Genomic DNA, 54,920 nt, shown 5'->3' on the forward strand with positions numbered 1-54,920 from the left:
CCGTCACTGCCCAGACGGTACAGCGCGTCGCGCTGGAGACGCTCCGGCCCCGCTCGAGTCTTGCCCGCTCCACGGGCGGCAGCCAGGCTCTGGACGTCAGCCTCGACGGACGTACCCTCCTGAACGTGGGCTGGAACAATCGGCTGACGCTCTACGATCTCACTCGCGACATCGTGCTCGGCGAGCCGGTCGATGCGAGCGGTACGGTCGTGCGCGGCGGATACCTCACCGCCGACGGCGAGACTCTGGTCACGGCGCTGACCGACGGCATCCTGCTCTGGGATCTTGTTCCCGAACATCAGGCGCTCGCCGCGTGCGACCTGGCGGGCCGTGAACTGAGCCAACAGGAGTGGTCGACCTACTTCCCGGACGAGCCTCAGGTCGCCACCTGCGGGGCGCTCGCCGGCTGACCCATGCCGAGAGCCCGGCCCCCTTGTAAGGGGCCGGGCTCCGTTGGCTTGTTCAAGCCTCACTCAGCGGATCGCCGAGAGTCTCAGACTTCGCAGGAAGCGGCCGAGTTCACAGCATCCGGCGAATAATCTGCGGAGTTCGCGCGAATCTGCGAACTCTGGGAGGTCAGCGCGCGGCTGAGCCTTCCACGTAGTCCTCGTCGGTCTGCTTCCAGGCGAAGAGGGCCCGCAGCTCCTTGCCGACCTCTTCGATCGGGTGCTGGGCGCCCTTCTCGCGGAGCGCGTAGAACTCCGGTGCACCGGCATCCTGATCCGCGATGAAACGCTCGGCGAACGCGCCGGACTGGATGTCGGCGAGCACGGCCTGCATGTTCTCCTTGACGCGGGGGTCGATGACGCGCGGGCCCGAGACGTAGTCGCCGTACTCAGCGGTGTCGGAGACCGACCAGCGCTGCTTGGCGATGCCGCCCTCCCACATCAGGTCGACGATGAGCTTGAGTTCGTGCAGCACCTCGAAGTACGCGATCTGCGGCTGGTAGCCCGCTTCGGTGAGGGTCTCGAAGCCGTACTGGACGAGCTGCGAGACGCCGCCGCACAGGACGGACTGCTCGCCGAACAGGTCGGTCTCGGTCTCTTCGGTGAAGGTCGTCTTGATGACGCCGGCGCGCGTGCCACCGATGGCCTTCGCGTACGACTTCGCGAGGTCCCAGGCCTGGCCCGAGGCATCCTGCTCCACGGCGATGATGTCCGGGATGCCGCGGCCCGCGACGAACTCGCGTCGCACCGTGTGACCCGGCGCCTTCGGGGCGATGAGGATCACGTCGACGCCCTCGGGCGCCTGGATGTAGCCGAACCGGATGTTGAACCCGTGCGCGAACGCGAGGGTCTTTCCGGGGACGAGCTTGTCCTTGATGTGATCGTTGAAGATGCCGCGCTGGTGCTGGTCCGGCGCGAGGATCATGATGAGGTCTGCCCACTCGGCGGCGTCGGCGACCGACTTCACCTCGAAGCCTTCGTCCTGGGCCTTCTCGGTCGACTTGGAGCCCTCCTTCAGGGCGATGACGACCTCGACGCCCGAGTCGCGCAGGTTCTGCGCGTGCGCGTGGCCCTGCGAGCCGTAGCCGACGATCGCGACCTTCTTGCTCTGGATGAGCGCCAGGTCGGCGTCGGCGTCGTAGAAGAGTTCAGCCATTTCGTATTTCTCCTTGATGTGGTTCTGACAGGGAGCCGGTCCCTGAGTTTGGGGAAGGTCAGCCGCGCAGGACGCGTTCGGTGATGCTCTTGCCGCCGCGGCCGATCGCGAGCAGGCCGGACTGGGCGAGCTCCTTGATGCCGAACGGCTCGAGCGCCCGCAGCAGGGCATCGACCTTGCCATGGTCACCCGTCGCCTCGATCACCAGGGCGTCGGGCGCATAGTCGACGACCGACGCACGGAAGAGGCTCACCACTTCGAGCACGCTCGAGCGGTTCCCGTTGTCGGCGCGCACCTTGACGAGCACATGCTCCCGCTGCACTGACGACGAGAGATCGAGTTCCACGATCTTGATGACGTTGATCAGCTTGTTCAGCTGCTTCGTCACCTGCTCGAGCGGCAGCTGGTCGACGTCGACGACGACCGTGATGCGGGACAGCCCCGGCACCTCGGTGACGCCCACGGCGAGGGACTCGATGTTGAACCCGCGGCGGGCGAACAGCCCCGCCACACGGGTGAGAAGTCCGGGCTTGTCCTCCACGAGGAGGCTCAGCACGTGAGTCGACATGTCCTCAGTCCTCCTGGTCGAACGTGGGCGCGTGGTCGATTGCGTACTGGACGTAGCTGTTGCTGACGCCCTGCGGCACCATCGGCCAGACCATGGCGTCGGCGCTCACAACGAAGTCGATGACGACGGGCCGGTCGTTGGTCTCGAGGGCGAGCTTGATCGCGGCATCCACGTCCTCCTCCTTCTCGACGCGGATCGCGAGGCAGCCGTAGGCCTCGGAGAGCTTGACGAAGTCCGGGATGCGGACCGTGCCGTGGCCGGTGCTGAGGCTCGTATTCGAGTAGCGCCCGTCGTAGAACAGGGTCTGCCACTGCCGCACCATGCCGAGCGACGAGTTGTTGATGATCGCGACCTTGATCGGAATGTTGTTGAGCGTGCAGGTGGCGAGCTCCTGATTGGTCATCTGGAAGCAGCCATCGCCGTCGATCGCCCACACGACGCGGTCCGGCTCGGCGACCTTTGCCCCCATGGCGGCCGGCACCGAATAGCCCATCGTGCCGGCGCCGCCGGAGTTGAGCCACGAGTTGGGACGCTCGTACTTGATGAACTGCGCCGACCACATCTGGTGCTGTCCGACGCCGGCGGCGAAGATGCCCTCGGGCCCCGTGAGCGCGCCGATCCGCTGGATCACGTACTGCGGCGACATCAGCCCATCGCTCGGCTGGGTGTAGCCGAGCGGGAACTCGTCGCGGAGGCCATCGAGGAACGACCACCACTCCCCCGTGTCCGGCTTGCGGCCTGCGGCGGCAGTCCGGTAGGCGGCCTCGAGGTCGACGAGCACGTCCTTCAGATCGCCGACGATGGGCACTTCGGCCGCACGGATCTTGCCGATCTCGGCAGGATCGATGTCGACGTGGATCACCTGGGCGTTCGGCGCGAAGAGCGCCGCCTTGCCGGTCACCCGGTCGTCGAAGCGGGCTCCGAGGGACACGAGCAGGTCGGCTTCCTGCAGGGCGAGGACCGCGGGCACCGTGCCATGCATGCCGGGCATGCCGAGGTGCTGCTGGTGGGAATCAGGGAAGGCGCCGCGGGCCATCAGCGTGGTGACGACCGGGGCACCGGTGGTCTCGGCGAGTGCGAGCAGCTCGGCGGACGCCTTCGAGCGGATGACGCCGCCGCCCACGTACAGCACGGGCTTCTTCGCGTCGGCGAGCAGCTGGGCCGCGGCCTGGATCTGCTTGCCGTGCGCCTTCGTCACCGGGCGGTAGCCGGGCAGATCGATCTTCGGCGGCCAGACGAACGGCGCCTCGGCCTGCTGTGCGTCCTTCGTGATATCGACGAGCACCGGGCCGGGGCGCCCCGTGCCGGCGATCTCGAACGCGGACGCGATGGCGGACGGGATGTCCTCGGGGCGCTTGACCAGGAACGAGTGCTTCGTGATCGGCATCGTGATGCCGACGATGTCGGCCTCCTGGAACGCGTCGGTGCCCATGAGGTTCGAGAAGACCTGACCGGTGATGCACACGATCGGCACGGAGTCCATGTAGGCGTCGGCGATCGCCGTGACGAGGTTCGTGGCTCCGGGGCCGGAGGTCGCGATCGCCACGCCGATCTTGTTCGAGGCGGACGCGTAGCCTTCGGCTGCGTGACCTGCCCCCTGTTCGTGTCGCACCAGGATGTGGCGCAGCTCGGTGCTGTCCATCAGCGGATCGTAGACGGGCAGGATGGCGCCACCCGGCAGACCGAAGACGTCGGTGACGCCGAGCAGTTCAAGGGAACGGACGACCGCCTGGGCCCCCGTGAGCACGGGCGCGGACGCGGTGCGGGCGGGAGGCCGGGGAACGGCCGAGGCTGCTTCGGCGGGCATGATGGGGATCCTCGTCTGACGAGCGAATGGGTTGTCGGGGGCCTTCTCTAGCCGGTGACTGCGCCTTCTGCGGCGGAGTGCACGAGCTTGGAGTATTTGGCCAGAACGCCACGGGTATAGCGCGGGGGAAGCGGCTCCCAGCCAGAGCGGCGGGAGACAAGCTCAGCCTCATCGACGAGTAGGTCGAGAGTGCGAGCCGCGATATCGACCCGTATCAGATCACCATCGCGCACGAAGGCGATGGGACCTGCGTCCACCGCTTCGGGTGCTATGTGGCCGATGCACAGTCCGGTTGTGCCGCCTGAGAATCGACCGTCCGTCAAGAGTAGTACATCTTTGCCGAGCCCCGCGCCCTTGATGGCGGCAGTGATCGCGAGCATCTCGCGCATGCCCGGTCCGCCCTTCGGGCCTTCGTAGCGGATGACGATCACGTCGCCCGCCTCGATCTGACCGGCCTCGAGTGCGTCCATCGCGCCGCGCTCGCGCTCGAACACCCGTGCGGGGCCTTCGAAGACGTTGGCGTCGAAGCCGGCCGACTTCACCACGGCGCCTTCGGGCGCCATCGAGCCGTGCAGCACGGTGATGCCGCCGGTGGCGTGGATGGGGTTGTCGAAGGTGTGGATGACGGTGCCGTCGATCGGGTCGGGATTCAGGTCCGCGAGGTTCTCGGCGAGGGTCTTGCCCGTGACCGTGAGCGCGTCGCCGTGCAGCAGGCCCTCGTCGAGCATCGCCTTCATGATGACCGGGATGCCGCCGTGGCGATCGACGTCGTTCATGACGTACTTGCCGAAGGGCTTCATGTCCGCGACGTGCGGCACCTTGTCGCCGATGCGGTTGAAGTCGTGGAGGTTGAGTTCGACCTCGGCCTCGTTGGCGATGGCGAGGAGGTGCAGGACGACGTTGGTCGAGCCGCCGAGCGCCATCGCGAGGGCGATCGCGTTCTCGAACGCCTCCTTGGTGAGGATGTCGCGGGTCGTGATGCCCAGGCGCAGCAGGTTGACGACGGCCTCGCCGGAGCGGTGCGCGAAGTAGTCGCGGCGGCGGTCCGCCGACGGCGGTGCGGCCGAGCCGGGCAGGCTGAGACCGAGCGCCTCGGCCACGGAGGCCATCGTGTTGGCGGTGTACATGCCGCCGCACGCACCCTCGCCCGGGGCGATCGCGCATTCGATGCGCTTGAGGTCGGCTTCGCTCATCTTGCCCGCGAGGCACGCGCCCACGGCCTCGAACGAGTCGATGATCGTGACGTCCTTCTCGGTGCCGTCGCTGAGCTTCACCCAGCCCGGTGCGATCGAGCCGGCGTACAGGAACACGCTGGACAGATCGAGGCGGGCCGAAGCCATCAGCATGCCGGGGATCGACTTGTCGCACCCCGCGAGCAGCACCGTGCCGTCCAGGCGCTCCGCCATCACGACGGTCTCGACCGAGTCGGCGATGACCTCGCGGCTCACGAGCGAGAAGTGCATGCCCTCGTGACCCATCGAGATGCCGTCCGAGACCGAGATCGTGCCGAACTGCAGCGGGTAGCCGCCGCCGGCGTGCACGCCTTCTTTCGCACCCTGGGCGAGCCGGTCGAGGCTCAGGTTGCAGGGGGTGATCTCGTTCCAGCTCGAGGCGATGCCGATCTGCGGCTTGACCCAGTCCTCGTCGCCCATGCCGACCGCGCGGAGCATTCCTCGCGAGGTCGTGGCCTCGATGCCGTCAGTGACGACCCGGCTCCGTGGCTTGATGTCGATCACGTCATTGGAGGGGCGCTCAGAGTGCTGGGGCATCCCGAAAGTCTATTCCCGCGGCGCCGTCCGCATGGCCGCAAGGCGGCCGAGCAGCGCGGCCATCGCCGGGATGTCGGGGACGATCACCGATGCCGCCGTCGGCGCCGCGCCGACGTGCACGCCGAGGTCGTCCGGCCCGAGGCTGCGGAGGGCATCCTCGTCAGTGACGTCGTCGCCGGCGAACAGCGCGACGGTCGCTCCCGTCCGCTCCTTCAGCGCGGCGACCGCGGAATCCTTGCCCTCGTGACGAAAGGCGTACTCGATGATGTTGTGACCCGATCGCCTCCGCCAGTGCGGTGCCTCGGCGGCGATGAGGGCATCGATCCTGGTGTTCGCCTCATCGGCGGTCGCGGCATCCGATCTGCGGGTGTGGACGCCGAAGCCGAACGTCTTGGGCTCGATCCACACCCCCTCGAGGTCGCTCGTCGCGGTCTCGGCGTGGGTGCGCAGCAGGTCGCGCAGCGCGCTCTCGTCTGCGGCGTCCGCAGGCTCGATCAGGCCCTCGCCGGGCACCCAGAACTCCGCACCGTGGGACCCTGCCAGCAGCAGGTGGGAGTCGTCGTCATGTTCGGCGATGAGCCGCAGGTCGCTCATGCAGCGTCCCGAGACGAGCGCGACGACGGTGTGCGGTGCGGCCAGCAGGGCGTCGAGGGCCTCGCGCGCGGCGGGGATCATCCGCGCGTCCATCGGCTCGTCCGCGAACGGCGCCAGTGTCCCGTCGAAGTCGACGGCGACCAGGAGCGGATCGGATGCCGCGACACGGCGCAGCGCGGCATCGAGATCGGTCGGGCTGGTGGTCATGACTCTCCTCCGGCGTGCCTGGGTGTCGCGAGGGCGGACAGGAACGAGCGCGACCAGGCGTCGACGTCGTTCTCGACGACCTTGCGGCGCATCGCCCTCATGCGCCGGCCCTGCTCGCCGGGGGGCATGGTGACGGCGCGCATGATCGCGTCCTTGAGCCCCTCGATGTCGTGCGGGTTGATGCGCAGCGAGCTGCCCAGTTCGTCGGCAGCGCCGGCGAACTCGCTGAGCAGCAGCACTCCGCGGTTGTCGTTGCGGCTCGCGACGTACTCCTTGGCGACGAGGTTCATGCCGTCCCGGAGCGCGGTGACGAGCATGACGTCCGCGGCGAGGAAGAGGGCGACCATCTCCTCGCGCGGGTAGGCCTGATGCAGATAGCGGATGGCGGTGTGGCCCATCGTGTCGAAGTCGCCGTTGATCCGCGAGACCATCAGCTCGATCTCGTCGCGCAGCTGCACATACGCCTCGACGCGTTCGCGGCTGGGACTCGCGACCTGCACGAGCGTCACATCCTCGACGTTCAAGTGTCCGTCGGCGATCAGCTCGCCGTACGCCTTGAGTCGGTGCTGTATGCCCTTGGTGTAATCGAGCCGGTCGACCCCGAGGAGGATCCGCTTCGGATTGCCGAGGCTCTCCCGGATCTCCGCGGCGCGGGCCCGGATATCGGGGCGGGCGGCGAGCTCGGAGTACGACGCCGTGTCGATCGAGATGGGGAACGCCTTCGCGAGCGCGAGGCGCACTGACCCGTCTCCCTGGGGGACGCGGATGCCGGAGGCCTTTGTCTCGTAGCGCAATTGGCGCCGCACGGCTCGGGCGAAGTTGCTCGCGTCTGCGACCCGCTGGAAGCCGATCACGTCGGCGCCGAGCAGTCCCTCGAGCACCTGCCGGCGCCACGGCAGCTGCGAGAAGAGTCCGTATGCCGGGAACGGGATGTGGTGGAAGTAGCCGATGGTCAGGTCGGGACGTGCTTCGCGAAGCATGCGCGGGACGAGCTGCAGCTGGTAGTCCTGCACCCAGACGGTCGCGCCCTCGGCGGCGACCGCAGCGGCGGCGTTCGCGAATCGTCGGTTGACGCGGACGTATGCGTCCCACCAGACCCGGCGGTAGCGGGGGGCCGCGATCACATCGTGGTACAGCGGCCAGATCGTGTCGTTCGAGAAGCCCTCGTAGTAGAGCTCGACCTCTTCCGAGCTCAGCGACACGGGTACGAGCGTGGTGCCTTCGAACTCGAATGGCTCGAACTCCGTGTCGGGCACGCCGGGCCACCCGACCCAGGCGCCATCTGCACGCCGCATCACCGGTTCGAGCGCAGTGACCAGTCCGCCGGGCGAGCGGCGCCACGCATCCGGGCCCTCTCCGTCAGCGACATGGTCGACGGGCAGCCGGTTCGCGACGACGACGAGATCAGCCAGGGTCACGTATCAGCTCCAGTTCCGTGCGCAGGCCCCCAGGCTAACAGCGGGTGTCCGTCAGTGCGGTGGCGCGGGTCCCGCGGTAGCGTGGGTCGCATGGGCAGGTATCTCTTCGGAACGGGCATCCTCGGCGTCATCACTGGTGCCCTCCCGCTCCTGCGGGCGTTGCGCGGCGACGCGCCGTTCACCTGGCGGGTGGCGCTCGCCTGGGTGGGCTGGGCCATCACAGCCGCGCTCGCGATCGGCGCCGTCGTCGACCTCCGCAACGCCGAGACGGGGCAGAAGGTGTCCCACGACTCGCCGTACGCGGGTCAGGAGCTCAAGCTCGTCGCGAAGCGGCAGAAGCGCATCTCGCGGCGCTGATCCGGACGCTCGACACCCGGCGGGTGTCAGATTGTTACGGGCGTGTTTCGCAACCCGGGTCGCTCGTCCTTAGGGTCGACGGGGCACCGCGATGAGGCGACGCGGGTGCGTGTCACCCGCCATGGCGGTCGTAAGTCCGCCGTCGCGGTGCTGAAACGATGCACCGAGACGCACCTGGAGACGCAATGCCCCGTAAGAGACTTCTGACCGCTGCCGCCCTCGCCCTGCCGCTGGCACTCGTCATGGCCGGCTGCGCCGGCTCCGGCGACGCCGCCTCCTCGGGTGACGAGACCGGCCCCGTGCGTATCGGCGTCGTGAACTCGGGCGACCCCTATTGGGAGACCTTCACCGAGGCGGCCGCCGCCGAGGACATCGAGGTCGAGCTCGTGAACTTCACCGAGTACACGCAGCCCAACCCAGCGCTGTCGGCGGACGAGCTCGACCTCAACCAGTTCCAGCACGTCATCTACCTCGCGACCTACAACGTGGCCAGCGACGACGACCTGCAGCCGCTCGGCTCGACCGCGATCTACCCGCTCGGCCTGTACTCGACCCAGTTCGACTCGGTGGAGGACATCCCCGAGGGTTCGACCGTCGCGGTGCCCAACGACGAGAGCAACCAGGCCCGCGGCCTGCTCGTGCTGCAGTCGGCGGGGCTCATCGAGCTCGAGGACGGCGGCTCGATCTTCTCGACCGTCGCCGACATCGACGAGGCGAAGTCGAAGGTCAAGGTCGAGGCGCTGGATGCCGCGTTCACGGCGACCTCGCTGCCCGATGTGGCCGCGGCGATCGTCAACAACGACTTCCTCGAGGACGCCGGCCTCACGGCTGACGACGCGATCGCCCAGGACGACCCGTCCGACCCGAACGCGGTGCCGTACATCAACATCTTCGCCGTCAAGGCCGAGGATGCCGACAACCCGACGTACCTGAAGCTCGTCGAGATCTTCCAGAACTCGCAGGAGATCCTGGATGGCGTTGTCGAGGCATCCGGCGGCACCGCCGTCATCGTGAAGACCCCGGTCGCCGACCTGGTGAAGTCCCTCACCGACGTGGAAGACGACATCCGCGCCAAGAAGTAGTCCGCTGCGTGTGCGGCCCGTTCTCGCGAACGGGCCGCACACGCATGTTCTCGTTCAAGGAGCCGCCCATGACGCTCATCCGACTCACCGATGTCTCGAAGGCATACCCCGCGACGTCGAAGGATGCCGAGCCGGTGGTCGCGGTCGACAACGTCACGCTGGCGATCGAGGCGGGCCAGATCTGCGGAATCATCGGCTACTCCGGCGCAGGCAAGAGCACGGTGCTGCGCCTCGTGAACGCGCTCGAAACGCCCAGTTCCGGCTCTGTCGAGATCGATGGCCGCGACATCACGAAGCTCCGCGAGCGGGAACTCCGCGAACTGCGCAGCGACATCGGCATGATCTTCCAGCAGTTCAACCTCTTCGAATCGCGCACGGTCGCCGGCAACGTCGCGTACCCGCTCGAAGTCGCCGGACGTCCGCGCGCCGAGATCAAGACGCGGGTCGCAGAGCTGCTCGACTTCGTCGGCCTCGGCGGCAAGGCCAAGAGCTATCCCGAGCAGCTGTCGGGCGGACAGAAGCAGCGCGTCGGCATCGCCCGGGCTCTGGCCACCAGCCCGCGGATCCTCCTCGCCGACGAGGCCACCAGCGCGCTGGACCCAGACACCACGCAGGAGGTCCTCGAACTGCTGCGGCGGGTCAACCGGGAGCTGGGCATCACAATCCTCGTCATCACGCACGAGATGGATGTGATCCGGACCCTCGCGGACCGCGTCGTGGTGATGGAGAACGGCCGCATCATCGAGAGCGGTGGGGTGTTCGACGTGCTCTCGGCGCCGCGCAGCGCCGCGACGAAGCGGTTCGTGGCGAGCATCATCGACGACGTGCCGGTCGGCGACCAGCTGCAGACCCTCAGGGCGCGGCATCCGGGTCGCATCGTCACCTTCACGATCCGCGAAGGCGACGTCACGCAGGCCGACGTGTTCGAGGCGCTGGCCGCCGAGGGAGTGCGGTTCCAGCTGATCCACGGTGGGATCAACGACATCCGCGGCCGCGTGTTCGGTCACCTCACTCTGTCCCTCGACGGAGAGGCGGACGCCGTGCAGCGCGCCATCGAACGGGCCTCGGCCTTCGCCCCGCTGATCGAGGAGGACCCCCGTGGATAGGCTCATCGACCTGCTGCCGGAACTGTGGGCGGCAACCTTCGAGACGCTCTACGTCGTCTCGCTCGCCCTCGTGTTCGGCGGCACCGCCGGACTCCTGCTCGGCATCGCCCTCTACGCCACGCGGGCCAGCAGTCTCTTCCCGCAGCCCGTGGTGTTCGGAGTGCTGAACGTCGTCGTCAACTTCTTCCGGCCGATCCCCTTCGTGATCCTCCTGGCCGCGGTCCAGCCGCTCGCCCGCAGCCTCGGCATCCCGGGTATCGGGCCGGAGTTCGGCATCTTCGCGATCACGCTCGCGTCGATGTTCGCGATCAGCCGCATCGTCGAGCAGAACCTGCTCACGGTGCGCCCCGGCATCATCGAAGCGGCGCGCGCCGCGGGAGCGAGCCGGTCGCGGATCCTCCTCCGGCTCGTCCCCCGCGAAGCGCTCGGCCCGCTCATCCTCGGGTACACGTTCATCGTGGTGGCGCTCGTAGACATGACGGCGATCGCGGGCGCGGTCGCCGCGGGCGGCCTCGGTGAATTCGCGATCGTGTACGGGTTCAAGCAGTTCAACCCCGCCGTGACGTGGTCGGCCGTGCTGATCATCATCGTGATCGTGCAGGGCGTACAACTCCTTGGAAACACGCTCGCACGCAAGGTGCTCCGCCGCTGAGACGAGCCGGCTCAGCCCAGCGCGATCCGTCTCAGCGCGTGAGGATCAGCGCTTCGCCCTGACCGCCACCGCCGCACAGGGCGACAGCGGCCGTGCCACTGCCGCGCCGGACGAGCTCGTGCACGGCGTGCACGACGAGCCGATTCCCGGAGGCGCCGATCGGGTGGCCGATCGCGATGCCGCCGCCGTGGATGTTGACGATGTCATCGCCGAGGCCGAGTTCGCGCTGCGAGCGGGCGACGACCGCACCGAACGCCTCGTTGATCTCGACCAGGTCGAGGTCGGCGGTGGTGATGCCCTGCTTCTGACACGCACGTTCGATCGCGCGCGCCGGCTGAGCCTGCAGCGAGTTGTCGGGGCCGGCCGTCTGGCCGCTCGCGCCGACCACCGCGAGCACATCCCAGCCGTTCTCGGCGGCGTGGGCGCGCGTGGTCAGCACGACCGCGGATGCCCCGTCGGAGATCTGCGACGAGTTGCCGGCGGTGATCGTGCCGCCTTCCGCGAATGCTGGACGCAGCCCGCCGAGACTGTCGACGGTGGTGTCCGGTCGGATGCCCTCGTCGTGGTTGACGACGACCGGCGCGCCCTTGCGCTGCGGAATCTCCACCGGCACGATCTCAGCGTCGAAGACGCCCTCATCCCAGGCCTTGGCGGCGCGCTGGTGCGAGCGCGCGGCGACACCGTCCTGGTCTTCGCGGGTCAGTTCGAACCGGGCGTTGTGGCGTTCCGTGGAGGCGCCCATGCTCTCGCGGTCGTAGGCGTCGGTGAGTCCGTCGTACGCCATGTGGTCGAGCACCTCGACGGATCCGTACGTCCAGCCGTCCCTGGAGCCCACGAGCAGGTGCGGGGCGCGGGTCATCGACTCCATGCCCGCCGCGACCACGACACGGGCATCGCCCGCGTCGATCATGCGGGCCGCGTCGATGATCGCGGTGAGCCCGGACAGGCACACCTTGTTGACCGACGAAGCCGGGACGTCCCAGCCGATTCCGGCTCCGATCGAGGCCTGCCTGGCGGGGTTCTGACCCGCACCCGCGGGCAGAACCTGTCCGACGATCACGGCATCCACCGCTCCCGCCGGAATACCGCCCCGCTCGAGCGCTCCGCGGATCGCGGCGCTGCCGAGCTGCACCGAGGTGAGCGGTGCGAGCTGCCCCTTGAGTCGCCCCTGCGGAGTGCGCGCAGCGGCGACGATGACGACGTCGTCGTGGTTCATGCTTCCACCTTAAGTTCGACGGAGCGGAGGTGCTCCGACAGGATGAGCTCCGGTTCGGTCGCGGCGACGACCTGGTCGACCGTGACCCCCGGTGCGGTCTCGACGAGGACGAGCCCGTCGGGCGTGACATCGATGACCGCGAGGTCGGTGATGATCCGGTCGACCACGCCCTTGCCGGTGAGTGGGAGCGAGCACTCCTGGACGATCTTCGCGGTGCCGTCCCTGGCGACGTGCTCCATGAGCACGATGACCTTGCCCGCCCCGTGCACGAGGTCCATGGCGCCGCCCGGTCCCTTGACCATCTTTCCCGGGATCATCCAGTTCGCGATGTCGCCGGCGGCCGACACCTGCATCGCCCCGAGGATCGCGGCGTCGATCTTTCCGCCGCGGATCATGCCGAAGCTCGTGGACGAATCGAAGAACGCGGCGCCGGGGAGCACGGTCACCGTCTCCTTGCCCGCGTTGATCAGGTCGGGGTCGACGTTCTCCTCGGCGGGGTAAGGCCCGACGCCGAGAATGCCGTTCTCGGACTGCAGGATCACCGTGATGCCCGGCGGCAGATTGCTGGGGACGAGCGTCGGGATGCCGATGCCGAGGTTGACGTACGAGCCGTCGGCGAGCTCGGCCGCCGCGCGGGCGGCCATCTCGTGGCGGGTGAGGGCCATGTCAGTTCTCTCCTTCTGGTCCCTGAGCCTGTCGAAGGGCGATCGTGCGACGCTCGATGCGCTTTTCGATGTCGGTGCCGACCTCGATGATCCGGTGCACGTAGATGCCCGGCAGGTGGATCGCGTCCGGGTCGAGATCCCCCGGCTCGACGAGCTCCTCCACCTGCGCGATGCAGATCCGTCCGGCCATCGCCGCGAGCGGGTTGAAGTTGCGCGCGGACTTATTGAAGACGAGGTTGCCGTACCGGTCGCCCTTGGCGGCGTGCACGAGCGAGAAGTCGGTCTGGATCGCCTCCTCGAGCACGAATTCCTTCGGTCCGTTCGGCCCGTCGAACGTGCGCACCTCCTTGACCGGCGAGGCAACGGCGACGCCGCCGTTGCCGTCGTAGACGCGCGGAAGGCCGCCTTCGGCCACCTGGGTGCCCACGCCGGTCTGCGTGAAGAAGGCGGCGATGCCGGAGCCGCCCGCCCGAAGCTTCTCGGCGAGGGTCCCCTGCGGCGTCAGCTCGAGTTCGAGCTCGCCGGAGAGGAACTGCCGTTCGAACTCCTTGTTCTCGCCGACGTACGAGGAGGTCATCTTGCGGATCCGCTTCGCGTTCAAGAGGACCCCGAGGCCCCAGTCGTCGACCCCGCAGTTGTTGCTGACGATGCTGAGGTCGCTCGTCCCCTGCGCGAGCAGCGCCTCGATCAGGGCGATGGGGTTGCCGGAGAGGCCGAACCCGCCGACGGCGAGCGACGCTCCGTCGCCGATGTCGGCGACCGCCTCGCCAGCCGATGCGTAGGTCTTGTCGATCACGTGCACTCCTTTGTTCACGCTGGTCGCGCGTTCTCCCTCAGCCTGCGCTCCCCCGGTCTGCGATGTCACGCCACCGCTTGCGATGTGGAGCGGACTCGTCGTACTGTCCATATCGTGGACACCTCGCAGCGTACGATCCCCGGCACGCAGTCCGTCGCCCGGGCAGCGAGCCTGCTCCGCCTGGTCACGGCGGCCGGCGATGACGGCCTCGCGGTGGCCGAACTCGCCCGCCGTGCCGATCTCACCAGGCCCACCGCGCATCGCCTCCTCAGCGCCCTCCGTCACGAGGGGCTCGTCGATCAGGACGAGCGGACGGGACGATGGATGCCGGGGCCCGAGCTGTACCTGATGGGCACGGTCGCGGCATCCCGCTACGACATCACCTCGATCGCCCGCGACATCGTCCGCTCGCTCGCCGTGCGCACCGAGGAGAGCGCGTTCCTGTCGGTGCGGCGCGGAGACGAGACCGTCTGTCTGCTGCGGGAAGAGGGCAGCTTCCCGATCCGGTCGTTCGTCCTGTCCGAAGGGGTGCGCTTTCCGCTCGGTGTGGCGTCGGCGGGGCTCGCCATCCTCGCGTTCCTGCCACCCCACGATGTGGACACCTATTTCGAGCGTCACCCGGAGCTCCCGCAGCGCTGGGGCGCAGCCCACGGCGAGCCGCGGCTGCGCGCACGCCTCAAGGAGACGCAGGCGCGCGGTTACGCCGTGAACCCGGGACTGATCGTCGAGGGCAGCTACGGCATCGGGGCGGCGGCGTTCACACGTGAAGGCCACCCGCAGTGGGCGCTCAGCCTGACCGGGGTGCAGTTCCGGTTCGGGCCGGATCGCCTGCCCGAGCTCGGGCGCACGCTCCTCGCCCACGCACACCAGCTCACCACCCGGATCGCCGCCTCCGGGCGCTGATCGGCAGGCTCACCGCGCGGTCCAGCCGCCGTCCATCGCATAGGACGCGCCGGTGACCATCCCGGCGGCATCTGAAACCAGCCAGCCCGCGAGCGAGGCGACCTCTTCAGGCACGACGAGCCGCTTGATCGCGGTCTCCGTCAGCATGATCTTCTCGACGACCTCGCTTTCGGGAATGCCGTGCACCCTTGCCTGATCCGCGATCTGCTGCTCGACAAGCGGGGTGCGCACATACGACGGGCTGATGCAGTTGCTCGTGACCCCGTGCGGTGCACCTTCGAGGGCCGTCACCTTCGAAAGCCCTTCGAGACCGTGCTTCGCGGTCACATACGCGGACTTGAACGCGCTCGCGCGCAGGCCGTGCACGCTCGATATGTTGACGATGCGTCCCCAGCCTTTCGCGTACATCGCAGGCAGCACCGCGCGGATCAGCAGGAACGGCGACTCGACCATGAGTCGCTGGATGAGCCGGAACGCGTCGGGGTCGAAATCGACGATCGGGCTCACCCGCTGGATGCCCGCGTTGTTCACGAGGATGTCGACGTCGAGCGACAGGTCGTCCAGTGCCGCGGTGTCGGCCAGGTCGATCACCCACGATTCACCGGAGACAGCGGATGCCGCCTCCGCCGCGGCATCCGCGTTCAGGTCGGCGATCACGACGTGAGCGCCCCGCCGCGCGAACTCGTGGGCGCACGCGAGCCCGATGCCACTCGCGGCACCCGTGACGAGGGCTCGCTTGCCCGTGAGGTCGTGGACGTGTTCGGCCATGGTCGGCTCCCCCATTCGTGCCTGCTCCCACGATGGCACCTCCGGCTTGTCGACCGCCAGGACGACCTGCGCAGTACGCTCAGCGCCATGAGCAATGCCGCCACGCCGCCGCTTAAAGACTTTTCACATGGTCTGCCAGGATTGCGTCATGCACCGCGCAGCCAAGTCCGCCCCCCTACTCGCCGCGCTGGCCCTAGCCGTGACCGCGCTTGCCGGGTGCACCGCCACGGCACCAGCAGCGGCTGACCCACCCCCGACGGCGACCTCGACACCGCCCGTCAGCGCCGCACCGGAACCTGCATCAGCAGAGGCGCCAGCAGCGGCGGACGAGGTGACATGTGCAGCCTTCGGTGACGTCGTGGTCATCTTGGGCAACGTGGATGTCGCGTTCCATGAGGACCGCATGGGCCAGCAGGAGAGGAGCGGGTGGTATGCCCTCGCGTCGCGCGTTCTCGGCAACATCCCATCCGCTGACGAAGGACCCGTGGCCGAAGCGCTTGCGGCCCTCAAAGAGGAGGTGCCCGCAGTTCAGGACGTTGGTCCGACCAATTTCGGCACACCTGGCGGACCCGTGTTCGGTGCCGACCTGTACAAAGCATGCGAAGCCGCAGGGTTCGAGGTCATCCTTCTCGGCTTCACCGGAGGCTGATCCAGCGGCTAGCTGTCAGCCCTGGAGCTACCCCAGCACGTCCACATAGACCCGGGACGGCTGGCAGAACCACCACGCGGCGCGCGGCTGTGTGGGACTGCCATTCAGATCCAGCGGTCAGTCGCACTGTTGGCTTCTCCTCCGCCACGGGCCCGCGTAGTAGATGATCGCGAGAACGAAAGAGGCGGTCAGCATCGCAACCACCATGGAACCGTTGCGATCGCGATTGTCGGTTGAAATTGTGGTTGCTCGCCCTTTGGACGCAGAAAAGCCCGGCAGAGATTCATCATCTGACCGGGCATTTTCTTATTGGTGCACCCCCTGGGACTTGAACCCAGAACCCACTGATTAAGAGTCAGTTGCTCTGCCGATTGAGCTAGAGGTGCTCGGTTTCACCGTGAGGCGAACCGAGGGATTACGTTACCAGAACGACCCGCCCGCTCGGAAATCGAGCCGCCGGACGCCCGGTATCCTTGACCTGTGTCCCCCTCCCCTTCATCATCGTTCGGCGCGCCGTTCGATGGTGATCTGCGCCCCGAACTTGCGCTGGCGCTGAGGTTGGCGGATGCCGCGGACGAGGCATCCATGCAGCGTTTCGACGCCGTCGACCTCGATGTGCAGCTGAAGGCGGATGCCAGCCACGTCACGGAGGCCGACCTCGCCACCGAGCGCGCGATCCGCGCGATCCTCGAAGCCGAACGGCCTGATGACGGGATCTTCGGCGAGGAGTACGGCGTCACCGGCGACACGGCCCGCCAGTGGATCATCGACCCGATCGACGGCACGGCGAACTACCTCAAGGGCATCCCGATGTGGACGACGCTCATCGCCCTCGCGATCGACGGCGTGCCGCGCGTGGGCGTCGCCAGCCAGCCGGCCATCGGCCGACGCTGGTGGGGCGCGACGGGCCTCGGCGCATGGACGAACACTCCGGATGCCGCGCCCCAGCGCATCGCGGTCTCACAAGTCTCGACCCTCGCTGATGCGAGCGTCAGCTTCCAGAGCATCGCGCAGTGGGATGAGGCCGGCCACACCGACGCACTGCTGCGCCTGAGCCGGTCGGTCTGGCGCGATCGCGGCTACGGCGACGCCTGGCCGTACATGCTCCTCGCCGAGGGACGACTCGAATTCGTCGCGGAGTTCGGCGTCAAAGAGTACGACATCGCGGCGATGGTTCCGATCATCACCGAGGCCGGTGGCCGCTTCACGTCGTTCGACGGTGTGGACTCGATCGGCGACCGCTCTTCACTGGCCACCAACGGGCGTCTGCACGACGCCTTCCTGAACCTCCTGCATCCCCCCGCCCCCACGGAGTAGACCCGCATGATCCGCCCCCTTCACCGTTTCACCGCGGTCCTCGCCCTCGCAGCCTCGCTGGCCGCCGTCAGCGGCTGCGCCGCGGCCGCGCCGGAGGCGGCACCGACCGCGACCACTGCGCCCAGCGCCGTTGCGCCCTCTGCGACGCCCGAGCCCGGGGCCACGCCGGACACCGCAGCGGCAGCGTCCGAGGATCCCACCTGCGAGACGATCATCTCTCCGGCGATCGTCTCCGACTTCGAGGCGCTGGGCTGGACCAACTTCGAGGATGCGTTCACGGTCGGCACCGTGACCGTCGCCGTCCCCGAGGGCGTGCAGTGCACGTGGGGCGACTTGTCCGCCTCCGCTGAGCAGGTCCAGCAGTTCGGCTGGGCGCCGATCACCGCGGCCCAGGCGGCAACCGCCGAGCAGGATCTCCTCGCCGAGGGCTGGCGAACGGAGGACTCCCGCGAGGGCGTCTACGTCACCGAGAGCGCCGATACCGCCGTCACCACGGATGATGAGGGGTACGGCCGCACCTACCTCTTCGGTGACGGCTGGGTGAAGTACGCCGACACGAAGCAGAGCCTGCTGCTCGTGCAGTTCCCCCAGAACTGACTCGACCGAACCTCAGTCCGTCGCCACGGAGAAGTTGTCCGCGAACATTCCGGCAGGGTCGACCTCCGCCTTGATCGCGCGCAGCCGCTCGAGCGTCTGAGGCGGGAACGCCTCCCCGATCCGCTCGGCCCGCAGCGAGCTGTCGAAGCTCAGGTACGACCCCTGTGCGTTCGCCGCTACTCCGCGCCAGGAGCCGTCCAATCGCGCGGCATTCACCCCGATCGCGACGATCGAGAAGTTCGCCGCACGATGGGCGTACGCGGTCGCCTCGACCGCGACATCGGCGACCGCCCCGCCGATCGACCGCACCTGGAAGAAGTAGGAGTCGCCGGCGTCCAGCATCCGCTCCGCCGCCGCGGCGATCTCGGGCGTGAGGTGCGCAACCAGCGCAGAGCGCGAGTGCGGCTCACCGGTGCCGCTGTGCGGACCGAGGTCGGCGTTCGCGAGCACGCGAGGATAGGTCGTGATCTGCACCGACTGCTGCGCGAGGGGGGCGAGTTCGGCGAACGGCTGGAGCCGATCGACGATCGTGTCAGGATCGTCGGAGTCCACCATCGCCGAGATCTGCGCGACCCGGGGGCCGTTGCCTCGGCGTCCGCCCATCGTGAGGAACGCGGTGAGGTCGCGCGGTGCGGCCTCGACGATGCCGCCGAACCCCTCCAGGAACGCGGCAGTGTCGTCGACCTGGAAGACGAGCTGCGCCCAGCCGAGATCGCCGACCTCCGCGGCTTCGAACTCGAACGCGGTCACGATCCCGATGTTCGACCCCGCGCCGCGCACGGTCCAGAACAGGTCGGGGCGGGTCTCGGCATCCGTCCGCACGATCGTGCCGTCGGCCAGTACCAGCTCCGCCGCGCGCAGGTGGTCGATGGTGAGGCCGTGCTCCCGAGCGAGGAAGCCGATGCCGCCGGCGGTGGCGAGTCCGCCGACGCCGACGCCACCCGAGTCACCCGAGGAGATCGCCCAGCCGTGCTCCCCGAGCGCCGCCGCGACTTCCGCCCAGCGCGCGCCGGGTCCGATCCGCACCAGCCGGCGCTCCTCGTCGAGCACCTCGATCGCATTGAGGTTCTGCAGGTCGATGACGATTCCACCGTCGTTCGTGCTGCGGCCGCTGATCCCGTGGCCGCCGCTGCGCACTGAGAGCGCGGCATCCGGATGCCGGCGAGCGAACGCGATCGCGTCGGCCACGTGCGCGGCGGAGTCGGGCTGCAGCACGATGCCAGGTGCTCCTCCGCGCATGTAGGTCGCACGCACGTTCTCGTACGCGAAGTCGCCCGGTTCGATGGCGCGCAGGCCTGCGGGCACGTCGTCGTAGGCGATGCCGGAGCGGCGCGCGGCGATGGCCACGCTGGAGCGGCCGGATGCCGCGACCGTGCCGCGACGCGCGCGCTCGGCCCGCACCAGCTCACGGACGGCGGGCGCCACCTCCTGGCCGAACGCCTGCAGGGCGCGGGGATCGTCCGCCGCGAGGATGAACGTGCCGATGCCATCCTCGATCGCCATCACCGCGAGGCGGTCCGCCCAGGAGCCGCCCTCGATCGCGCCGACGTTCAGCAGTCGGCGGATTTCCCGGGGATCACGACCGACCGAGGTCGCAGCCTCGTCGATCGATGTGTTGCCCCGATCGAGATCGCCGGGCTTCAGATAGCCGAGCGAGGGCAGCCATCCGTCGCCCTTGCGGCCGGTCAGTGACAGCATGCGCGGCTTGTACGCGCCGATCCAGATCGGGATGTCGTGCGCTGGGCGCGGGCCGCGCTTCGCGCCGTGCACCCGGTGGTATTTCCCGTCGGTGAATGCGCCGCGGCGCTCGCTCGTGTCCCAGAGCTCCCGGATCACGTCGATCGCGTCCTCGAGCGCGGTCACCGCCTGTCCTGCGGTCAGCCGCCCACCTCCCATGGCTTCGATCGCGTCCCAGAAGCCGCCGGAGCCGAGCGCCAGGTCGAAGCGGCCACCCGAGAGCAGGTCAAGGCTCGCCGCCGAGCGGGCGACGACGGCGGGCGGGCGGAGGGGCACATTGAGCACGTTGGGAGCGATGCGGATGCTGTCGGTCCGCGCCGCGACGAAGGTCATGAGCGTCCACGTGTCGAGGAACGCCGGCTGGTACGGGTGGTCTTGGAAGGTGACCAGGTCGAGACCGGATGCCTCGGCGATCTGTGCGAGCCGGACCGGGGTCTCCGGGTTCGCGGCGGTCGGGGTGATGAAGGCGCCGAATTCGAGCGCGTGTCCGTAATCCACCGTGTCACCAACGGTCGGGTGACGGGTGGCATTCCGGCGCGGAGCTCATCAGACGGGAACGGCGTCTCCCATGTAGACGGCCTTCGGGCTGACTCGACCGCGGATGAAGCCGACCAGTGCGAGCCCTGTGATGATCACGGCGAAGTTGCCGAGAGCCGCGATCTTGCTGATGGGACCGCCCGGGTAGGCGGTCAGCAGGAAGATGCTCGGGTCGGTCGTGGCGTGCAGCAGGATCGGCCAGATGATGTTCCCCGTCACCCGCAGCGCGAGATACATGCAGATGCCGAACGCGAAGGTGTAGGCCACCTGGATGGCGGTGGCGAAGATCGGCTGGCCGCCGAAGGCGTTCCCGATGTGCAGGCCGGCGAAGATCGCAGCCGAGGTCACCGCGACGACGATCTCGGAATGGCCGGCCCGGCGCATGAGGTTCACGACGAAACCGCGGGTGAGCAGCTCCTCGGCGAATCCGATGCAGAGCCCGGCGAACAGCCACGCCAAGACCGTCGGTGCCCCTGCGGCGGCGTAGTCGAGCGTGGCGAAGCGGAACAGGTTGGTGAGCAGCACCACAGCGACCGCTATCCACATCCAGCCGCGTCCGCCGATCGGCTGCGGGCCGAAGAGCTCGCGCAGCCACCCGATGGACCATGCGAAGAGCACGAGCAGGACTCCGCCCAGGAGGATCGGCAGTGCGGTGCCGAGGATGATGCCGAGCGGGCTGTCGGAGGGGCCGGCCAGGTCTCCGACCGCGTAGAAGACTCCGACCGCCACCAACTGGTAGAGGCCGTAGTAGACCACGGCGAGCATGAGGGCCTTCCAGAAGCCGCCGCGATCCCAGAACCGCTTCCAGGGGGACGAGTCGTGGTTCTCAGGCAAGGGTCAACCTCCGGTCGTTGGGCGGATGCTCGATATGGCCGCTCTCAGGCTATCGGCCCTGCGGAAGGGTCAGTCGAAGGTAACGCGGATGAGCGGGCTGCCACTGACCCAGAGGTCGGGATGTGCCACGCGCTGATGCGATCCGCGTCTGGCGTAGAGGTCGTCGATCCCCGTGGTGATCGCTGCGAACAGTCTCGCCCGCTCGCCCGGATCGGTCACCGGCGCTGCGAACGCCTGCAGGTCGGCCTGGACCCCGTCCTTGAGGTGGAAGGTGAAGTGCGGATGGGCGAGAAGGTTGGCGTACCAGGCGCGCGGGCCCGGAAGGCCGGTCAGGTAGACGACACCGTCGACGTTGTGAAACCAGATCTCGATGCGCCGCGGCTCGCCAGAGCGTGCGCCGATCGTGGTGATGTCCACCGTGTGATCGTTCATCGTCGATTCGGGGCCCAGCGCCAGGGCGTTTGCGATCGCGGCATCCATCGTGGGTCAGTCTAGGTGCGGCGTCGGGCACCCGGCCGACTCGCGTCAGCTGAAGACGGGCGTCTGGAACCGGCGCTCGTAGCGGCGGATGCACTGCGTGTCGCGCGCGAATTGGAACGCCTGGACGCATTCGGGGTCGGTGCGCGATGCGATCCGGTAGGCCTCGTACTCGGCCATCGACGGGAAGGTGAACAGTGCGAAGGCCTCGTCGCTGTCGCCCTCGCTCGGCATGAAGTATCCGTGGTGCGTGCCGCCGAGCTTGTTCACGAGGCGGATCCACTCTCGCCCGTACTGCGTGAACTCGTGCAGCTTGTCGGGGTCGATCTCGTAGCGCAGATGGACGGTGATCACGGGGTTCTCGATTCCTTGTTGCGCCGGACGATCTCGCCGATCCAGATCGGGGCGAACGGTGAGGTGCAGTTCGGTGGCGTCGGGTAGTCCTTGAGCACCTCGAGGCGCTCACCGATGTCGAGTGCGCGCGCTCGCAACTCCGGATGGTGGATCCCGATCATCGCGAGGGTGGTGTTCATCTCCCACTGCAGGCGATCGGGGGCGGACTTCATCTGGGCTTCGATCGTGTCGAGCAGCGCGGGCAGGTCGAGGAGCTCCGGGCGCTTCGCGACATCGTCGGCGGTGAGGTTCCAGCCGGCACTCGCGACGACCGGATCTGAGTCCTCGAGCCACGCGACCCGAAGCTCCTCCTGATGGGGGCCCTTCTTGACGATGTAATTCACGAGCCAGTCGTGCACCTTCACAGCCCGCGCTTCGCGCAGCATCGCATCGAGCTCCGCCGCGCTGTACAGCTTCGGCCGGCTGATCAGGATCGCCACGAGCCGTGCCGCCGTGTCGTCGGTCGCCCAGAGCTGCGCTGCCAGGTCCTGATCGATCTTCAGCGCCTTCGCGACGCCGCGGAGCTTGCTGAGGTTGACGCCGTGGTCGTCGCCATGGCGCGCGTTGACTTCGCGCGCGCGCGGGTCTTCGAGCGCAGCGAGTTCGGCGAGAACGTCGCCGACCCGCGTGTCGACCTGTGTGTCGGTCATCTCGACCTCCGTTCGTTCGGAAATCAGCCTAGGCGCAGCCATGGATCGGCGATCCATGGGTAAGCGCGCCCTGAACGCGGATGAGTCGACCGCACAGTATGGAGGCAGCCCTCACCGAACTCATGGAGCTGCACATCATGCCGAAAGCCGTCGACATCACCATCCCCGACCTCACCGGAAGCCTCGCCGTCGTGACCGGCGCGAGCGACGGAGTCGGATTCGAGATCGCCGCCCGCCTCGCCCGCTCGGGCGCTGAGATCGTCATGCCGGTCCGCAGCCTCGGCAAGGGTGCGGCTGCCGCAGCGCGCATCCGGGAGCGGACACCGGGTACCGGCATCCGTGTCCACACGCTCGATCTTGCGTCGCTCGAATCGGTCGCATCGTTCTCCGATGTGCTCCTTGCGGAGGGTCGACCGATCGACATCCTGATCAACAACGCCGGTGTCATGAGCCCGCCGACCCGGCAGCTGACCGACGACGGCTTCGAACTGCAGTTCGCAACCAATCACCTCGGCCACTTCGCGCTCGTCGCGCAGCTGCTGCCCCTGCTCCGAGCCGGGCGAGCGCACGTGACCAGCCAGGTCAGCATCTCGGCGAATCAGGGCGCGATCAAGTGGGATGACCTCACCTGGCAGCGCGACTACGACGCCATGAAGGCGTACAGCTCATCCAAGATCGCGTTCGGCCTGTTCGCGATGGAACTCCAGCGGCGATCGGATGCCGCGGCCTGGGGCATCCGCAGCAACCTCTCGCATCCCGGAATCACGCCGACGAATCTGCTCGCCGCACAGCCCGGTATGGGACGCCCCGAAGACACCGCTGCGGTGAAGCTCATCCGGGCGATGTCGCGCCGCGGCATCCTGGTCGGCACTCCGGCGTCCGCCGCGCTGTCGGCTGTCTATGCGGCGACGAGTCCGGATGCTGTGGGCGGGCGTCTCTACGGCCCCAAGGGTTTCCAGCACCTGAGTGGGCTGCCCGCCGAGCAGCCGCTCTACTCGCGACTGGAGAGCCCGGATGCCGCGCGCCGGGTGTGGGAGCTGTCGGAGCGCCTGGTCGGCGTGACCGTCGGTCCCTGAGACGGGGCCCGGTCCCTGAGCCCGGGCCCGGTCCCTGAGCCCGGGCCCGGTCCCTGAGCTTGTCGAAGGGCCGCACCCAGGGATCGTCGATCCCTTGTTCCCCTCACCCGCATCTCGGAGACTCGAACCATGGACAGAGCACAGCTGGCGGACTTCCTGCGTCGTCGACGCGAGGCGCTGCAGCCCGAGGATGTGGGCCTGCGGCGCGGCTCACGCCGACGCACCAGCGGACTCCGTCGCGAGGAGGTCGCCGGGCTCTCTGACATGTCCGTCGACTATTACAGCCGCCTCGAGCAGAGTCGCGGCCCCCAGCCGTCGGAGCAGATGCTCGCTGCGATGGCCCGCGGCCTCCGGCTCACCCTGGACGAACGCGACCACCTGTTCCGGCTCGCCGGTCACACGGCGCCGGCGCGGGCTCTGCGCAGCGACCACATCTCCCCCGGCATCATGCGGATCCTCGACCGGCTCGCCGACACGCCCGCGCAGGTCATGACGGAGCTCGGCGAGACCCTCGCGCAGACACCGGCCGCACGAGCCCTCTTCGGCGACGAGACGCAGTACGAAGGGTTCATGCGCAGCGTCGGCTACCGCTGGTTCATGGAGCCGTCGGCTCGAGATGTCTACCCCGTCGAAGATCACCCGCTGCACTCACGGGAATTCACCGCGAACATCCGCACCGTCTATGCCAAGCACGGCGATCGTTCGCGTGCCGGCGCGATCGTCCAGGCGCTGCTTGCCCAGAGCCCCGAGTTTGCGGCGATCTGGGAGACCCACGAGGTTCGCGGTACGCAACCACGCGAAAAGCGCCTGCAGCACCCCGAGGTGGGGATGATGGAACTGCAGTGTCAGTTCCTGGTCGACCCCGAGCAGGGTCAGACTCTTCTGGTGCTGACGGCGACGCCGGGGACCGCGAGCTACGACCTGCTGCAGCTGCTGTCGGTCATCGGCACCCAGGAGCTCGCGTCCGGAGGCTGAGCTCCGCGCCACTACGGTGGGACGATGCCTTTCGCGCTCGCGCTCACCGTCGTCCTGGTCGCGCTCGCGATCTTCCAGTTGGCGCTCGTCTTCGGTGCCCCGCTCGGCCGCTTCGCCTGGGGTGGTGCGCACCGCGTCCTGCCTGCCCGCCTGCGCGTCGGCAGCGCGGTGTCGGTCCTCATCTACGCGCTGATCGACGTCATCGCGTGGGACCGCGTCGGGGCGGTCGACGTGTTCCCCGAGCCGTTCTCCGAGGTCGCGATGTGGGTGATCTTCGGCTACTTCGTGCTCGGCATCGTCATGAACGCGATTTCGCGCAGCAAGCCGGAGCGGAACCTGATGGTGCCCGTGTCGATCGTGCTCGCTGTTCTCTCGTTCCTCATCGCCATGGGGTTCGGCGCGCTGGCGACGGCGATCTAGCGACGCGGCTCGGGCGCCGGCGGCACTTCCTTCGCCGCGATGATGTCGGCCACCGCGATGTGTTCGATGCCGCGCTTGCCGTCGACGACGACGGTCTCGGCATCCGCACTCACAAGCTCGCCGAGCGCATCCGTCGCCTGCCCGGTGGGCAGCAGGTAGCGCACGACCACTCGATGACCCGGTGCGGGGATCTCGTTACGCTCGTTCCTCGCCACTCGATCACCTACCATGAGCCGGGTGCGTAGTCCTTGAGGAAGACCCCGAAGACGTCCTCCCCGGCCTCTCCGCGCACGATCGGGTCGTAGACCCGTGCCGCGCCGTCGACGAGGTCGAGCGGGGCGTGGAAGCCCTCCTCGGCGAGGCGCACCTTGGTCGGGTGCGGGCGCTCGTCGGTGATCCAGCCGGTGTCGACGCTCGTCATGAGGATCTGGTCGGTCTCGAACATCTCGCGGGCGCTCGTGCGCGTGAGCATGTTCACGGCCGCCTTGGCCATGTTCGTGTGCGGATGCCCCGGACCCTTGTAGCCGCGACCGAAGACGCCTTCCATCGCACTGACATTCACGATGTAGGTGCGCCGCGCGCTGCTCGCCGCCAGCGACGGACGCAGCTTCGAGACCAGCAGGAACGGCGCGGTGGTGTTCGCCAGCTGCACCTCGAGCATCTCCAGGGGGTCGACCTCGTCGACGTGCTGGGTCCAGGAATTCGTGTGATGGATGTCGGGGATCAGCCCGCCGGCATCGATCGCCGTTCCGGCGGCAAGTCGTTCGAGCGAGCTCGACCCGGCGGTCATCGCCTGCTCGGTGAGCTCGTCGGCCCGAGCCGCCGCGGCGGCGAGGATCGGGTGTGCGGTCACCGAGCGCTCCAGCGCCTGCGGGTGCTGGTCGTTCGTGTGGCCGAATGTGACCAGCTCGGGCAGCCGCCCTGTCGGCAGCGGAGCCAGCTCGGCGTCGACGAGCGGCTGGTAGGCACCCGGCGACCGGCGGACCGTCTGGGTCGCGTTGTTGATCAGGATGTCGAGGCTCCCCGCCGCAGCGACGTCCTCGGCGAGCGCGATCACCTGAGCCGGGTCGCGCAGGTCGATGCCGACGATCTTGAGCCGGTCGATCCAGTCCGGCGCATCGGGCAGGCTGCTGAAGCGGCGGACCGCGTCGCGCGGGAACCGGGTCGTGATCGTCGTGTGCGCACCGTCGCGCAGGAGGCGCAGCGCGATGTACATGCCGATCTTCGCCCGGCCGCCGGTGAGCAGCGCGCGCTTGCCGGTGAGGTCGGCGCGCGCATCCCGCTTCGCGTGGCTCATCGCCGCGCAGGTCGGGCACAGCTGGTGGTAGAACGCATCGACGACCGTGTAGGGCTGCTTGCAGATGTAGCAGGCGCGCGGCTTGAGCAGCGTGCCCGCCGTCGGTGCCGTGGTGGCGGTCGAGATCGGGATGCCGCGGGTCTCGTCGTCGATGCGATCGGCAGCGCCGGTGGCGGTCGCAGCGACCACGTCACGGTCCGCCTGGGCGATCGCATCGCGGATCTCGCGGCGGCGCACCTTCTTCACAGCCTTGAACATCGCGGCCGTCGCCTGGCGGACGGCGATGAAGTCGGGATGGGTCTCGTCGAGTCCGGCCATGCCGCGCAGCACCTTGAGGGTGGCCGCCAGGTCCGCCGGGTCGATGCCGCTCGGCGGCAGATCAGAGGTCGCAGGGTTCTCGGGAGGCACACGCGATTCTACGTCGGGGCGGATGGGCGATCCCTGTTACCGTGCCAGGGTGACCTCCAACCCCATCGCGCTTCGCAGGATCCACGTCTCTGCAGCGGTGATCATGGATGTCGAGGGCCGACTGCTCCTCGTGCGCAAGGCCGGCACTACCGCGTTCATGCAGCCCGGCGGCAAGCCCGAACCCGGCGAGACAGGTGCGCAGACCCTGAGCCGCGAGCTCGAAGAGGAACTCGGCATCCGTGTCGATCCGCAGGATCTGGAACCGCTCGGGGAGTACACGGCAGCCGCGGCGAACGAACCGGATCACCTCGTGGTGGCTGATGTGTTCGTTGCGACGATCGGTTCGCAGGTGCCTGCCGTCGGCGCCGAGATCGCCGAGCTGCGCTGGATCACCCGCGCCGACGCCGACACTCTGGAAGTCGCCCCGCTCGCGCGGAAGTACTTCCTCCCCCCGCTCGGTCGCTGAGCGAAGCTTCGATCGATGCGCGAATTCGCCCGAGGAGTCGCCCTCTTGGGACGCGGGTTCGCCTATTGGCCTCGGCGTCCCGGGCTCATGGCGCTCGGCCTCCTTCCCGCGGCGATCGTCGGTGCACTGTTCCTCTCGGGGTTGATCGCCTTGGGCGCATCCCTGCCCGGGCTCACTGTCGCGCTCACGCCCTTCGCTGAGGGATGGCCCGGAATCTGGGCCACCGTCATCCGGGCGGCGGTCGGCACCGCCGTGCTCGGGGCCGCCCTCGTGCTGGTCGCGATCTCGTTCACGGCGCTCACGCTCCTCATCGGAGAGCCCTTCTACGACCGCATCTGGAAGGCAGTGGAGACGGATGCCGGGGACTCCGCCATCGACGGCGATTACTCGTTCTGGCGATCGCTGTGGGACGGGCTTGCGCTCTTCGCCCGCGGCGTCGGGATCGCGCTGCTCTCCGCGCTCATGAGCCTGATTCCGGTCGTGGGCGGTGCACTCGGGACCGTCTTCGCGGTGCTGTTCACCGGCTGGCTCCTCGCCGATGAGTTGACCAGCCGTGCGCTCACGGCACGCGGCATGGCTCCTGCCGAACGGCGGAAGCTTCTTCGGCAGCACCGTGCGCGAGTCGTCGGCTTCGGCGTCGCGACGCAGCTCTGCTTCATCGTGCCCCTCGGCGCGGTGGCGACCATGCCGTCTGCCGTGGCGGGATCGACGCTCCTCGCCCGCTCGCTCCTCGAGTCGGCGCCTCACCCTCCGGTCGTGGAGCGCCGCCGCTCCCGCTGACGGTTGTGCGTTCCTCTGTGCGATCACTCGGATGGCATCCTTCGCCGGGACCAGGCATGCTCTGGGTAGGAGGTCTGCATGGATCATTTCGATTCAATCGTGATCGGCGCCGGGGTGTCCGGCCTGACGGCCGCGCGGCTGCTTGCCAGAGCCGGGCGCCGCGTCGTGGTGCTCGAGGCCCGCGACCGCGTGGGCGGTCGAGTCCACACTGATCGCACCGACGGCCTCGTCACCGACCTCGGCGCATCCTGGATCCACGGCATCAACGACAGCCCGGTCGCCGCGGCGGCCGAGGCCTTCGGCATGCGCACAGTGGAATTCACGGTCGGCGGCTATCAGCCCGACAGTCGCCCGATCGCCTACTATGCCCCGGATGGCGAACGGCTGTCGGATGCCGCGGCACAGCGCTTCATCGACGACATCCACGCGGTCGATGCCACCCTCGTGGGGGTCATCGCGGAGTCGGATCCGGATGCCTCGTACCGCGACGTGACGGATGCCGCCATCGCTGAGCAGGGTTGGGCAGAGGATCGCGCACAGCACGTGCGCGAGTACATGGAGCACCGCTCGGAGGAGCAGTACGGGGCGTGGATCGAGGATCTCGCCGCGCACGGCCTCGATGACGACACCGTGGACGGCGACGAGGTGGTCTTCCCCGACGGGTACGACAGACTTGCCGCACAGCTCGCGGCGGGGCTCGACATCCGCTTCGAGAACGTCGTCTCGCACGTGTGGTGGTCGGCTGACGGAGTGACCGTCATGACCAACCACGGGACGCTCACTGCGGACAGCACCGTGGTCACGGTGCCGGTCGGCGTACTGCAGTCGGACGACTTCGTCATCGAACCGCCGCTCCCCCAGCCCAACGCAGGCGCTCTGGCTCGCCTGCGGATGAACGCCTTCGAGAAGGTCTTCCTGCGGTTTCCTGCCAAGTTCTGGGACGACGATGTCTACGCGATCCGGCAGCAGGGCCCCGAGGGTGCCTGGTGGCACTCCTGGTACGACCTCACCGGTCTGCATGGGACGCCCACCCTGCTGACGTTCGCCGCCGGACCGGCCGCCGTTCACACGCGGGGCTGGAGTGACGAGCACGTTGTCGAGTCGGTCCTCCGTCAGCTGCGCCGCCTATACGGCGACCGTGTCCAGGAGCCGACGAGCGTGCGCATCACAGATTGGCAGGATGACCCCTTCGCTCATGGCGCGTACGCGTACATGGCGGTGGGGTCGGCGACCGCCGACCACGATGACCTCGCGACGCCCGTCGGTGGCGTCATCCACATCGCCGGCGAGGCCACCTGGACAGATGACCCGGCAACGGTTCCCGGCGCGTTGTACTCCGGCCACCGTGCGGCGTCGAACATCCTGGGGTGGGAGATCCCGATCGAAGATATCTGGGCCGACCGATCATGACGAAGGCCCAGGTGCATACGCTCCTGGGCCTTCATCAAACTCCTGTGACAGCGGTTCGTGGAGATGGGGGGAATTGAACCCCCGTCCATCGCTGTAAATCTGCGCATTCTCCGGGCGCAGTCTGTGAAAGCGTTCTGCTCGGCTCCGACCTTTGTCACAGACACCTAAGTCGACGAGCCCAGCCTGGGAAGAGTCCCGCGTGACGTCCAGACGCCGTCACGCAGCAAGTCCCCTAGATGACGCGAGGGTCCGTAGCGGGAACGCCTACGGTCTCACGGACTTCAGGCTCGCTTATGCAGCGAGGGCGAAGTCATTGCGATTTGCATCGGCAATTATGGTTTTGCAGAGGTCGTTTACGAGATAACCCTGCATCCTCGGCCCGCTTCTCGCAGAATCGCAGGCGATGTCGAAACCGATCATCCCCGTGTCCTCTGTCGAGGTCCTTCTTTCGAAGGGGCCGCTGTCACACTGTGGAGTTTTCAACACGGAGGCCGTGGCATCCGAGCATCCCAGACTACAACGGTTTCGCGACATCCGGAATTCCGCTCCCCGCCCGATGCCGTCGCCGTGGATAGCCTGGGGCGATGAGCAAGCGCGGCTGGGGCATCCTGATCGGCGTCATCGCTGTGCTCGCCGTTGCACTGATCGTCCTGGTGGTGGTGCTGAGTGGGGCCGGCGAGCCGTCCGCCACACCTACTCCCACTGCCACGCCGACGCCGACAGCCACTCCCTCGGCCGCTGAACCCGCCTCCCCCACGCCCTCGGCTGCTCCCGTGGCTGAGCCGGCCGCGGCGACGTGCGAGTCCACGTCCACCCAGGAGTTCCAGGCGATGATGGCGCAGAACGGCTGGATCTCGTGGGAGACCCAGAACGAGCAGATCGGCGCGCGGCCGTTCGATCGCTTCCCCGACGGAGCCCCTGAGGGCGCGATCGTCTGCCGTTGGGGCGAATCCCCCGACCTCGCGACCGACAACCTCATCGATCTCGCGTGGACGCCCATCGGGACGGATGCCGCGACCGCTGCGCAGCAGGTGCTCGTCGCTGAGGGCTACCAGCGCGTCGACGCACCGGAGGGCGTCTACCTCGCGATGCCGGCGACCAGTGGGCCAGGCGACTCGGAAGGCTTCGGCGACAGCTACCTCTTCACCGCCGACGACGTGCGGTGGGCGATGACGAAGGCCGACCTGGCCTACATCAAGGCTCCAGACGAGGCCGGCTGACGCATCCGTTCGGTGGCGTGTCAACGCCGCGGCGTAGAGTCGCTCGCATGAGCGAGGTCGTCATCACCGTCCGCGGCGAGCACGAAGTGCGTGCCGCACCCGAAGAAGGAGTCGTGCGCATCTCGGTGCGCGCCGAAGGCCACGAGCGGGGGCCCGTCGTCGAGCGGATCGCCTCGCTCGCCGACCCCATCCGCGGCGATCTGGCCGCACGCAGAGAGCAGGGAACCCTGCGCGACTGGTCGAGCCAGCGGGTGGCCGTCTGGGCGAACCGCCCCTGGAACTCCGAGGGCAAGCAGCTCTCCCTCGTGCACTACGCCTCGGTGGAGTTCATCGCAACCTTCACCGACTTCGCCGCGATGTCCTGGTGGGTCGCCGACCTGGCCGAGCGCGATGGCATCCAGATCGACGAGGTCACCTGGCAGCTCACCCGCGCGACCGCGCAGCGGGCGGAAGCGGATGTCGCGGCCGCCGCCGTCCGCGTCGCGGTCGATCGCGCCACCGCGTACGCTGCCGCGATCGGACTTGCGACGGTGACGCCGCTCGAGATCGCGGATGTCGGGCTCCTCACGCGCAACGATTCCCCCGGGGCGCCGGCCCCGGCGATGATGCGTGCGGCCTTCGCCGCGGACACCGGCGGAGGCGCCGGCATCGAACTGCAGCCGGAGGACATCGTGGTGACCGCTGCAGTCGAGGCGCGCTTCACCGCCAGTTGACCGATCCCACCGCTTTAGAGGGTCGTCGGGTGAAGCGAGACGAAGGGTCTGCACCCCGGGTTATCGTTGCTCGGTGAGCCCAGCGACAGTGCGCCCCGGTATGGCCGAACGACTCTCGCGGATGATCCAGCTGCCGACGGTCTCGGCCGAGCTCGACAGCCGGGGCCCGGAGCCCTTCGAAGCGTTCGTCGCCCTCATCGCCGAGCTGTACCCGCGGGTGCACGCCACGCTCGTCGTTGAACGACACACCGAGTTCGGACTTCTGATGCACTGGCGCGGCCGCGCCGCGGCATCCGATTCTCCCCTTGTGCTCATGGCGCACTACGACGTCGTGCCCGTCGACGAGAGCGACGACTGGACCTACCCGCCCTTCGACGGACGGATCGCGGACGGATGGGTCCACGGCCGGGGGGCGCTCGACGACAAAGGGCCGCTCCTGGTCATCCTCGAGGCCGTCGAGAATCTGCTTGCCGACGGCTTCGTACCCGCCCGAGACATCTGCCTCTCGTTCGGTGGCAACGAAGAGACGTACGGCGCTGCGGCCCAGGCGATCGCGGAGTCGCTGCGTGGGAGAGGCATCATCCCCTGGCTCGTCCTCGACGAAGGGGGTGCGGTCGTCGATGCGCCGCTGCCGTTCGTGCCCGGCCGATCCGCGATGATCGGCGTCGGCGAGAAGGGCGTGCTCACGGTGCGGCTCACCGCGCGAGGCGAGGGCGGGCATGCGTCGGCGCCACCGTCCCTCACGGCCGTGGGGCGAGTCGCCCGGGCGATCGACCGCCTTGATGCGCGCACGTTCGCCCCGCATACCCCGCCCGCGATCTCCCGGATGCTGTCGCGGCTCGCATCGCAGACTCCCGGACCGGCGAGGCTCCTGCTGCGCGCCCTCGCCGGCGCGCCCTGGATCACGGCGCGAGTCTTCGCCCGGCTCGGCGGCGAGCCCGCAGCGCTCGTGCGGACGACCGTCGCCGCGACCATGCAGTCCGGGGGCACGGCGGCGAATGTCCTGCCCTCGCAGGCGTCCGCGACCCTCAACCTGCGGCTCGCGCTTGGCGACAGCGTCGGTCGCACGGTGGCCCGCGTGCGGCGCCGGATTCGGGATCGTCTCGTCATGGTCGAGGTGCTCGAGTCCAGCGAACCATCCCCCGAGTCCGCGACTGACAACGCGCAGTTCGCCCTGCTCGAAGACGCCCTCGCGGTGTCGCATCCGGGAACCCCGGCGGTGCCGTACATCATGATGGCCGCGACGGATTCGCGGCACTTCCACACCTTCACTCCCGCGGTCTACCGCTTTGCCCCGCTGGAGATGTCGAACGCGCAGCGCGCGTCGATCCACGGCGTGGACGAGCGGGTCGAGATCGCCGCCCTCGAGCGCGGCGAGCGGTTCCACCGCGCCCTCATCGAACGACTACAGTGATCGCACCCGAAAACCGCACCACGAAGGAGCCGCGATGACGCGCGCCGTCACACTGGGCACACTCGCGACGGTCGTCGGCTTCCTCGCCTTCGTCGAGTTCACAAGCGGCGTGCTCCAGGGCTATTACACGCCGATGCTCACCGACATCGCCCGGCACCTGGGCATCCACGATGCCGACGTGAACTGGCTCGAGGGCGCGCAGCTCATGCTCTCCGCTCTCGTCGTGCCCGCGTTCGCGAAGCTCGGCGACATGCTCGGCCACAAGCGGATGCTGCTGATCTCGACCGCGCTCACGGCCGCCGCGGCGCTCGTGCTGCCGTTCACCGACTCGTTCGGCCTCTTCCTCGCTGCGTGGGCGCTCATGGGGTTCTACGTCGTATGGCTGCCCCTCGAGATCGCCCTCATCTGGTCACGGTCGAGACGGATGCCTGGGCGCTCGGTGATCACGGCGCGCGCAGCCGGCTTCCTCGTTGCAGCCCTCGAGACGGGCGCGATCGTCGGCGCCCTCGTCGGCGGCGCGCTCATCGACACTTTGCCGCTCACCGTGGTGCTGCTCGTGCCGGCGCTCCTTATCGTGGTGTGCTTCTTCGTGATCCTGTTCGGGGTGAAGGAGTCGCCGGAGCCGACCGGCGGGCACTTCGACACCGTCGGCCTCGTGCTGATCTCGCTCGCGCTCATCAGCTTCACCGGGGGGCTGAGCCTGCTCCGCCTCGAAGGCGGCCTCATGAACCCCTGGTCCTGGGCTGTGGTCGTGCTCGGCGTAGCGCTGGTGGCGCCTTTCGCGTGGTGGGAGCTGCGCAGCGACGACCCGCTGATCGACGTGCGGATGTTCCGCTCTCCCGCGCTCGGTCCGGTGTTCCTCACCGCCGGACTCTTCGGCGTCAGCGTGCTAGGCGCGCAGGCGCCGCTGTCGACCTTCGCGCGCACCGACCCGGAGGTCTACGGCTACGGGCTCGGCACAACGGGGTTCGCGACCTCCCTGATCATCGGGATCTACCTCGTCGCCATGATCACCGGGGCACTCCTGTTCCCGCTCATCGCCCGGCTCACGGCACCCCGCCTGACCCTCATCGGAGCCTCCACACTCGTGGGCATCGGGTTCCTCCTCTTTCTCCCATTCCACGCGAGCTATCTGCAGGTCATCGTGAACATGGTGATCGTGGGGCTGGGTTCGGGCGCACTGGTTGCGGCGCTGCCGGCGGCCGCGGCATCCGGTGCCCCTCCCGCTCAGACCGGCGTCGCAACCGGCCTCACCAATTCCGTGAAGACCGTCGGTGGGGCGATCGCGTCGTGCGTCTTCGGCATCGCTCTTCTGCAGGGCGCAACGGGTCAGGCCACCGACAGCACCGCCGGTTCGCTCGCGGGCTATGTGACCGTGTGGATCGTCTGCGGCGTGACAGCGCTCGTGGCGGCCGTCGCCCTGGTATTCGTTCCGAGAGAGGCGTTCACCGACAGGGCGGGCGAGGAGTCTGCGACGGAGTCTGCGGTGCGGTAGCTGCGTGCCCCCGGTCATCGAGCCCCCGGAACGACCCAACTTCCGCGACCCCGCAACGTGCCCGAAGTACGACCCCACCGGCGACCCCGCGCGATTCTGACCGCGCGGCGAGGTGGGATCAGTCGCCCAGGCGATTCTTCGAGCGCATGGCGCGCTCAGCTTCGCGCTTGTCCTCGCGCTCACGGATCGTCTGGCGCTTCTCGAACTCGCGCTTGCCCTTCGCCACCGCGATCTCGACCTTCGCGCGACCGTCCGAGAAGTAGAGCTTGAGCGGAATGAGGGTGTACCCACCCGCCGACACCGCATGCGAGATCTTGATGATCTCGTCCTTGTGCAGCAGCAGCTTGCGCACACGCTTCGTCGCGTGGTTCGTCCAGTGCCCCTGCGAATACTCGGGGATGTGCACGGCGTCGAGGAACGCCTCTCCCCCATCGATGTACGCGTAGCCATCGCTGAGGTTCGCCCGACCCTGCCGCAGCGATTTCACCTCGGTGCCCGTGAGCACGAGGCCGGCCTCATAGGTCTTCTCGATCGCGTACTCGTGGCGCGCGCGACGATTGGTCGCGACGACCTTCTCCCCGCGTTCCTTGGGCATGACGTTCTCCTGACTGATTGCCGTGCATGGCGCGCGGCAGCCTGTCAGTCTAGCTCACGCACGCAGCCATCGACGGATCGCGAAGCCCGCCGAAAGCGCCGCGAGCACAATCCCGATGAGGATCAGGATCGGCACGACGGTCCAGGCATCCGCCAGACTCACCCAGGTCGTGACGAAGTCGACCCGTCTGCGCAGGTAGTCGTTCACCCCGAACTGCACGCCGGCGATCACCGCGGCGCTGGCGAGCAGCGAGCCGATCAGCGCCGCGAAGACGCCCTCCAAGATGAAGGGGGTCTGGATGAATCGATTGGATGCCCCGACCAGCCGCATGATGCCGATCTCACGTCGTCGGGCATAGGCGGAGAGCCGGATCGTCGTGGCGATCAGCAGCACCGCCGCGATGAGCATCAGCGCTGCCACCCCGACGGCGATGTAGGTCGCCACAGTCAGCGCCGAGAACAGCGGTTGGAGATACTCGAGCTGATCCTTGACCTGCTCGACACCCTGCATGCCCTTGAACGCCTCGACGATGACGTCCGATTGGCTCTGATCGACCAGGTTCACCCAGTACGTCTCGGGCAGCTGATCGGGGGTGATCACCCCCGCATAGTCGTCGCCGAGAAGGTCGATGACGTCCTGGTACGCCTCGTCCCGATCGGCGAAGCGCACATCGCGGATCAACGGCGCGAGCGCCTGACCGTCGAGCTTTTCTTTGACGGCGGCAAGCTGCTCCTCGGTCGCGACACCGTCGGTGCACGTGGCGGTCTGGGAGTTGGCCGTGCACATGTAGATCGCGACCTGCGCACGGTCGACCCAGAAGTCGCGCATCGTGCCGATCTGCATCTGCATGAGGATCGCGGCGCCCACGAACGTCAGCGATACGAACGTCACGAGGACGACCGAGATGACCATTGACGCGTTGCGTCGGAGGCCGGTCAGCGCCTCCGACAGAACGAGACGAACCCTCATGAAGTCGGACCCACTTCGTCGTCGGGGTCGACTTCGCCCAGACCGAGTCGATCGGCGAGGCCCAGCTCGGCCACATCGAGTTCGAGTTCCTCCGCGATCGGAATCGGCGCGGTTCGCGGCCGCGCCACGTGCTCGGGCTCTGGCTTGGCGAGCTCTGGCTCAGGCTCGACGGCCTCGGGCTCCGCGGGGACCGCGCTCTGCGGCTCGGGCACCGACGGCTTTCCTCCGTCGAGGGCGACCTCGCGGTGCACCTCGAGCACGGCGGTGAGGGCAGCCACCGCGGCGGCGCCGCGCTCCGGCTCGGGGGCGAGGCTCGGTAAGCCCGAGGTGTCGCCGTACCCGCCGTGGCGCTCGTCGCGTACCAGCTCACCGTTCACGAGCTCGATCACGCGCCGCTGCATCTGATCGACGAAGCCCGCCTCGTGGGTGGCCATGACCACGGTCGTCCCCCCGGTGTTGATCCGGGCGAGGAGCTGCATGATGTCGACGGATGTCGCGGGGTCGAGGTTGCCGGTGGGCTCATCGGCGAGCAGCACCTGGGGACGATTGACCAAGGCGCGCGCGATGGCCACGCGCTGCTGCTCACCGCCGGACAGCTCGTGCGGGAACCGCTTCTCCTTGCCCTTGAGCCCGACGAGGGCGAGCACCTCGGGGACCGACTGCTGGATGAAGGCGCGGGAGGATCCGATCACCTGGAGGGTGAACGCGACGTTCTGGAAGACGGTCTTGTTCGGCAGCAGGCGGAAGTCCTGGAAGACCGATCCGATGTGCCGGCGGAAGTAGGGCACCTTGCGGCTGGCGAGAGTACGCAGATCCCGGCCGAGTACCACCACCCGTCCATCGGACGGGGTCTCTTCGCGAAGGATGAGCTGCAGGCACGAGGACTTCCCCGACCCTGACGCTCCCACGAGGAAGACGAATTCTCCGCGCGTCACCTCGAAGTCGACCTTGTCCAGGGCGGGCCTCGCGGTGCCGCGATAGCGCTTCGTGACGTTCTCGAACCGGATCATGGCTCCACGAGCCTAAGCGGGGCGGCCATCACTGCACCGAGCGACACTCAGGTCGCGACATCCGGATCAGTCGTCGGTCGGCCGCTTGCGCCAGCGGATGCCCGCCGAGATGAAGCCGTCGAGATCTCCGTCGAACACCGCAGTCGGGTTGTTCACCTCGTGATCGGTGCGAAGGTCCTTGACCATCTGGTACGGCGCCAGCACGTAGGAGCGCATCTGATCGCCCCAGCTGGCGGTGATCACACCGGCGAGGTCTTTCTTGATCGCCGCCTCCTGCTCCTTCTGGATCAGCATCAGGCGGGACTGGAGTACGCGCATCGCGGCGGCGCGATTCTGGATCTGCGACTTCTCGTTCTGCATCGACACGACGGTGCCGGTCGGCAGGTGGGTGAGGCGCACCGCGGAGTCGGTCGTGTTGACGGACTGACCACCAGGACCCGAGGAGCGGAACACGTCCACGCGCAGGTCGTTCTCGGGAATCTCCACCTCCACGGCCTCTTCCATGAGCGGAATGACCTCGACCGCCGCGAACGACGTCTGCCGCTTGCCGGCGGAGTTGAAGGGGCTCATCCGCACGAGGCGGTGCGTGCCCGCCTCGACGCTGAGCGTGCCGAACGCATAGGGGGCGTCGACCTCGAAGGTCGCCGACTTGATGCCGGCCTCTTCGGCGTAGGACGTGTCCATGACCGTGACGGGGTAGCGGTGCTGCTCGGCCCAGCGCAGGTACATGCGGAAGAGCATCGCGGCGAAGTCCGAGGCATCCACCCCGCCCGCGCCGGCACGGATCGTCACGACGGCAGGACGCTCGTCGTACTCTCCATCGAGCAGGGTCTGCACTTCGAGCTGGCCGACGATGTCCTCGAGCTCGGCGAGCTCCTTGCGCGCCTCGTCGGCGGAATCTTCGTCGCCCATCTCATTCGCGAGCTCGACGAGCACCTCGAGGTCATCGAGACGTCGCTGGATGTCGTCGATCCGGGCGAGCTCCGACTGCCGGTGGCTGAGGGCGCTCGTGACTTTCTGCGCCTTCTCGGTGTCGTCCCAGAGGTCGGGCACGCCGGCCTCTTCGCTGAGTCGCACGATCTCGGCCTCGAGCCCGTCGACGTCGACGACGGAACGGATGTCGCTGAACGTGGAACGCAGCGCATCGATGTCGGTGGTTAAGTCGAGTTCGAGCATGACAGTCCAGACTACCGTGGACATGATGACCGAGCCGCCGATCCAGACCCGACGGATGCTCCTGCGCTTCGCCCCGATGATCTACGGGCCGACCGTGCTCTTCGGCCTCGGCGAGGGCGCGCTGCTCCCGCTCCTCCCGGTCATCGCGGCGGGCCTCGGCGCCGACGTCGCCCAGGCGGCGCTCGTGGCGACGGTGCTGGTGGTCGCCCGGCTGATCGGCAACCTCCCGGCCGGCTGGGCGGTCGCGCACATCGGCGAACGGTGGACCATGGGCATTGCCGGGTTCGTCGCCCTTGGCGGAGTGCTCGGAGTGATCTTCGCGCCGAGCCTCGGCATCCTGTCGGTCTCCGTCTTCGGAATCGGCCTGTGCGCTGCCGCGTTCGGCCTCGCTCGCCACGCCTTCATGACCACTCGCGTGCCGATCGTGTACCGCGCCCGCGCGCTGTCGGTCCTGGGCGGCTCGTTCCGCCTCGGGATGTTCCTCGGCCCCTTCGTCGCCGCCGGGCTGCTCGCCGCGACCGGCGAGATCCTCGCCGCCGCGTGGTTCTTCGTCGCGTGCCTCGTGGCGCTGATCCTGCTCGTGCTGTTCGGCCGCGATCCTGAGGAGGAGCTCGCGACCGAGGGCAGCCTCCCCCGCCGAGATGCGAAGCCCCGCATCGAGGACGACCTCGCCGACGACACCGGCGAATCGACGACCGGTGCGATCCCGACCGCCGAGCGACAGGGCGTGTTCCGGACGATGTGGCTCTTCCGCGGCCTGCTCGCACGCCTCGGGCTGTCCGCGGCCGCGCTCTCCGGCATCCGACAGGCGCGCGTCTCCCTGCTGCCGCTCTGGGGCCTCTCGCTCGGGCTCGACGCCCAGGCGATCGCGCTCACCATCGGCATCACCGGTGCCCTCGAGTTCGCGCTGTTCTACTCCAGCGGCCAGATCATGGACCGCTGGGGGCGGCTCTGGGCCGCGCTCCCCTCGATGGTGCTCATGAGCGGCGCGTTCCTCGGACTCGCCTTCACCCACGACCTGGATGCCGCGACCGGGTGGTTCATCGGCGCCGCGGTCGTCATCGGCATCGGCAACGGCCTGTCGAGCGGCATCCTGATGACCCTTGGCGCCGATGTCGCTCCGCCCGCCGACCCGGCGCCGTTCCTCGGATCGTGGCGGACCCTGACGGATGCCGGCGGCGCCGCGGCGCCGCTCATCGTCACAGCCGTGACCGCGGTCGCGTCGCTGTCGCTCGCGACCGGCATCATCGGCGTCCTGGGCCTGGCCGGCGCAGTCGGGTTCGCGGTGTACGTGCCGCGCTACGTCCCGCACCGCCGCTGATCCTCAGCGGAGGGCAGTCCGGCTCGTCGCTGTCGCCTGAATGGCGACACCTTCCGGCACGAAGAAGCTGAAGACCGCCGGATGCCACGTCCCCGCGACGGTGACCCGCGCCGACACGCCGTCCGGGGTGCGCGCGTCCAGGAGCACGGCTCCCCCGCCCACCTCGGCGACGAGCGCGTTCGCCTGAGCGTGCACCGCGTCCGAGGTCAGTTCGGCGTAGGCCTCGCCATCGACCACCTCGAGCGTGAAGCCGTCCGCTCCCGCGAGGGACGCGGCATCCGCCAGTCCATCCAGGCGCGTCTGCGCGAGATAGAGACTCGTCGCGTCGACGCACACGAACACCGCAGCCAGTGCCAGCACCGCGTAGCCGAGCGTCAGGATGAGCACGCTTCCTTCGTCGTCGCTTCCGGATGCCGCGACCCGGCGTGATAGCCACTTCATCCGGCACCCCAGAAGCGTGACACCTTCTGTGCGGCGGAGGACTCGACCGGGATGCTGGCGATGCGGTCGAGGCCGAGCACCGGCGGCACCAGGGGCAGGGCGACCCTTGCCCGCACGGTGACGATGAGCGTCGCTCCGGACTGAGGACACGCGGCGCCCTGCGGACGGCACGACAGGGCGAGGTCGACCGCCGCGGGATCGAGGTCGTACTCGTCGATGACCGACCGGAGGACGCGATCGGCGCTCGCGCGCGCACCATCGCCATCTGCGGACTGAGCGACGGCGCGGGCGACATGACGTGCCGCGGACTCCACACCCATCGACTGTCCCTGGATGAGACCGAGCGCAACGGTGAGGTAGATGACGGGCACCAGCAGCAGAAGTCCGACCAGGATGAACTCGAGTGCCGCGGAACCGCGCTCGCCGTCGTCGCGCCGTTCAGTCCAGCGACTCGAGCGGGGCATGAGCGGTCACCTCCAGCATCCGTGGTGCTCCGAGCAGGCCGACCAGCGGGAGGGTGGCGCGCACCGTCACCGCGACGGCCGGATGACCGAGGGCCTCGGTCTCCCGCGCCACGACATCCGTCGCGTAGCCGGCACCGACGGCGCGGGACACGATCTCGGACGTACGCCGAGCGCCTTCCCCCAGCGAGGTGTCGGCCAGTGCCGCGTGATAGGCGCCCTCGACCGCCGCATCGTGCACGACATTGCGCACGTAGATCGCGAAGCCGAACTGCAGCACCCCGAGCGTGAGGAGCGTGAGCAGGGTGCCCACCAGGACGAATTCCACCGGCGTCGACCCGGTGTCGTCGCCGAGCGACGTGAACCACCGTCGGACGGCGGCCATCGGTCAGAACCCGGAGACGCGCGCGATCGCCTGCTCGAACAGCCCGGCGAGGGCGGGTCCGGCAAGTGCCCAGATCGCCACGACGAGCCCGGTTATCCCCGCATGAGGGTATTCTCGAGGTATGCACCGCGACCTCGATCTCTCCCTCGGCCCTGACAGCGCCGTCATCTACCTGCGCATCTCGCAGGACCGGACGGGTGAGGCGCTCGGTGTCGAACGCCAGGAGAAGGACTGCCGCGACCTCGCGAGGCGGCTCGGCCTGCACGTCGAGCGCGTCTACCGCGACAACGACATCTCAGCCACCAACGGGAAGGTGCGGCCCGACTTCGAGAAGATGCTCGCCGCCCGCCCCGAGGCGATCATCGCGTGGCACCAGGACCGCCTGCTGCGCCTCACCTCCGATCTTGAGAAGGTCATCGCGCTTGAGGTGCCGGTGTACATGGTCACGGCGGGATCCCTGGACCTGTCCACGCCGTCCGGTCGTGCCGTGGCCCGAACCGTGGCCGCGTGGTCGCAGTACGAGGGCGAGCAGAAGGCGATCCGTCAGCAGGCGGCGAACCGCCAGCGAGCCGAGATGGGCCACTGGCAGTTCTCCCGCCGTCCGTACGGCTACCAGCGCATCGGCCAGGGCGGTGACCGTCGCATCGAGATCGTGGAGGCCGAGGCCGAGATCGTCCGTGAGGGGTTCGCCCGGTACATCGCTGGCGAGTCGTACTACGCCATCGCGAACGACTGGAACGCCCGTGGAGTGCCGACGTTCAGTGGGCCGTGGTCGATGAACCGTGTGCGGCAACTCCTGCGCAACCCTCGATACGCGGGGATCGTGGAGCACAAGGGCACCCGCTACGACGTGACCCCCCAGTGGGAGCCGCTGATCGATGAGCGCACATGGTCCGACGCGGTGGAGACACGGGACGGCAGAACCCGTCCCGGCTCGTGGTCCCGGAGCACGAAGCACCTGCTCAGCGGACTGCTGACGTGCGGGGTCTGCGGTGGCTCGATGCTGGCCCGGCCCGACCGGGGACGGCAGGTGTATGCCTGCACGACGAACTGGTGCGTGACGATGCCCGCCGACGAGATCGAGGAGTACGTGAACGGGCTCATCCTGGCTCGCCTCGGTGACCCGCGCATCGTGAAGGCGCTTCGGCAGACTCCCGACACCGCTCCCCTGCAGGCTGATCTGGCGATGTACCGCAAACGCCGTGAGGACGTTGTGGATCTGCTCGCTGAGGGCGTGCTGGACCGGCGTAGGGCGCGCCAGCAGGCCGCAGACCTCACCGCGAAGATCGACGCCCTACAGGCCCGCCTGGCCTCGATCCGGCGTGAATCGCCGCTGACCGACCTCGCGCTGGCACGGTCGATTCCGATGCGCTGGAAGCGGTTCACGGTGCTTGAGCAGCGGCGTGTGATCGATGAGATCGGGCTGCGCGTCACGGTCAACAAGGGTCGGCCCGGTCGTCGCCCGCTCGGTGAGAACGGCAAGCCGATCCCCGACCTGCGCCGGGTCGATGTCGTGTGGCTGGACGGGGAAGCACTGGCCGCTTGAATGTACGCATCATGCATACATAAACCCCAGATCAGGATATAGATTGGTGACGAAAGGTGTATTCTCCCTCTAGGCGGTGATCCGCCACGGTGCTCCGAGATCGCTCGGCGCAGGCTCATGACCAGGCACCGATCGAAGGCACCCTCATCCGGTTGTCCCAGTCCCGGCTACGGGAAGTCCCTCAACCGGAGTGCGAGGGCGTCTGACGCATCTCTGCGGTGCGTCCCGCACTCCCCGAGGAGCCTTCACCATGACCACCACTGATCCAGTGGACTGGCGGCGCAAGCCCGAGCCCGAGCCCGTGTGGCTGAACCTGACTTCCGCCTCCATCCGCTACGACGTCCACCGCAACACGCTGCGCCGGATGATCGACCGCGGGGACTTGTCCGCCATGCGGATCGGCCCCCGAGGCGACTACCGCCTGCGCGTCGCAGACCTCGACGCGCTACTGACACCCGTGACCGGGGAGACGTCGTGAGCAACCCGGATGAACTGGAAGCAGCGGTCGAGCGAGCGCTGGCGACGGCCCCGCCCCTGTCCGACGCCCAATGCGAACGGCTGGCCGCGCTGCTCAGGAACGCGGCGTGATCCCGGACGACAACGCCCCCGACCGGTCGAAGGTCGAGGGCGTGAAGGTCAGGCCAGTGCAGGCATCCGACAAGCCACAGGATACGCGGCGGGCTTGCCGTGAGGAGCCATCGTGAGCGACTTCCGGTTCACCGGGCGCTGGCTGAACGACCGCCGCGTCATGACCCTCTCCGGTGACGACTTCAAGTCGTGGGTGACTGCTGGTGCCTGGATGGTGGAGAACCGGACGGACGGGCGGATCACTGCCGACGACCTCGAACTCGTACCGCGCTTCACTCCGTCCAGCATTCCCCGCCTGGTCGCTGCGGGGCTGTGGGTCGCGGACGGTGACTCATGGGTGATGACCGACTACCAGGAGACGCAGACCAGCAGGGCGGAGTTCGAGGTGCTGGCGAACGCCCGAAAACGGGATCGAGAGAAGAAGGCCCGCCAGCGAGCCGTGAGAGCCGAGGACTCTGCCCATGTCCCCGGGGACAGCCCGGGGGACGGGTCCCGGGGGTCTACACAGGACAGGACAGGACAGGACAGGACAGGCCAGGAAGAGGGTGAATTGAGGACGACCGAGAACGTAAATCGGCACACTGGTGAGGTTATGAACTGGCCGACAGCCGTCCCTGGCGATCCCGGCTACTGCACGAAGCACGGAGTGCCGTGGCCCTGCGCACGACACGATGAGGGGTGCGAGCGAGCGTCCTGACGGCACCGGTGATCGGACGCGACGCTGCCCTCACCAAAGCAGCGATCGCTGACTGACCGTCCCGCCGCTGCATAACTCCCAGATTCGCGCCATGAGCGGATGCGACAGTGAGACCCATGACTTCCACGCCGACCGCCGACCGCATGGCTGACGCGTCACCGGTCGCCGTCGCCCCACGTCTGCATGGCGCGCACCGCGCCTGCCAGGTGACCGCGCCGTTCGTCCGAAGCCACTGCGGACTCGCGCTGGAAGACTCCGGCCAAGTCGGAGTCGGTACCAGCCCATCGGAACCGTGCGCGCTCTGCCTCGACATCGCCACGTGCGTCGTGTGCAGTGCCCCGGTGACCACGCTGCGCACTGTGCTCGGACTCTGAACCTCGCACCGATCGGCAGGAGGCTCGTCGCCGTTGTAAGCCCCCAGGGTGCCCGAAAACTCGGTTCCACTCCTCCCCAACCGCCAAGGGTTTCGCCCCGCAGATTCGTTCCTGGCGCCTGCCGACGGTCTTCGAGGGACGGGTCTGGTTCAGCACCCCACCTGGGAATGAATGCAGGCAGGCAAAACCGGCATTCGCGGTTCCGTTTCGATCGAGTCTGACGCCCCAGCCGATGGACGGATGTTCCCATGATTGCCGCCGACCCCATGCGACCCCCCGACCCATGGGTCCCCCGACCTCATGCGTGCCCCACTCCCCCGCATGACCCATGGAAGGTCGTGACCCCATGGAAGGTCGTGACCCCATGGAAGGTCGTGACCCCATGGAAGGTCGTGACCCCATGGAAGGTCGTGACCCCATGGAAGGTCGTGACCCCGACTCTCAGCAACCGGGGCCGCCGATAAGCCGCCGAGTGAAACCCCGCCGACTATGCCGTGCCTGCGCCTGCCTCAGTGGAGCCGGGCAGACCGCGTCGGCGCTGTTCGTCAACCAGCGCTAAATCAACCCGAAGAATCGGTCGAAGTACTCGCCCAGCTTCTCGAGTACCGTCTGCTTCTTGGCGGAGTGTCCGCCACCTTTCGAGAATCGCGACGCTGGCGGAAGGATTTTCGTGATCGCCGTGCCCGACGACTGGATCGCGCCATCCCGGAAGGCGCCATCAACGAAAGCATGGGTTTCGGCGGGCTTGAGACCCTCCTCCGCGATGATTCGTGCAAGGTCCTCGTCCCGCTTCGCAGCGATGAATGCACGCCAGTCCTCGGCAACGGATTGGTTTGAAACGGAGTCAACGAACTGCTCGATCAGGTCCTTCTTGTTGCGTAGGCTCGGGCTGGAATCAATAGCACGCTCGATGGCGGCGCGCACTTCCTTGTCTTCGCCATCCCCTTTCGCGTCTCGATGCTTCTGCACGAGCATAAGGATGAAGTCGACGTTGATCTCAACCTGTTTGATCAGCTCGATCTCGAAGACGATGTCGTCGTTGATCGATTCCTTGTCGGCATCTTTTCCGCTACGGAAGTCCTGATACAGATCGAGGTAGATGCTCTGGTAGTCCTGCATGTCGCGGGAGCTGAGGATTTGGTTACCGGTGAAGTCGTCGAATGCCTGCAGGATGTTGCGCAGCCGCAGTGTCGCGCCGAACAGCCCAATGAACTCCTTCTGATGACTCTCCCCCACGATCGGCGTGCCGAGCGGGTACTTCTGGATCAGCTCCGCGATCCGCTGCTCGTACTCGTCGTAGTACTCGCCGTACGGCTTGAGCAGCACGATGCCCTTTGCATCCTTGTTGCCGAACAACGCGATCGCGTCGTTGGTCTCGCCCTCGAGGTCGCGGAAGCTGACGATGTTGCCGAATGTCTTGACCGAGTTCAGGATGCGGTTGGTGCGCGAGAATGCCTGGATCAGCCCGTGCGATCGCAGGTTCTTGTCGACCCATAGCGTGTTCAGCGTCGTCGCATCGAAGCCGGTGAGAAACATGTTCACGACAATGACGAGATCGATTTCTCGGCTTTTCAGCCGCAGCGAGAGGTCCTTGTAGTAGTTCTGGAACCGCTCGGCGGACGTGTCGAAGTTCGTCTTGAACATGCTGTTGTAGTCCTGGATCGCGTCTTCCAGAAAGCTCCGCGAGTCGGCATCCAGAGCACCGGGATCGAAGTCCTCCTCCCCCAGCACTCCATCTGGCTCTGCTTCGTTCGCCGCGTAACTGTAGATCAGCCCGACCTTCAGCCGTTGCGCCTCAGCCAGGTGCTGCTGCTGGATCGCGAACTCGTTGTAGTAGATCCGCGCAGCACGAATGGAGGCCGTCGCGAACAGTGCGTTGAACCCCGAGAGCCTCTTCCCGGCGACGGTGTAGAAATGCGAGCGCTTCGTCTTCTGATCGAAGTGCTCGCGGACATAACTCACGACTTTCTCTATCCGCTCGTGCGCGAGCAGCGCGTTTTCGGTGTCGATCGCGCTGACCTGTTTGTCTTTCACACTTGCGTGCATCTGCACCGTGTTGACGTAGTCGATGCGGAACGGCAACACGTTCTTGTCGCTGATCGCATCGACGATCGTGTACGTGTGCAGCTTGTCGCCGAACGCCTGCTCGGTGGTTCGAAGCGCTGGCGATCCGCCTGACCCGGCGTTCGCGGCGAAAATCGGTGTTCCTGTGAAGCCGAACAGGTTGTACCGGCGGAACGCCTTCGTGATAGCCGTGTGCATGTCACCGAATTGCGATCGGTGGCACTCGTCGAACACGATCACGGCGTGCCCAGAGAAGACCTTGTGGCCCTTGTTCTTACCGATGAACGTCGACAGTTTCTGGATCGTCGTAATGATGATCCGGGATGCCGGGTCCTCGAGTTGCTTCTTCAGCACCGCGGTCGACGTGTTCGAGTTCGCGGCGCCCTTCTCAAACCGGTCGTACTCGCGCATGGTCTGGTAGTCGAGATCCTTGCGGTCGACGACGAACAGAACTTTGTCGACGCTCGGCATCTTCGACGCCAGCTGGGCGGCTTTGAAGCTCGTGAGAGTCTTGCCTGAACCTGTCGTGTGCCACACGTAGCCTCCGGCAGCGAGGCTGCCCAGTTGACGCTGGTTGGTAGAGGCCTCGATCCGCTGCAGGATCCGCTCTGTCGCCGCGATCTGGTACGGACGCATGACGAGCAGCATCCGGTCGGCGGTCAGGACGCAGTACTTCGTGAGGATGTTCAGAAGGGTGTGCTTGGCGAAGAACGTCTTCGCGAACCCCGTGAGGTCGGCGATGGGCCGGTTCGTGGCATCCGCCCACCAACTGGTGAACTCGAAGCTGTTCGACGTCTGCCTCGCCCGCTTCGCGCCGGAGAACTCCGCCACGTGCTGGCGTCTTGTGGTGTTGCTGTAGTACTTCGTGTGGGTGCCGTTGCTGATCACGAATAGCTGCACATACTCAAACAGCCCCGACCCGGCCCAGAAGCTGTCGCGCTGATATCGGTTGATCTGGTTGAACGCCTCACGGATCGCGACCCCGCGCCGCTTCAGCTCGATATGCACCATCGGCAGACCATTGACCAGGATCGTAACGTCATACCGGTTTGCGCGGGATCCAGTGGTCTCGTACTGATTGATCACCTGCAGCCGATTGTTGTGCACGTGCTGCTTGTCGATCAGCCGAACGTTCTTGGTCGTGCCGTCATCCCGCGTCAACAGTTGCACGTAGTCATCGTGAAGGCGGACCGTCTTCTCGACGATTCCATCGTTTGCCCCAGCGATTCGCTCGCCGAAGAACGCCTTCCACTCCTTGTCTGAGAACGTTGTTCCATTGAGCTGCTCGAGGTTGGTACGAAGGTTCTCGACCAGCTGCTCCTCCGAGGTCAGAGTCAAAAACTCGTACGCCTGCTCGTTCAGCTGCGCGATGAAGGCGCTCTCGAGATCGGACTCAGACTGATAACCCGCCCCCGCGATCGCGTCCGCGGTGAACTCGGCGACGACGGTGCTCTCGGAACTAACCGCGATCGGCTCGTAGCGCGGCAGCGCAGTATCGTTCACTCCGAATGCTCCGGGCGTGTGACGAGTCGGTCCAGGTAGTGCGCGTACTGGCTGCGGCGGGCGGCGAGCTCGGCGGGAAGAGCGATGCTGAGTTCGTTCACGAGGTGATTCAGTTTGTCGAGCGCAATAGCCAGCCTTTGCTGGACGTCGAGCGGCGGAATAGGCACACGCACCTTCGCAAGCTTTGCTTTTGAGACGTTGAACCTCGTCACTCCACTGGCAGCCTTGACTATCTGGAGGCGCATCGCGCGGGACCGGAATAGGTGCTTGGCGAACTCGGGATCGATCAGATCGTTGTTGGCGGGCCGAAATCCGATGCAGAAACTGTTCATGTAGAGCGCTTCATCGGGTTCCGACGTCAAGACCGACGACATCCCGCACTCTGCGAGCGTCTCGGACGAACCTGTGAAGAGGACGTCGCCCCGCCGCAGTCGCCGCTGCTTCTCGTTCGCGCCGATCTTTACGCGGGTGTCGGGATCCAGCCGAGTCGAGATATTGGTGAACACATTCATGTAGGAGACGAACCGCGCATTGCCGTCCTCGAAGTCGCCCTTCGACTTTCCAGTGAGCCCCCCGAAGAATTGGCCCATCTCCCCCAGATACCGGTGCTCGACGTCACCCCCGAACACCAGCGAGTTGTCGCGATAGTGAGCGTACTGAAGTTGCCGGTCCGCAAGCTCCGCCTCCAGCTCAGCCTCCAGCTCAGCCTCCAGCTCCGCGAACTCATCCAGGATCCTGACAATCTCGCGTTGCACCTCTCTGGGTGGCACGGGGATCCGGATCTTTGCCAGATTCTCGCTGGACACGCGCCGCACCTTGGTGCCAGAGATGTAAGGACGCTTCTGCGACTGGAAGTCTGCCGTCTGGAAGAAGTAGGCGACATATTTCGGCTCAAGCTCATGTCGAAAAATCAGGGCATCGTTGCTCACCGCAACGGCCTCGTTCCCCAGCCACGCAACCGCCTTGCATACATCCGCGTCATTTTCGCTCGTAGTCGCAATCACCACGTCCCCCGATTGCGCCATCCGCGATCGGGCCGCAAGCTGCTCCGAGATGAACGACTTGGTTGCGTATGCCCATGTTCCATAGTGAGTGAACACTTGTCCGTAGTGGATGCAACCGACACCGGTCTCGGTGAAGTCCTTCTTCTGAATTCCCGCGCCGCGGACGAACTGACCGACCTCGCCGAGGCGACGATGCTCTATCCCCGTTTGACGGAGGTGAGCTGTCAGATCCTCGATCTGACTCATGCGCTCGCGCCCTCAATGCCTGCGACGATGCCGTCGATCGACGCGCGCAACTCCTGTTGACGTCCGACGATCCGTCCGATCCGCGCGTTGAGCTCAACGATGTCCACGACCTCCGTCATGTCCTCTGCTTCGACGTAGGACGACACCGCGATGTTGTAACCGTTGTCCGCGATCTGCTCATTGCCAACCAGCCGGGCGAAGTGAGCGACATCCGCTCGCTCAGTGAAGCCGTCGAGGATTGTCTGCTGGTATTCGGACAGGAGTTTGTTCTTGTTGCCGACTCGCTTCGACTGCGCCGTAGCGTCGATGAACAGGATCTTGCTGTCCGCCTTCGATTTCTTCAGCACGATGATGCACGTCGCGATGGTCGTGCCGAAGAACAGGTCGGGCGGTAACTGGATGACGGCATCGATGAAGTTGTTGTCGACGAGGTACTTGCGGATCTTCTGCTCGGCTCCTCCCCGGTAGAGCACCCCCGGGAACTCCACGATCGCAGCAGTGCCGTTGACAGCGAGCCAGCTCAGGATGTGCATCGTGAAGGCGAGGTCGGCCTTGCTTTTGGGTGCGAGCACCCCCGCTGGCGCGTATCGCGGGTCGTTAATCAGCAGCGGATTGGCGTCGCCCTCCCACTTGATCGAGTACGGCGGGTTGGAGACGATCGCCTCGAACGGCTCGTCATCCCAGTGCGCAGGATCGATCAATGTATCGCCGTGCGCGATGTCGAACTTTTCGTAGTTGATGTCATGGAGGAACATGTTGATGCGCGCAAGGTTGTAGGTGGTCAGGTTGATCTCCTGACCCTAGAAGCCCTGACGAACATTCTCTTTGCCGAGCACTTTCGCGAACTTCAAGAGCAGGGAACCCGACCCGCAGGCGGGGTCGTAGACCTTGTTCACCTCGGTCTTACCGACGACTGTGATGCGGGCGAGGAGCTCCGAGACTTCTTGCGGAGTGTAGAACTCGCCGCCGGATCTGCCCGCGTTCGACGCGTACATCTGCATGAGGTACTCGTACGCGTCGCCGAACAAGTCGATGGTGTTGTCGTTGAAGTTGCCAAGCGGAAGATCACCGATCGCTTCGAGCAGTTTCACAAGACGCTCGTTCCGCTTCGCTACGGTTGGGCCGAGTTTGCTGCTGTTGACGTCGAGGTCTTCGAACAAGCCCTTCAGATCGCCCTCGCTGTCCGCACCGACCGCAGACCCTTCGATATTCGCGAACACGCGTGCGAGCGTCTCGTTGAGGTTCTCGTCATGTTTCGCCTTCGCCCGTACGTTCGCGAACAGCTCGCTCGGCAGGATGTAGAAGCCCTTCTCCGCGACTACGTCGTCGCGAGCGAACTCGGCATCCTCGTCAGCAATCGTCGCGTAGTCGAATCCGGTCTCGCCAGCTTCCTTCTCGGCCTCATTCAGATACGCGGTGAGGTTTTCCGAGATGAACCGGTAGAACAGCATCCCGAGCACGTACTGCTTGAAGTCCCACCCATCGACACTTCCGCGCAGGTCGTTCGCAATTCGCCAGATCGTCTTATGCAGCTCCGCGCGCTGCGCTTCTTTGCTCAATCTTCACCACTCATCGCTCGAAGGCAGAACCCAGCCCCACACGAGGCCGAGCATCGTTCACAGGCTATCGGTCGCCTCTTGCTGGGCTGGTCAAGCGGAGATGTTGAACGCAAGCCCAAACCGGAGCTGGCGAAGCCACCCAACTCTCCCCGGCGCCCCGAACCTGCGCCGTGAACGGCGTAGCCAGGTTGAGCCTCGAAGCCGCGACCGCGATCCGCACCGGCGCGCAATCGCTGTCGAGGGATCCGTCCGTTTCCGCACGATGACCAAGCGCGCCGCTCCACGCCAGCGTGCCGGGCGAGACCTTCGTAGACCGTACCTCCTCGCAATTCAACCGGCAGAGCCGAGCCCTGGAAGCCCTCCACCGGCGCGGCCTCGTGGCGAAGCAGCTGGGCTGGAACCAACGGGGTGACAGTCGCGCACACTGGACACACGAGCCCGGATACGCCTGACCTCCTGTCAGGCGAAGCAGACGCCGTGTGTGCACGCGAATGCCGCCCACACCTGCAGGATCGTGCCAACGATCGCGAGGCTAGCGGGCCAGCCTAGGCCGAAGCGTGTATGCCGCTGTTCGGCGTCGTCCATCGCTCCGTCGGCAATTGCCTGCGCCGCGCTCTGACGTTCGAGGAGCGCCGCGACCTCCCCCTCTAGCCCGGTGCGGAGGTCTCGTAGTTCCTTCGCGCGCTCAGTCTCGATGCGCTCAAGTTCGTCCAATCGCTGTTCCGGCGTCCGCCCGCTAACTACGCCTGTCGCAGTGGTCGTCGCGTCCCCGATGAGAGAGGACGTCGCCTCGACTCGACCCGCCACAGACTTCGGTTCCGGTGGTGGCGGAGGGATTAGCGTGAGCCAGTACCGCACCCGCTCCAATTGCTCACCGAGCACCGCGGCCAAACGCTCGGCGGCCAGTCGGTCAGCGTCGGGCCAGCGTTGCTTCCAGAACCGAAACAGCACGATCCACGCCAGCCCCAGCGCCAGGACCTGCAAGAAGCCGCCGACTAGGGTCAGCCACTGGGAGCACGTCACCTTCCGCACGCTATCGAGCGCCGGTTCGGACCATCGTGCGCCACGCCGCCACGCTCATGTCAGCGGCTCGGCGTAGCCTCCGACCCATGCCCCGAGGAGAGCGCGCCAAGGACCTCGACGCCCGAGCGATTCAGGTCTTGCTGTCGGGGCGCGATCCCATCAACGAAGCCGCCGAGGTCGGCGCGCTTCAGGTCGGCTCGGAGCCCGGCTGGGAACGCCCGCACGCCCACGGGGAGGACATCACCGACCAACCCCATCGCTGGACGACGTACCAGCGATTGCGGAGGGAGTCGTTCGAGGCTCGCGTGGCCCGGTACCGGGCGGACGGGCTGATCTAGCGGTCCCCCGAACTTGTCCACAGGTTCGACGCCTCGCCCGCTCGGCTCGACGCGGCCCTGGCAGGATCGCGGGATGGACGCTCTGGACGACGCCACAGCAAACTGCCCGGCCTGCTTGCACCGGCTAGAACCTGACGGTTCCGCGGCTCGTGCGTGGTGGATCTGCTCAGGATGTGGGCTCGTGCGACTCTAGCCCTCGATGTCGAGCACCTTGCGCATTGCGGCGACCAGAGCCAAGGCGCTGTCGCGCTTTTCAGTGCGGTCGTCACCGTTTGATGCGTCGAGCATCTTTAGCGCTGCCGCGGTTACCTCTTCAGGGCCGAGAACATTGAGGGGCGCACCGGCACGTTCGAAGGTGGCGTTGAGGTCGTCTAGGCGTGCTGAATAGCGGTCCACCCCTGCCTGGTCGCCTTTAGCCTGCGCGCTTCGCAGAGCGCGCCGATTGTTTGTGAGCATGTGGTTCAGCGCCCACACCTCCACGTAGGCCTCGTATCGCTTCTCCTTGACCCACTTCGTGTGCTCACGCCGTCCCTGAATCCACGCGCCGATGAACCCGGCGACCACCGTCAGCACGACGCCAGCGACACCCGCCGCGAGCGCGATCCACGCGGCGTTCAGGGCGGCGGCATTGGCGGCGGCATTGGCGGCGGCATCGGTCGTGGCATCGGCGGCATCGGCGAAGAGAATCACGGCGCGAGCTTATCGGCGGTTATGTCGCGCAGCTGCTGGTTCGCCGGTGTCCCCGATGTGGGGGCACTCATCTGAGGACCTTCGTCATGACGATTCGTCGGATCTGCTTCAACCTGTTCGGCGCGCTCTTCTAGCTCCCGGCACGCGACCGGCATGATGGCAGGGTGCTGCCGCAATACGACGACAACCTCTCCCGTCTTCAAGGCCTGCAATTGATCCAAGAGTCGAACTCGGCCAGGCACCTGATTGCGTATGGCATCCGCGTTCTCCGCACCTCTGCGCGGACCGAGCCTGTCAGAGACCCCATTCTGACGATGTTGTCAATTGGGGTTGAGAAGACAATGAAACTCGCGCTGGGTCTGCTGAGCCTCGCGGAGCACCGGGTGTGGCTGCCCTACAGCGTGTTGAAGAACACCTACCGGCACAACCTCCTCCTCATGGATGGCCTGCTACGCGATGGGATTCGCGAGCATGTCTGCCGCGCCACCCACCGCTCCTACGTTGACCACGCGCTCCAAGCCGTAGATGAGGATCCCGTCTGGATGCCGCTGCTGATTGCGCTGAACCACTATGGCGAGCAGGGACGCTTCTACTACGTGGACGCGCTGGCGGACCGCCCTCAGAAGGAGGACAGCCCCGAGGGCTTCTGGGCGGATATCGAGGAAGCGGCGCGCGAAAGTGACCCGGAGCTGGACGCGCTTCTCCATCGCTACTGGGCGGATTCCACTTTGATCGACGAATACCACCAGCGGCTCCACGCGCGGATCGCGGACAGCCTCCAACGCTGGTGGGACCTCGTGTCGATGGCAAGCGTTCAGGGCGTGCTCGGCGGTCGCGGTGAGGTGCTACGCCCAGCAAGCGAATAGCAATTGCCTGGCAGTCCACCACCGGTCGCCGCTGAGGCTGAGAGTCCCGCTCAGATCCATTTCCGGCCCCTCACGAACCACACGTCCTGGCGACTATTCAACCCTCGCGCGGGCGTTAGCGCGCGGTTCGCCGTGCTCGTAGACCCACGGAATCTCGCGACTAAGCCGAGTATTACCCCTGAACTGTTACTGCCGGTAGCCCAGCGGTCATCAACGTGATCAGCACCCAGCCGGGCACGTCGCCGCGCTCGTCGGCGAGCAGATCCTCGGCGGCGGCGCGCAGCTTCTCGCGCAGACGTGTGGGGATGAGTGACATGGTGGTGCTCCCTTCGACCTTGCGGTCAGACGATTCCGAGACGAAGCATGAAGACCCCTGGAAACACCGCGAACAGGATGCTCAGAGGGAGGATGAGGAAAACCAGCGGGACGAGCATTGAGTTAGCATCTACCTATGCAGACAGCCATCTACACCCGGATCAGCGAAGACGACGGTACGGCGCTCGGCGTCGCACGGCAGCGCGAAGACTGCGAGCGCGAGGCCGCACGGCGCGGCTGGACGGTCGTGGACGCCTACACCGACAACGACGTCAGCGCGACCCGCTCGAAGATCCGCCCGGAGTATCAGCGGATGCTCGCCGACATCGAGGCCGGCACGGTCGAGGGCATCGTGGTCTGGGACGTGGACCGCCTCACCCGCACCCCTCGGGAGCTTGAGGACATCATCGACCTCGCCGACCGTCGTGGCCTGGCGCTCGCCTCGGTCGGCGGTGACATCGACCTCGGCACCCCGCAGGGACGCATGACCGCCCGCATCAAGGGCACCGTCGCCCGGCACGAGACCGAGCAGATGAGCCGCCGCATCCGCCGCAAGTCCGATGAACGTGCCGCGAGCGGCCATCCGCACGGGCAGATCGGCTACGGCTTCACTCGCGTCGACGGCCGCGACGTCGCGCACCCCGAGCAGTCGGTCATCGTCCGCGAGGCCGCACGGCGCATCCTCGACGGCGAGAGTCTGCGGCGCGTGGCGGCGGACTTCAACGAGCGCGGTATCCCCGGGCCGAGTGGGAAGGCACTGTGGTCGACGGCGACCCTGCGGCAGATGCTCATGCGGCCGAGCCTCGCAGGGCTTCGTCAGCACCGCGGCCAGGTCGTCGGCGACTCGACCGGCGATGCCGTGCTGGACCGCGACACGCACGACCGACTGGTCGCGCTGTTCACCGACCCTTCGCGTCGCACCTCCCCCGGAACCGGACGCGCACCGAAGTACCTGCTGAGCGGCATTGCCCGGTGTGGCCGCTGCGGTGGCACGATGCGGCGGCTCGTCGGCTGGACGCCCAAGCCCGAGTCGAAGTCGCGGAAGGCCGTCGCGCCGGCGTACGCCTGCGCCGACTGCCACAAGGTCCGTCGTCAGCAGGCAGCCCTCGACGCGTTCGTCGAGGAGCTCATCGTCGGCCGGCTCGAGCTCGCGGATGCCGCCGACATCTTCACGCAGGGCAACCCTGCGGCGGTGGCTGAGGCTCGGGACGCCATCGCGGCCATCGACGCCCGGCTCGCGACTGCGGCCGACGCGTTCGCCGACGGTGCCATCGACGGCTCGCAGCTGACGCGCATCACGGCTCGACTGCGCGAGGAGCGCACGGCGCACGAGGTCGCGCTGACGAAGGCGATGCCGCCCGCCATCCCGCCGCA

At 67.2% G+C, this 54,920-nt stretch carries 56 protein-coding genes, 1 tRNA gene, 1 other RNA gene and 1 pseudogene (2 of these 59 only partly in view); 27 read left to right on the forward strand and 32 right to left on the reverse strand.

The genetic code is table 11. The features are described from left to right. Nucleotides 1-410, forward strand: partial view of an nSTAND1 domain-containing NTPase gene (locus ACXJ3V_RS03080; protein ID WP_457098779.1) — the 3' end only. It extends 3,745 nt beyond the left edge of the window; the window shows 410 of its 4,155 coding nt (coding positions 3,746-4,155); its start codon lies off the left edge, out of view; it ends in the stop codon at nucleotides 408-410. 166 nt (nucleotides 411-576) lie between these two features. On the opposite strand, the gene ilvC is transcribed toward ACXJ3V_RS03080, so the two are convergent. From ilvC to ACXJ3V_RS03110, 6 genes are read right to left on the reverse strand one after another with little or no spacing between them, the layout of a single operon-like run. Beyond that, the gene (gene ilvC, locus ACXJ3V_RS03085) at nucleotides 577-1,602 is read right to left on the reverse strand and encodes a ketol-acid reductoisomerase (protein WP_457098780.1); all 1,026 of its coding nucleotides are present in this window, start codon (nucleotides 1,600-1,602) and stop codon (nucleotides 577-579) included. A 58-nt stretch (nucleotides 1,603-1,660) separates the two neighbouring features. Further along, a complete protein-coding gene (ilvN, locus tag ACXJ3V_RS03090) occupies nucleotides 1,661-2,170 on the reverse strand; it encodes an acetolactate synthase small subunit (RefSeq protein ID WP_457098781.1) in 510 nt (169 codons plus the stop codon). A 4-nt stretch (nucleotides 2,171-2,174) separates the two neighbouring features. Next, the gene (locus ACXJ3V_RS03095) at nucleotides 2,175-3,977 is read right to left on the reverse strand and encodes an acetolactate synthase large subunit (protein WP_457098782.1); all 1,803 of its coding nucleotides are present in this window, start codon (nucleotides 3,975-3,977) and stop codon (nucleotides 2,175-2,177) included. A 47-nt stretch (nucleotides 3,978-4,024) separates the two neighbouring features. Further along, nucleotides 4,025-5,746: a dihydroxy-acid dehydratase gene (gene ilvD / locus ACXJ3V_RS03100; protein ID WP_457098783.1), complete on the reverse strand. Its 1,722-nt coding sequence runs from the start codon at nucleotides 5,744-5,746 to the stop codon at nucleotides 4,025-4,027. Between the two features lie 9 nt (nucleotides 5,747-5,755). Then, nucleotides 5,756-6,547 carry a trehalose-phosphatase gene (gene otsB / locus ACXJ3V_RS03105; protein ID WP_457098784.1) on the reverse strand — a complete coding sequence of 264 codons (792 nt, stop codon included), beginning with the start codon at nucleotides 6,545-6,547 and terminating at the stop codon, nucleotides 5,756-5,758. Further along, the gene (locus ACXJ3V_RS03110) at nucleotides 6,544-7,965 is read right to left on the reverse strand and encodes an alpha,alpha-trehalose-phosphate synthase (UDP-forming) (protein ID WP_457098785.1); all 1,422 of its coding nucleotides are present in this window, start codon (nucleotides 7,963-7,965) and stop codon (nucleotides 6,544-6,546) included. Before ACXJ3V_RS03110 ends, otsB begins: the two co-directional genes overlap by 4 nt. Before the next feature lie 90 nt (nucleotides 7,966-8,055). Between ACXJ3V_RS03110 and ACXJ3V_RS03115 the strand changes: the two genes are divergently transcribed. The 4 genes from ACXJ3V_RS03115 (at nucleotide 8,056) to ACXJ3V_RS03130 (ending at nucleotide 11,162) form a co-directional block, all read left to right on the forward strand. Then, nucleotides 8,056-8,322, forward strand: coding sequence for a hypothetical protein (locus ACXJ3V_RS03115; protein WP_457098786.1), 267 nt, complete (start codon nucleotides 8,056-8,058; stop codon nucleotides 8,320-8,322). A gap of 185 nt (nucleotides 8,323-8,507) precedes the next feature. Next, nucleotides 8,508-9,404: a MetQ/NlpA family ABC transporter substrate-binding protein gene (locus ACXJ3V_RS03120; protein WP_457098787.1), complete on the forward strand. Its 897-nt coding sequence runs from the start codon at nucleotides 8,508-8,510 to the stop codon at nucleotides 9,402-9,404. Nucleotides 9,405-9,472: 68 nt separating this feature from the next. Further along, nucleotides 9,473-10,510: a methionine ABC transporter ATP-binding protein gene (locus ACXJ3V_RS03125; RefSeq protein ID WP_457098788.1), complete on the forward strand. Its 1,038-nt coding sequence runs from the start codon at nucleotides 9,473-9,475 to the stop codon at nucleotides 10,508-10,510. After that, complete coding sequence (locus ACXJ3V_RS03130; RefSeq protein ID WP_457098789.1) at nucleotides 10,503-11,162, forward strand: methionine ABC transporter permease; 660 nt, start codon at nucleotides 10,503-10,505, stop codon at nucleotides 11,160-11,162. Before ACXJ3V_RS03125 ends, ACXJ3V_RS03130 begins: the two co-directional genes overlap by 8 nt. 31 nt (nucleotides 11,163-11,193) lie before the next feature. On the opposite strand, the gene ACXJ3V_RS03135 is transcribed toward ACXJ3V_RS03130, so the two are convergent. Genes ACXJ3V_RS03135 through ACXJ3V_RS03145 form a run of 3 tightly spaced genes read right to left on the reverse strand, consistent with a single transcriptional unit; the run spans nucleotide 11,194 to nucleotide 13,839 of the window. Continuing rightward, complete coding sequence (locus tag ACXJ3V_RS03135) at nucleotides 11,194-12,378, reverse strand: acetyl-CoA C-acetyltransferase (RefSeq protein WP_457098790.1); 1,185 nt, start codon at nucleotides 12,376-12,378, stop codon at nucleotides 11,194-11,196. Further along, nucleotides 12,375-13,043 (reverse strand): 3-oxoacid CoA-transferase subunit B, encoded by a 669-nt coding sequence (locus ACXJ3V_RS03140; protein ID WP_457098791.1) that lies wholly within the window; start codon nucleotides 13,041-13,043, stop codon nucleotides 12,375-12,377. The genes ACXJ3V_RS03135 and ACXJ3V_RS03140 overlap by 4 nt, the downstream gene beginning before the upstream one ends. A gap of 1 nt (nucleotide 13,044) precedes the next feature. Continuing rightward, nucleotides 13,045-13,839 carry a CoA transferase subunit A gene (locus ACXJ3V_RS03145; RefSeq protein ID WP_457098792.1) on the reverse strand — a complete coding sequence of 265 codons (795 nt, stop codon included), beginning with the start codon at nucleotides 13,837-13,839 and terminating at the stop codon, nucleotides 13,045-13,047. 114 nt (nucleotides 13,840-13,953) lie between these two features. Here ACXJ3V_RS03145 and ACXJ3V_RS03150 point away from each other — a divergent pair, with 114 nt between their 5' ends. After that, nucleotides 13,954-14,742: an IclR family transcriptional regulator gene (locus ACXJ3V_RS03150; protein WP_457098793.1), complete on the forward strand. Its 789-nt coding sequence runs from the start codon at nucleotides 13,954-13,956 to the stop codon at nucleotides 14,740-14,742. Between the two features lie 9 nt (nucleotides 14,743-14,751). Here ACXJ3V_RS03150 and ACXJ3V_RS03155 read toward each other — a convergent pair whose 3' ends face one another. Then, nucleotides 14,752-15,510 (reverse strand): 3-hydroxybutyrate dehydrogenase, encoded by a 759-nt coding sequence (locus ACXJ3V_RS03155; protein WP_457098794.1) that lies wholly within the window; start codon nucleotides 15,508-15,510, stop codon nucleotides 14,752-14,754. A 148-nt stretch (nucleotides 15,511-15,658) separates the two neighbouring features. On the opposite strand from ACXJ3V_RS03155, the gene ACXJ3V_RS03160 reads away from it, so the two are divergent. After that, nucleotides 15,659-16,159: a hypothetical protein gene (locus tag ACXJ3V_RS03160; protein WP_457098795.1), complete on the forward strand. Its 501-nt coding sequence runs from the start codon at nucleotides 15,659-15,661 to the stop codon at nucleotides 16,157-16,159. Between the two features lie 310 nt (nucleotides 16,160-16,469). Here the strand turns inward: ACXJ3V_RS03160 and ACXJ3V_RS03165 are convergent. Continuing rightward, a tRNA-Lys gene (locus tag ACXJ3V_RS03165) sits at nucleotides 16,470-16,545 on the reverse strand. A gap of 94 nt (nucleotides 16,546-16,639) precedes the next feature. On the opposite strand from ACXJ3V_RS03165, the gene ACXJ3V_RS03170 reads away from it, so the two are divergent. After that, the gene (locus ACXJ3V_RS03170) at nucleotides 16,640-17,476 is read left to right on the forward strand and encodes an inositol monophosphatase family protein (RefSeq protein WP_457098796.1); all 837 of its coding nucleotides are present in this window, start codon (nucleotides 16,640-16,642) and stop codon (nucleotides 17,474-17,476) included. Between the two features lie 6 nt (nucleotides 17,477-17,482). Continuing rightward, nucleotides 17,483-18,073, forward strand: coding sequence for a hypothetical protein (locus ACXJ3V_RS03175; protein WP_457098797.1), 591 nt, complete (start codon nucleotides 17,483-17,485; stop codon nucleotides 18,071-18,073). A 12-nt stretch (nucleotides 18,074-18,085) separates the two neighbouring features. Here ACXJ3V_RS03175 and ACXJ3V_RS03180 read toward each other — a convergent pair whose 3' ends face one another. The 5 genes from ACXJ3V_RS03180 to ACXJ3V_RS03200 all read right to left on the reverse strand — a co-directional run bounded on the left by ACXJ3V_RS03180 (nucleotide 18,086) and on the right by ACXJ3V_RS03200 (nucleotide 22,701). Further along, nucleotides 18,086-20,308 carry an LLM class flavin-dependent oxidoreductase gene (locus ACXJ3V_RS03180; protein WP_457098798.1) on the reverse strand — a complete coding sequence of 741 codons (2,223 nt, stop codon included), beginning with the start codon at nucleotides 20,306-20,308 and terminating at the stop codon, nucleotides 18,086-18,088. A gap of 48 nt (nucleotides 20,309-20,356) precedes the next feature. Beyond that, nucleotides 20,357-21,181, reverse strand: a complete 825-nt coding sequence (locus tag ACXJ3V_RS03185) for a CPBP family intramembrane glutamic endopeptidase (protein WP_457098799.1) — start codon at nucleotides 21,179-21,181, stop codon at nucleotides 20,357-20,359. Nucleotides 21,182-21,250: 69 nt separating this feature from the next. Continuing rightward, entirely contained in the window at nucleotides 21,251-21,661 is a 411-nt protein-coding gene (locus ACXJ3V_RS03190; protein WP_457098800.1) for a nitroreductase/quinone reductase family protein, read from the reverse strand. 45 nt (nucleotides 21,662-21,706) lie between these two features. After that, complete coding sequence (locus ACXJ3V_RS03195; protein WP_457098801.1) at nucleotides 21,707-22,012, reverse strand: NIPSNAP family protein; 306 nt, start codon at nucleotides 22,010-22,012, stop codon at nucleotides 21,707-21,709. After that, nucleotides 22,009-22,701: a DNA alkylation repair protein gene (locus ACXJ3V_RS03200; RefSeq protein ID WP_457098802.1), complete on the reverse strand. Its 693-nt coding sequence runs from the start codon at nucleotides 22,699-22,701 to the stop codon at nucleotides 22,009-22,011. Before ACXJ3V_RS03200 ends, ACXJ3V_RS03195 begins: the two co-directional genes overlap by 4 nt. 137 nt (nucleotides 22,702-22,838) lie before the next feature. Here ACXJ3V_RS03200 and ACXJ3V_RS03205 point away from each other — a divergent pair, with 137 nt between their 5' ends. The 3 genes from ACXJ3V_RS03205 (at nucleotide 22,839) to ACXJ3V_RS03215 (ending at nucleotide 25,172) form a co-directional block, all read left to right on the forward strand. Beyond that, nucleotides 22,839-23,777, forward strand: coding sequence for an SDR family oxidoreductase (locus tag ACXJ3V_RS03205; RefSeq protein WP_457098857.1), 939 nt, complete (start codon nucleotides 22,839-22,841; stop codon nucleotides 23,775-23,777). A gap of 129 nt (nucleotides 23,778-23,906) precedes the next feature. Then, nucleotides 23,907-24,752, forward strand: coding sequence for a helix-turn-helix transcriptional regulator (locus ACXJ3V_RS03210; protein ID WP_457098803.1), 846 nt, complete (start codon nucleotides 23,907-23,909; stop codon nucleotides 24,750-24,752). A 24-nt stretch (nucleotides 24,753-24,776) separates the two neighbouring features. After that, a complete protein-coding gene (locus ACXJ3V_RS03215) occupies nucleotides 24,777-25,172 on the forward strand; it encodes a hypothetical protein (protein ID WP_457098804.1) in 396 nt (131 codons plus the stop codon). Here the strand turns inward: ACXJ3V_RS03215 and ACXJ3V_RS03220 are convergent. After that, nucleotides 25,169-25,387 carry a putative acetyltransferase gene (locus ACXJ3V_RS03220; RefSeq protein WP_457098805.1) on the reverse strand — a complete coding sequence of 73 codons (219 nt, stop codon included), beginning with the start codon at nucleotides 25,385-25,387 and terminating at the stop codon, nucleotides 25,169-25,171. The genes ACXJ3V_RS03215 and ACXJ3V_RS03220 overlap by 4 nt on opposite strands. A gap of 8 nt (nucleotides 25,388-25,395) precedes the next feature. Further along, complete coding sequence (locus tag ACXJ3V_RS03225) at nucleotides 25,396-26,877, reverse strand: SDR family NAD(P)-dependent oxidoreductase (RefSeq protein ID WP_457098806.1); 1,482 nt, start codon at nucleotides 26,875-26,877, stop codon at nucleotides 25,396-25,398. A 49-nt stretch (nucleotides 26,878-26,926) separates the two neighbouring features. Here ACXJ3V_RS03225 and ACXJ3V_RS03230 point away from each other — a divergent pair, with 49 nt between their 5' ends. The 3 genes from ACXJ3V_RS03230 to ACXJ3V_RS03240 all read left to right on the forward strand — a co-directional run bounded on the left by ACXJ3V_RS03230 (nucleotide 26,927) and on the right by ACXJ3V_RS03240 (nucleotide 29,533). Further along, the gene (locus ACXJ3V_RS03230; protein ID WP_457098807.1) at nucleotides 26,927-27,343 is read left to right on the forward strand and encodes an NUDIX hydrolase; all 417 of its coding nucleotides are present in this window, start codon (nucleotides 26,927-26,929) and stop codon (nucleotides 27,341-27,343) included. 15 nt (nucleotides 27,344-27,358) lie between these two features. Then, nucleotides 27,359-28,123 (forward strand): EI24 domain-containing protein, encoded by a 765-nt coding sequence (locus ACXJ3V_RS03235; RefSeq protein ID WP_457098808.1) that lies wholly within the window; start codon nucleotides 27,359-27,361, stop codon nucleotides 28,121-28,123. 78 nt (nucleotides 28,124-28,201) lie between these two features. Continuing rightward, nucleotides 28,202-29,533 carry a flavin monoamine oxidase family protein gene (locus ACXJ3V_RS03240; protein WP_457098809.1) on the forward strand — a complete coding sequence of 444 codons (1,332 nt, stop codon included), beginning with the start codon at nucleotides 28,202-28,204 and terminating at the stop codon, nucleotides 29,531-29,533. A 55-nt stretch (nucleotides 29,534-29,588) separates the two neighbouring features. On the opposite strand, the gene ssrA is transcribed toward ACXJ3V_RS03240, so the two are convergent. Further along, nucleotides 29,589-29,957, reverse strand: a transfer-messenger RNA (tmRNA) gene (gene ssrA, locus ACXJ3V_RS03245). Nucleotides 29,958-30,117: 160 nt separating this feature from the next. Here ssrA and ACXJ3V_RS03250 point away from each other — a divergent pair. The 4 genes from ACXJ3V_RS03250 (at nucleotide 30,118) to ACXJ3V_RS03265 (ending at nucleotide 34,375) form a co-directional block, all read left to right on the forward strand. Next, nucleotides 30,118-30,753 (forward strand): hypothetical protein, encoded by a 636-nt coding sequence (locus ACXJ3V_RS03250; protein WP_457098810.1) that lies wholly within the window; start codon nucleotides 30,118-30,120, stop codon nucleotides 30,751-30,753. A 47-nt stretch (nucleotides 30,754-30,800) separates the two neighbouring features. Further along, nucleotides 30,801-31,466, forward strand: a complete 666-nt coding sequence (locus ACXJ3V_RS03255; RefSeq protein WP_457098811.1) for an SIMPL domain-containing protein — start codon at nucleotides 30,801-30,803, stop codon at nucleotides 31,464-31,466. A gap of 73 nt (nucleotides 31,467-31,539) precedes the next feature. Then, nucleotides 31,540-32,880, forward strand: a complete 1,341-nt coding sequence (locus ACXJ3V_RS03260; RefSeq protein WP_457098812.1) for a M20/M25/M40 family metallo-hydrolase — start codon at nucleotides 31,540-31,542, stop codon at nucleotides 32,878-32,880. Between the two features lie 34 nt (nucleotides 32,881-32,914). Continuing rightward, on the forward strand, nucleotides 32,915-34,375 hold the full coding sequence (locus tag ACXJ3V_RS03265) for an MFS transporter (RefSeq protein ID WP_457098813.1): 1,461 nt from the start codon (nucleotides 32,915-32,917) through the stop codon (nucleotides 34,373-34,375). A 118-nt stretch (nucleotides 34,376-34,493) separates the two neighbouring features. On the opposite strand, the gene smpB is transcribed toward ACXJ3V_RS03265, so the two are convergent. From smpB to prfB, 4 genes are all read right to left on the reverse strand, one after another. Beyond that, nucleotides 34,494-34,970, reverse strand: a complete 477-nt coding sequence (gene smpB / locus ACXJ3V_RS03270; RefSeq protein ID WP_457098814.1) for an SsrA-binding protein SmpB — start codon at nucleotides 34,968-34,970, stop codon at nucleotides 34,494-34,496. 54 nt (nucleotides 34,971-35,024) lie between these two features. Next, nucleotides 35,025-35,939 carry a permease-like cell division protein FtsX gene (ftsX, locus tag ACXJ3V_RS03275; protein ID WP_457098815.1) on the reverse strand — a complete coding sequence of 305 codons (915 nt, stop codon included), beginning with the start codon at nucleotides 35,937-35,939 and terminating at the stop codon, nucleotides 35,025-35,027. Continuing rightward, complete coding sequence (gene ftsE / locus ACXJ3V_RS03280) at nucleotides 35,936-36,949, reverse strand: cell division ATP-binding protein FtsE (protein WP_457098816.1); 1,014 nt, start codon at nucleotides 36,947-36,949, stop codon at nucleotides 35,936-35,938. Before ftsE ends, ftsX begins: the two co-directional genes overlap by 4 nt. Before the next feature lie 66 nt (nucleotides 36,950-37,015). Further along, entirely contained in the window at nucleotides 37,016-38,125 is a 1,110-nt protein-coding gene (gene prfB / locus ACXJ3V_RS03285; protein WP_457098817.1) for a peptide chain release factor 2, read from the reverse strand. Here prfB and ACXJ3V_RS03290 point away from each other — a divergent pair. Continuing rightward, nucleotides 38,124-39,446, forward strand: coding sequence for an MFS transporter (locus tag ACXJ3V_RS03290; protein WP_457098818.1), 1,323 nt, complete (start codon nucleotides 38,124-38,126; stop codon nucleotides 39,444-39,446). The two genes, prfB and ACXJ3V_RS03290, sit on opposite strands and share 2 nt — an antisense overlap. Nucleotides 39,447-39,449: 3 nt before the next feature. On the opposite strand, the gene ACXJ3V_RS03295 is transcribed toward ACXJ3V_RS03290, so the two are convergent. The 3 genes from ACXJ3V_RS03295 to ACXJ3V_RS03305 are packed head-to-tail and all read right to left on the reverse strand — an operon-like array spanning nucleotide 39,450 to nucleotide 40,733. Continuing rightward, nucleotides 39,450-39,887 carry a pilus assembly protein TadG-related protein gene (locus ACXJ3V_RS03295; protein WP_457098819.1) on the reverse strand — a complete coding sequence of 146 codons (438 nt, stop codon included), beginning with the start codon at nucleotides 39,885-39,887 and terminating at the stop codon, nucleotides 39,450-39,452. Next, nucleotides 39,884-40,351: a TadE family protein gene (locus ACXJ3V_RS03300; RefSeq protein ID WP_457098820.1), complete on the reverse strand. Its 468-nt coding sequence runs from the start codon at nucleotides 40,349-40,351 to the stop codon at nucleotides 39,884-39,886. The genes ACXJ3V_RS03295 and ACXJ3V_RS03300 overlap by 4 nt, the downstream gene beginning before the upstream one ends. Further along, on the reverse strand, nucleotides 40,326-40,733 hold the full coding sequence (locus tag ACXJ3V_RS03305) for a TadE/TadG family type IV pilus assembly protein (RefSeq protein WP_457098821.1): 408 nt from the start codon (nucleotides 40,731-40,733) through the stop codon (nucleotides 40,326-40,328). The genes ACXJ3V_RS03300 and ACXJ3V_RS03305 overlap by 26 nt, the downstream gene beginning before the upstream one ends. A 121-nt stretch (nucleotides 40,734-40,854) precedes the next feature. Between ACXJ3V_RS03305 and ACXJ3V_RS03310 the strand changes: the two genes are divergently transcribed. The 4 genes from ACXJ3V_RS03310 to ACXJ3V_RS03325 all read left to right on the forward strand — a co-directional run bounded on the left by ACXJ3V_RS03310 (nucleotide 40,855) and on the right by ACXJ3V_RS03325 (nucleotide 43,938). Beyond that, nucleotides 40,855-42,279 carry a recombinase family protein gene (locus ACXJ3V_RS03310; RefSeq protein WP_457098822.1) on the forward strand — a complete coding sequence of 475 codons (1,425 nt, stop codon included), beginning with the start codon at nucleotides 40,855-40,857 and terminating at the stop codon, nucleotides 42,277-42,279. Between the two features lie 250 nt (nucleotides 42,280-42,529). Beyond that, nucleotides 42,530-42,757, forward strand: a complete 228-nt coding sequence (locus tag ACXJ3V_RS03315) for a helix-turn-helix domain-containing protein (protein ID WP_457098823.1) — start codon at nucleotides 42,530-42,532, stop codon at nucleotides 42,755-42,757. A gap of 222 nt (nucleotides 42,758-42,979) precedes the next feature. After that, nucleotides 42,980-43,564 (forward strand): hypothetical protein, encoded by a 585-nt coding sequence (locus ACXJ3V_RS03320; protein ID WP_457098824.1) that lies wholly within the window; start codon nucleotides 42,980-42,982, stop codon nucleotides 43,562-43,564. Nucleotides 43,565-43,680: 116 nt separating this feature from the next. Continuing rightward, a complete protein-coding gene (locus ACXJ3V_RS03325; RefSeq protein WP_457098825.1) occupies nucleotides 43,681-43,938 on the forward strand; it encodes a hypothetical protein in 258 nt (85 codons plus the stop codon). Nucleotides 43,939-44,493: 555 nt separating this feature from the next. On the opposite strand, the gene ACXJ3V_RS03330 is transcribed toward ACXJ3V_RS03325, so the two are convergent. The 4 genes and pseudogenes from ACXJ3V_RS03330 to ACXJ3V_RS03345 all read right to left on the reverse strand — a co-directional run bounded on the left by ACXJ3V_RS03330 (nucleotide 44,494) and on the right by ACXJ3V_RS03345 (nucleotide 51,337). Then, nucleotides 44,494-47,505 carry a type I restriction endonuclease subunit R gene (locus ACXJ3V_RS03330; RefSeq protein WP_457098826.1) on the reverse strand — a complete coding sequence of 1,004 codons (3,012 nt, stop codon included), beginning with the start codon at nucleotides 47,503-47,505 and terminating at the stop codon, nucleotides 44,494-44,496. Next, a complete protein-coding gene (locus tag ACXJ3V_RS03335) occupies nucleotides 47,502-48,755 on the reverse strand; it encodes a restriction endonuclease subunit S (protein WP_457098827.1) in 1,254 nt (417 codons plus the stop codon). Before ACXJ3V_RS03335 ends, ACXJ3V_RS03330 begins: the two co-directional genes overlap by 4 nt. Continuing rightward, nucleotides 48,752-50,314: pseudogene (locus ACXJ3V_RS03340) on the reverse strand (type I restriction-modification system subunit M). Before ACXJ3V_RS03340 ends, ACXJ3V_RS03335 begins: the two are co-directional and overlap by 4 nt. Nucleotides 50,315-50,773: 459 nt before the next feature. Beyond that, complete coding sequence (locus ACXJ3V_RS03345) at nucleotides 50,774-51,337, reverse strand: hypothetical protein (RefSeq protein WP_457098828.1); 564 nt, start codon at nucleotides 51,335-51,337, stop codon at nucleotides 50,774-50,776. 86 nt (nucleotides 51,338-51,423) lie between these two features. Here ACXJ3V_RS03345 and ACXJ3V_RS03350 point away from each other — a divergent pair, with 86 nt between their 5' ends. Then, complete coding sequence (locus tag ACXJ3V_RS03350; RefSeq protein ID WP_457098829.1) at nucleotides 51,424-51,675, forward strand: hypothetical protein; 252 nt, start codon at nucleotides 51,424-51,426, stop codon at nucleotides 51,673-51,675. 189 nt (nucleotides 51,676-51,864) lie between these two features. Here the strand turns inward: ACXJ3V_RS03350 and ACXJ3V_RS03355 are convergent, their stop codons facing one another. Continuing rightward, on the reverse strand, nucleotides 51,865-52,365 hold the full coding sequence (locus tag ACXJ3V_RS03355; RefSeq protein ID WP_457098830.1) for a hypothetical protein: 501 nt from the start codon (nucleotides 52,363-52,365) through the stop codon (nucleotides 51,865-51,867). Between the two features lie 164 nt (nucleotides 52,366-52,529). Between ACXJ3V_RS03355 and ACXJ3V_RS03360 the strand changes: the two genes are divergently transcribed. Then, nucleotides 52,530-53,231, forward strand: a complete 702-nt coding sequence (locus tag ACXJ3V_RS03360) for a hypothetical protein (protein WP_457098831.1) — start codon at nucleotides 52,530-52,532, stop codon at nucleotides 53,229-53,231. 172 nt (nucleotides 53,232-53,403) lie between these two features. Here ACXJ3V_RS03360 and ACXJ3V_RS03365 read toward each other — a convergent pair whose 3' ends face one another. Then, nucleotides 53,404-53,547, reverse strand: coding sequence for a hypothetical protein (locus tag ACXJ3V_RS03365; protein WP_457098858.1), 144 nt, complete (start codon nucleotides 53,545-53,547; stop codon nucleotides 53,404-53,406). A 135-nt stretch (nucleotides 53,548-53,682) separates the two neighbouring features. On the opposite strand from ACXJ3V_RS03365, the gene ACXJ3V_RS03370 reads away from it, so the two are divergent. Continuing rightward, a protein-coding gene (locus ACXJ3V_RS03370) for a recombinase family protein (protein WP_457098832.1) crosses the window boundary here: on the forward strand, nucleotides 53,683-54,920 show its 5' portion. The gene runs 163 nt beyond the window's last position; the window shows 1,238 of its 1,401 coding nt (coding positions 1-1,238); it begins with the start codon at nucleotides 53,683-53,685; its stop codon lies off the right edge, out of view.

This window comes from Microbacterium sp. P5_E9 (genome assembly GCF_054049175.1).

Coding starts and splice junctions, on each gene's coding strand:
- ilvC (WP_457098780.1), bottom strand. CDS start 1,602: ATGGCTGAACTCTTCTACGACGCCGACGCCGACCTGGCGCTCATCCAG.
- ilvN (WP_457098781.1), bottom strand. CDS start 2,170: ATGTCGACTCACGTGCTGAGCCTCCTCGTGGAGGACAAGCCCGGACTT.
- ACXJ3V_RS03095 (WP_457098782.1), bottom strand. CDS start 3,977: ATGCCCGCCGAAGCAGCCTCGGCCGTTCCCCGGCCTCCCGCCCGCACC.
- ilvD (WP_457098783.1), bottom strand. CDS start 5,746: ATGCCCCAGCACTCTGAGCGCCCCTCCAATGACGTGATCGACATCAAG.
- otsB (WP_457098784.1), bottom strand. CDS start 6,547: ATGACCACCAGCCCGACCGATCTCGATGCCGCGCTGCGCCGTGTCGCG.
- ACXJ3V_RS03115 (WP_457098786.1), top strand. CDS start 8,056: ATGGGCAGGTATCTCTTCGGAACGGGCATCCTCGGCGTCATCACTGGT.
- ACXJ3V_RS03120 (WP_457098787.1), top strand. CDS start 8,508: ATGCCCCGTAAGAGACTTCTGACCGCTGCCGCCCTCGCCCTGCCGCTG.
- ACXJ3V_RS03125 (WP_457098788.1), top strand. CDS start 9,473: ATGACGCTCATCCGACTCACCGATGTCTCGAAGGCATACCCCGCGACG.
- ACXJ3V_RS03135 (WP_457098790.1), bottom strand. CDS start 12,378: ATGAACCACGACGACGTCGTCATCGTCGCCGCTGCGCGCACTCCGCAG.
- ACXJ3V_RS03140 (WP_457098791.1), bottom strand. CDS start 13,043: ATGGCCCTCACCCGCCACGAGATGGCCGCCCGCGCGGCGGCCGAGCTC.
- ACXJ3V_RS03155 (WP_457098794.1), bottom strand. CDS start 15,510: ATGGCCGAACACGTCCACGACCTCACGGGCAAGCGAGCCCTCGTCACG.
- ACXJ3V_RS03160 (WP_457098795.1), top strand. CDS start 15,659: ATGCACCGCGCAGCCAAGTCCGCCCCCCTACTCGCCGCGCTGGCCCTA.
- ACXJ3V_RS03175 (WP_457098797.1), top strand. CDS start 17,483: ATGATCCGCCCCCTTCACCGTTTCACCGCGGTCCTCGCCCTCGCAGCC.
- ACXJ3V_RS03190 (WP_457098800.1), bottom strand. CDS start 21,661: ATGGATGCCGCGATCGCAAACGCCCTGGCGCTGGGCCCCGAATCGACG.
- ACXJ3V_RS03200 (WP_457098802.1), bottom strand. CDS start 22,701: ATGACCGACACACAGGTCGACACGCGGGTCGGCGACGTTCTCGCCGAA.
- ACXJ3V_RS03205 (WP_457098857.1), top strand. CDS start 22,839: ATGCCGAAAGCCGTCGACATCACCATCCCCGACCTCACCGGAAGCCTC.
- ACXJ3V_RS03210 (WP_457098803.1), top strand. CDS start 23,907: ATGGACAGAGCACAGCTGGCGGACTTCCTGCGTCGTCGACGCGAGGCG.
- ACXJ3V_RS03215 (WP_457098804.1), top strand. CDS start 24,777: ATGCCTTTCGCGCTCGCGCTCACCGTCGTCCTGGTCGCGCTCGCGATC.
- ACXJ3V_RS03235 (WP_457098808.1), top strand. CDS start 27,359: ATGCGCGAATTCGCCCGAGGAGTCGCCCTCTTGGGACGCGGGTTCGCC.
- ACXJ3V_RS03240 (WP_457098809.1), top strand. CDS start 28,202: ATGGATCATTTCGATTCAATCGTGATCGGCGCCGGGGTGTCCGGCCTG.
- ACXJ3V_RS03250 (WP_457098810.1), top strand. CDS start 30,118: ATGAGCAAGCGCGGCTGGGGCATCCTGATCGGCGTCATCGCTGTGCTC.
- ACXJ3V_RS03255 (WP_457098811.1), top strand. CDS start 30,801: ATGAGCGAGGTCGTCATCACCGTCCGCGGCGAGCACGAAGTGCGTGCC.
- ACXJ3V_RS03265 (WP_457098813.1), top strand. CDS start 32,915: ATGACGCGCGCCGTCACACTGGGCACACTCGCGACGGTCGTCGGCTTC.
- smpB (WP_457098814.1), bottom strand. CDS start 34,970: ATGCCCAAGGAACGCGGGGAGAAGGTCGTCGCGACCAATCGTCGCGCG.
- ftsX (WP_457098815.1), bottom strand. CDS start 35,939: ATGAGGGTTCGTCTCGTTCTGTCGGAGGCGCTGACCGGCCTCCGACGC.
- ftsE (WP_457098816.1), bottom strand. CDS start 36,949: ATGATCCGGTTCGAGAACGTCACGAAGCGCTATCGCGGCACCGCGAGG.
- ACXJ3V_RS03290 (WP_457098818.1), top strand. CDS start 38,124: ATGACAGTCCAGACTACCGTGGACATGATGACCGAGCCGCCGATCCAG.
- prfB (WP_457098817.1), bottom strand. CDS start 38,125: ATGCTCGAACTCGACTTAACCACCGACATCGATGCGCTGCGTTCCACG.
- ACXJ3V_RS03295 (WP_457098819.1), bottom strand. CDS start 39,887: ATGAAGTGGCTATCACGCCGGGTCGCGGCATCCGGAAGCGACGACGAA.
- ACXJ3V_RS03300 (WP_457098820.1), bottom strand. CDS start 40,351: ATGCCCCGCTCGAGTCGCTGGACTGAACGGCGCGACGACGGCGAGCGC.
- ACXJ3V_RS03305 (WP_457098821.1), bottom strand. CDS start 40,733: ATGGCCGCCGTCCGACGGTGGTTCACGTCGCTCGGCGACGACACCGGG.
- ACXJ3V_RS03310 (WP_457098822.1), top strand. CDS start 40,855: ATGCACCGCGACCTCGATCTCTCCCTCGGCCCTGACAGCGCCGTCATC.
- ACXJ3V_RS03315 (WP_457098823.1), top strand. CDS start 42,530: ATGACCACCACTGATCCAGTGGACTGGCGGCGCAAGCCCGAGCCCGAG.
- ACXJ3V_RS03325 (WP_457098825.1), top strand. CDS start 43,681: ATGACTTCCACGCCGACCGCCGACCGCATGGCTGACGCGTCACCGGTC.
- ACXJ3V_RS03335 (WP_457098827.1), bottom strand. CDS start 48,755: ATGAGTCAGATCGAGGATCTGACAGCTCACCTCCGTCAAACGGGGATA.
- ACXJ3V_RS03350 (WP_457098829.1), top strand. CDS start 51,424: ATGCCCCGAGGAGAGCGCGCCAAGGACCTCGACGCCCGAGCGATTCAG.
- ACXJ3V_RS03365 (WP_457098858.1), bottom strand. CDS start 53,547: ATGTCACTCATCCCCACACGTCTGCGCGAGAAGCTGCGCGCCGCCGCC.